This is a genomic window from Bradyrhizobium sp. 199, from assembly GCF_023073355.1.
GTDB lineage: Bacteria > Pseudomonadota > Alphaproteobacteria > Rhizobiales > Xanthobacteraceae > Bradyrhizobium.
In genome coordinates this window covers 166287-222198 of record NZ_JADPJI010000011.1, presented here as the reverse complement: position 1 = coordinate 222198, position 55912 = coordinate 166287, and the positions used below count along the sequence as shown (strand labels likewise).

General features: G+C 64.7%; 52 protein-coding genes and 2 tRNA genes (2 of these 54 only partly in view). 22 read left to right on the top strand and 32 right to left on the bottom strand.

The window, feature by feature from the left end; genetic code table 11:
- Both IVB28_RS28640 and IVB28_RS28635 read right to left on the bottom strand, forming a co-directional pair.
- Nucleotides 1-414, bottom strand: the 5' portion of a protein-coding gene (locus tag IVB28_RS28640; protein WP_247530791.1) for a 2-dehydro-3-deoxy-6-phosphogalactonate aldolase. 219 nt of this gene lie to the left of the window's left edge; only the first 414 of its 633 coding nucleotides appear in the window; the start codon lies at nucleotides 412-414; the stop codon falls past the left edge of the window.
- 13 nt (nucleotides 415-427) lie between these two features.
- On the bottom strand, nucleotides 428-1342 hold the full coding sequence (locus tag IVB28_RS28635; RefSeq protein WP_247530789.1) for a 2-dehydro-3-deoxygalactonokinase: 915 nt from the start codon (nucleotides 1340-1342) through the stop codon (nucleotides 428-430).
- Nucleotides 1343-1560: 218 nt separating this feature from the next.
- Here IVB28_RS28635 and IVB28_RS28630 point away from each other — a divergent pair, with 218 nt between their 5' ends.
- Both IVB28_RS28630 and IVB28_RS28625 read left to right on the top strand, forming a co-directional pair.
- Nucleotides 1561-2658 carry an LLM class flavin-dependent oxidoreductase gene (locus IVB28_RS28630; RefSeq protein ID WP_247530787.1) on the top strand — a complete coding sequence of 366 codons (1098 nt, stop codon included), beginning with the start codon at nucleotides 1561-1563 and terminating at the stop codon, nucleotides 2656-2658.
- A 57-nt stretch (nucleotides 2659-2715) separates the two neighbouring features.
- Nucleotides 2716-3270, top strand: a complete 555-nt coding sequence (locus IVB28_RS28625) for a flavin reductase family protein (protein ID WP_247530785.1) — start codon at nucleotides 2716-2718, stop codon at nucleotides 3268-3270.
- 187 nt (nucleotides 3271-3457) lie between these two features.
- Here the strand turns inward: IVB28_RS28625 and IVB28_RS28620 are convergent, their stop codons facing one another.
- The 4 genes from IVB28_RS28620 to IVB28_RS28605 form a co-directional block, all read right to left on the bottom strand.
- Nucleotides 3458-5314, bottom strand: coding sequence for a sigma-54-dependent Fis family transcriptional regulator (locus IVB28_RS28620; protein WP_247530783.1), 1857 nt, complete (start codon nucleotides 5312-5314; stop codon nucleotides 3458-3460).
- A 221-nt stretch (nucleotides 5315-5535) separates the two neighbouring features.
- Complete coding sequence (locus IVB28_RS28615) at nucleotides 5536-8841, bottom strand: carboxyl transferase domain-containing protein (RefSeq protein WP_247530781.1); 3306 nt, start codon at nucleotides 8839-8841, stop codon at nucleotides 5536-5538.
- A gap of 12 nt (nucleotides 8842-8853) precedes the next feature.
- Entirely contained in the window at nucleotides 8854-10575 is a 1722-nt protein-coding gene (locus IVB28_RS28610) for an AMP-binding protein (protein ID WP_247530779.1), read from the bottom strand.
- A gap of 162 nt (nucleotides 10576-10737) precedes the next feature.
- On the bottom strand, nucleotides 10738-12420 hold the full coding sequence (locus IVB28_RS28605) for a cache domain-containing protein (RefSeq protein WP_247530777.1): 1683 nt from the start codon (nucleotides 12418-12420) through the stop codon (nucleotides 10738-10740).
- Nucleotides 12421-12703: 283 nt separating this feature from the next.
- On the opposite strand from IVB28_RS28605, the gene IVB28_RS28600 reads away from it, so the two are divergent.
- On the top strand, nucleotides 12704-13204 hold the full coding sequence (locus tag IVB28_RS28600; RefSeq protein WP_247530775.1) for a hypothetical protein: 501 nt from the start codon (nucleotides 12704-12706) through the stop codon (nucleotides 13202-13204).
- A gap of 11 nt (nucleotides 13205-13215) precedes the next feature.
- On the top strand, nucleotides 13216-13680 hold the full coding sequence (locus IVB28_RS28595; RefSeq protein ID WP_247530773.1) for a hypothetical protein: 465 nt from the start codon (nucleotides 13216-13218) through the stop codon (nucleotides 13678-13680).
- A gap of 3 nt (nucleotides 13681-13683) precedes the next feature.
- On the opposite strand, the gene IVB28_RS28590 is transcribed toward IVB28_RS28595, so the two are convergent.
- A complete protein-coding gene (locus IVB28_RS28590; RefSeq protein ID WP_247530771.1) occupies nucleotides 13684-14283 on the bottom strand; it encodes a TetR/AcrR family transcriptional regulator in 600 nt (199 codons plus the stop codon).
- Nucleotides 14284-14433: 150 nt separating this feature from the next.
- Here IVB28_RS28590 and IVB28_RS28585 point away from each other — a divergent pair, with 150 nt between their 5' ends.
- A complete protein-coding gene (locus IVB28_RS28585; RefSeq protein WP_247530769.1) occupies nucleotides 14434-14811 on the top strand; it encodes a tautomerase family protein in 378 nt (125 codons plus the stop codon).
- 34 nt (nucleotides 14812-14845) lie between these two features.
- Here IVB28_RS28585 and IVB28_RS28580 read toward each other — a convergent pair whose 3' ends face one another.
- Together IVB28_RS28580 and IVB28_RS28575 are read right to left on the bottom strand one after the other, a co-directional pair.
- Entirely contained in the window at nucleotides 14846-15775 is a 930-nt protein-coding gene (locus tag IVB28_RS28580) for a GTP-binding protein (RefSeq protein WP_247530767.1), read from the bottom strand.
- Between the two features lie 3 nt (nucleotides 15776-15778).
- Nucleotides 15779-17308: an amidohydrolase family protein gene (locus IVB28_RS28575; RefSeq protein WP_346730777.1), complete on the bottom strand. Its 1530-nt coding sequence runs from the start codon at nucleotides 17306-17308 to the stop codon at nucleotides 15779-15781.
- A 1058-nt stretch (nucleotides 17309-18366) separates the two neighbouring features.
- Here IVB28_RS28575 and IVB28_RS28565 point away from each other — a divergent pair.
- The gene (locus tag IVB28_RS28565) at nucleotides 18367-18822 is read left to right on the top strand and encodes a hypothetical protein (protein ID WP_247530764.1); all 456 of its coding nucleotides are present in this window, start codon (nucleotides 18367-18369) and stop codon (nucleotides 18820-18822) included.
- A gap of 101 nt (nucleotides 18823-18923) precedes the next feature.
- Complete coding sequence (locus IVB28_RS28560) at nucleotides 18924-19949, top strand: alpha/beta fold hydrolase (protein WP_247530762.1); 1026 nt, start codon at nucleotides 18924-18926, stop codon at nucleotides 19947-19949.
- Nucleotides 19950-19990: 41 nt separating this feature from the next.
- Here IVB28_RS28560 and IVB28_RS28555 read toward each other — a convergent pair whose 3' ends face one another.
- The 4 genes from IVB28_RS28555 to IVB28_RS28540 all read right to left on the bottom strand — a co-directional run bounded on the left by IVB28_RS28555 (nucleotide 19991) and on the right by IVB28_RS28540 (nucleotide 21847).
- Nucleotides 19991-20536 (bottom strand): 2'-5' RNA ligase family protein, encoded by a 546-nt coding sequence (locus tag IVB28_RS28555; protein ID WP_247530759.1) that lies wholly within the window; start codon nucleotides 20534-20536, stop codon nucleotides 19991-19993.
- Nucleotides 20537-20596: 60 nt separating this feature from the next.
- Nucleotides 20597-20671: transfer RNA gene (locus tag IVB28_RS28550), tRNA-Glu, on the bottom strand.
- A gap of 145 nt (nucleotides 20672-20816) precedes the next feature.
- Nucleotides 20817-21407, bottom strand: coding sequence for a DUF2846 domain-containing protein (locus IVB28_RS28545; protein ID WP_247530757.1), 591 nt, complete (start codon nucleotides 21405-21407; stop codon nucleotides 20817-20819).
- Nucleotides 21408-21502: 95 nt separating this feature from the next.
- Entirely contained in the window at nucleotides 21503-21847 is a 345-nt protein-coding gene (locus IVB28_RS28540) for a hypothetical protein (RefSeq protein WP_247530755.1), read from the bottom strand.
- On the opposite strand from IVB28_RS28540, the gene IVB28_RS28535 reads away from it, so the two are divergent.
- Complete coding sequence (locus IVB28_RS28535) at nucleotides 21846-22853, top strand: RluA family pseudouridine synthase (RefSeq protein WP_247530753.1); 1008 nt, start codon at nucleotides 21846-21848, stop codon at nucleotides 22851-22853. The two genes, IVB28_RS28540 and IVB28_RS28535, sit on opposite strands and share 2 nt — an antisense overlap.
- 219 nt (nucleotides 22854-23072) lie before the next feature.
- Complete coding sequence (rpoH, locus tag IVB28_RS28530) at nucleotides 23073-23972, top strand: RNA polymerase sigma factor RpoH (RefSeq protein WP_018318222.1); 900 nt, start codon at nucleotides 23073-23075, stop codon at nucleotides 23970-23972.
- 281 nt (nucleotides 23973-24253) lie between these two features.
- Here the strand turns inward: rpoH and IVB28_RS28525 are convergent, their stop codons facing one another.
- From IVB28_RS28525 to IVB28_RS28510, 4 genes are all read right to left on the bottom strand, one after another.
- Nucleotides 24254-24877, bottom strand: a complete 624-nt coding sequence (locus tag IVB28_RS28525; protein WP_247530751.1) for an N-acetylmuramoyl-L-alanine amidase — start codon at nucleotides 24875-24877, stop codon at nucleotides 24254-24256.
- A 137-nt stretch (nucleotides 24878-25014) separates the two neighbouring features.
- Nucleotides 25015-26226, bottom strand: a complete 1212-nt coding sequence (locus IVB28_RS28520) for a GGDEF domain-containing protein (RefSeq protein WP_247530922.1) — start codon at nucleotides 26224-26226, stop codon at nucleotides 25015-25017.
- A 614-nt stretch (nucleotides 26227-26840) separates the two neighbouring features.
- The gene (locus IVB28_RS28515) at nucleotides 26841-27452 is read right to left on the bottom strand and encodes a LysE family translocator (RefSeq protein ID WP_247530750.1); all 612 of its coding nucleotides are present in this window, start codon (nucleotides 27450-27452) and stop codon (nucleotides 26841-26843) included.
- 57 nt (nucleotides 27453-27509) lie between these two features.
- Entirely contained in the window at nucleotides 27510-27884 is a 375-nt protein-coding gene (locus tag IVB28_RS28510; RefSeq protein ID WP_247530748.1) for a response regulator, read from the bottom strand.
- 121 nt (nucleotides 27885-28005) lie between these two features.
- Between IVB28_RS28510 and IVB28_RS28505 the strand changes: the two genes are divergently transcribed.
- Complete coding sequence (locus IVB28_RS28505; protein ID WP_247530746.1) at nucleotides 28006-28836, top strand: SDR family oxidoreductase; 831 nt, start codon at nucleotides 28006-28008, stop codon at nucleotides 28834-28836.
- A gap of 186 nt (nucleotides 28837-29022) precedes the next feature.
- Here the strand turns inward: IVB28_RS28505 and IVB28_RS28500 are convergent, their stop codons facing one another.
- The 3 genes from IVB28_RS28500 to IVB28_RS29455 all read right to left on the bottom strand — a co-directional run bounded on the left by IVB28_RS28500 (nucleotide 29023) and on the right by IVB28_RS29455 (nucleotide 31635).
- Nucleotides 29023-29829 (bottom strand): lytic murein transglycosylase, encoded by an 807-nt coding sequence (locus IVB28_RS28500; RefSeq protein WP_247530744.1) that lies wholly within the window; start codon nucleotides 29827-29829, stop codon nucleotides 29023-29025.
- A gap of 692 nt (nucleotides 29830-30521) precedes the next feature.
- Nucleotides 30522-31469 (bottom strand): DUF4231 domain-containing protein, encoded by a 948-nt coding sequence (locus tag IVB28_RS28495; RefSeq protein WP_247530742.1) that lies wholly within the window; start codon nucleotides 31467-31469, stop codon nucleotides 30522-30524.
- 40 nt (nucleotides 31470-31509) lie between these two features.
- Nucleotides 31510-31635, bottom strand: a complete 126-nt coding sequence (locus tag IVB28_RS29455) for a hypothetical protein (protein WP_256467022.1) — start codon at nucleotides 31633-31635, stop codon at nucleotides 31510-31512.
- Between the two features lie 201 nt (nucleotides 31636-31836).
- Between IVB28_RS29455 and IVB28_RS28490 the strand changes: the two genes are divergently transcribed.
- The gene (locus IVB28_RS28490; protein WP_247530740.1) at nucleotides 31837-32073 is read left to right on the top strand and encodes a hypothetical protein; all 237 of its coding nucleotides are present in this window, start codon (nucleotides 31837-31839) and stop codon (nucleotides 32071-32073) included.
- Between the two features lie 106 nt (nucleotides 32074-32179).
- On the opposite strand, the gene rpoD is transcribed toward IVB28_RS28490, so the two are convergent.
- A complete protein-coding gene (gene rpoD, locus IVB28_RS28485; protein WP_247530739.1) occupies nucleotides 32180-34336 on the bottom strand; it encodes an RNA polymerase sigma factor RpoD in 2157 nt (718 codons plus the stop codon).
- Nucleotides 34337-34711: 375 nt separating this feature from the next.
- Nucleotides 34712-36751: a DNA primase gene (gene dnaG, locus IVB28_RS28480; RefSeq protein ID WP_247530737.1), complete on the bottom strand. Its 2040-nt coding sequence runs from the start codon at nucleotides 36749-36751 to the stop codon at nucleotides 34712-34714.
- A gap of 202 nt (nucleotides 36752-36953) precedes the next feature.
- Between dnaG and IVB28_RS28475 the strand changes: the two genes are divergently transcribed.
- Entirely contained in the window at nucleotides 36954-37517 is a 564-nt protein-coding gene (locus tag IVB28_RS28475) for a chlorite dismutase family protein (RefSeq protein ID WP_247530735.1), read from the top strand.
- Here the strand turns inward: IVB28_RS28475 and IVB28_RS28470 are convergent.
- Entirely contained in the window at nucleotides 37514-37912 is a 399-nt protein-coding gene (locus tag IVB28_RS28470; RefSeq protein ID WP_247530733.1) for a gamma-glutamylcyclotransferase family protein, read from the bottom strand. The two genes, IVB28_RS28475 and IVB28_RS28470, sit on opposite strands and share 4 nt — an antisense overlap.
- A gap of 75 nt (nucleotides 37913-37987) precedes the next feature.
- Here IVB28_RS28470 and IVB28_RS28465 point away from each other — a divergent pair, with 75 nt between their 5' ends.
- Complete coding sequence (locus IVB28_RS28465) at nucleotides 37988-38794, top strand: N-formylglutamate amidohydrolase (protein WP_247530731.1); 807 nt, start codon at nucleotides 37988-37990, stop codon at nucleotides 38792-38794.
- On the opposite strand, the gene IVB28_RS28460 is transcribed toward IVB28_RS28465, so the two are convergent.
- From IVB28_RS28460 to IVB28_RS28450, 3 genes are all read right to left on the bottom strand, one after another.
- Nucleotides 38791-39762, bottom strand: coding sequence for a DUF3592 domain-containing protein (locus IVB28_RS28460; RefSeq protein ID WP_247530727.1), 972 nt, complete (start codon nucleotides 39760-39762; stop codon nucleotides 38791-38793). The genes IVB28_RS28465 and IVB28_RS28460 overlap by 4 nt on opposite strands.
- Before the next feature lie 83 nt (nucleotides 39763-39845).
- Nucleotides 39846-40463 (bottom strand): LysE family translocator, encoded by a 618-nt coding sequence (locus IVB28_RS28455; protein ID WP_247530726.1) that lies wholly within the window; start codon nucleotides 40461-40463, stop codon nucleotides 39846-39848.
- A gap of 124 nt (nucleotides 40464-40587) precedes the next feature.
- Entirely contained in the window at nucleotides 40588-42033 is a 1446-nt protein-coding gene (locus tag IVB28_RS28450; RefSeq protein WP_247530724.1) for a hypothetical protein, read from the bottom strand.
- Nucleotides 42034-42256: 223 nt separating this feature from the next.
- Between IVB28_RS28450 and IVB28_RS28445 the strand changes: the two genes are divergently transcribed.
- The 4 genes from IVB28_RS28445 to IVB28_RS28430 all read left to right on the top strand — a co-directional run bounded on the left by IVB28_RS28445 (nucleotide 42257) and on the right by IVB28_RS28430 (nucleotide 46493).
- Nucleotides 42257-42571: a metalloregulator ArsR/SmtB family transcription factor gene (locus tag IVB28_RS28445; protein ID WP_247530722.1), complete on the top strand. Its 315-nt coding sequence runs from the start codon at nucleotides 42257-42259 to the stop codon at nucleotides 42569-42571.
- Nucleotides 42564-43034, top strand: coding sequence for an SRPBCC family protein (locus IVB28_RS28440; RefSeq protein WP_247530721.1), 471 nt, complete (start codon nucleotides 42564-42566; stop codon nucleotides 43032-43034). The genes IVB28_RS28445 and IVB28_RS28440 overlap by 8 nt, the downstream gene beginning before the upstream one ends.
- Nucleotides 43031-43543 carry an SRPBCC family protein gene (locus IVB28_RS28435; RefSeq protein WP_247530719.1) on the top strand — a complete coding sequence of 171 codons (513 nt, stop codon included), beginning with the start codon at nucleotides 43031-43033 and terminating at the stop codon, nucleotides 43541-43543. The genes IVB28_RS28440 and IVB28_RS28435 overlap by 4 nt, the downstream gene beginning before the upstream one ends.
- Before the next feature lie 718 nt (nucleotides 43544-44261).
- Nucleotides 44262-46493, top strand: coding sequence for an ATP-binding protein (locus IVB28_RS28430; protein ID WP_247530718.1), 2232 nt, complete (start codon nucleotides 44262-44264; stop codon nucleotides 46491-46493).
- Nucleotides 46494-46824: 331 nt separating this feature from the next.
- On the opposite strand, the gene IVB28_RS28425 is transcribed toward IVB28_RS28430, so the two are convergent.
- From IVB28_RS28425 to IVB28_RS28410, 4 genes are all read right to left on the bottom strand, one after another.
- Complete coding sequence (locus tag IVB28_RS28425) at nucleotides 46825-48432, bottom strand: acyl-CoA synthetase (protein ID WP_247530716.1); 1608 nt, start codon at nucleotides 48430-48432, stop codon at nucleotides 46825-46827.
- Nucleotides 48433-48557: 125 nt separating this feature from the next.
- On the bottom strand, nucleotides 48558-49697 hold the full coding sequence (locus IVB28_RS28420; RefSeq protein ID WP_247530714.1) for an epoxide hydrolase family protein: 1140 nt from the start codon (nucleotides 49695-49697) through the stop codon (nucleotides 48558-48560).
- A 57-nt stretch (nucleotides 49698-49754) separates the two neighbouring features.
- On the bottom strand, nucleotides 49755-50210 hold the full coding sequence (locus tag IVB28_RS28415; RefSeq protein WP_247530712.1) for a GatB/YqeY domain-containing protein: 456 nt from the start codon (nucleotides 50208-50210) through the stop codon (nucleotides 49755-49757).
- Between the two features lie 33 nt (nucleotides 50211-50243).
- Complete coding sequence (locus IVB28_RS28410) at nucleotides 50244-50972, bottom strand: alpha/beta hydrolase (RefSeq protein WP_247530710.1); 729 nt, start codon at nucleotides 50970-50972, stop codon at nucleotides 50244-50246.
- A gap of 145 nt (nucleotides 50973-51117) precedes the next feature.
- Between IVB28_RS28410 and carA the strand changes: the two genes are divergently transcribed.
- Nucleotides 51118-52308: a glutamine-hydrolyzing carbamoyl-phosphate synthase small subunit gene (carA, locus tag IVB28_RS28405; protein WP_247530708.1), complete on the top strand. Its 1191-nt coding sequence runs from the start codon at nucleotides 51118-51120 to the stop codon at nucleotides 52306-52308.
- 309 nt (nucleotides 52309-52617) lie between these two features.
- Nucleotides 52618-53139, top strand: a complete 522-nt coding sequence (locus tag IVB28_RS28400; protein ID WP_247530706.1) for a cupin domain-containing protein — start codon at nucleotides 52618-52620, stop codon at nucleotides 53137-53139.
- 126 nt (nucleotides 53140-53265) lie between these two features.
- Here the strand turns inward: IVB28_RS28400 and IVB28_RS28395 are convergent, their stop codons facing one another.
- Nucleotides 53266-53790 (bottom strand): DNA starvation/stationary phase protection protein, encoded by a 525-nt coding sequence (locus IVB28_RS28395; RefSeq protein WP_247530705.1) that lies wholly within the window; start codon nucleotides 53788-53790, stop codon nucleotides 53266-53268.
- A 114-nt stretch (nucleotides 53791-53904) separates the two neighbouring features.
- Between IVB28_RS28395 and IVB28_RS28390 the strand changes: the two genes are divergently transcribed.
- Together IVB28_RS28390 and IVB28_RS28385 are read left to right on the top strand one after the other, a co-directional pair.
- Complete coding sequence (locus tag IVB28_RS28390) at nucleotides 53905-54606, top strand: class I SAM-dependent methyltransferase (RefSeq protein WP_247530703.1); 702 nt, start codon at nucleotides 53905-53907, stop codon at nucleotides 54604-54606.
- Nucleotides 54607-54660: 54 nt separating this feature from the next.
- Nucleotides 54661-54736 (top strand) — tRNA-OTHER (locus tag IVB28_RS28385).
- A 112-nt stretch (nucleotides 54737-54848) separates the two neighbouring features.
- Here IVB28_RS28385 and IVB28_RS28380 read toward each other — a convergent pair.
- The gene (locus IVB28_RS28380) at nucleotides 54849-55220 is read right to left on the bottom strand and encodes an ArsR family transcriptional regulator (protein ID WP_247530701.1); all 372 of its coding nucleotides are present in this window, start codon (nucleotides 55218-55220) and stop codon (nucleotides 54849-54851) included.
- A 111-nt stretch (nucleotides 55221-55331) separates the two neighbouring features.
- Here IVB28_RS28380 and IVB28_RS28375 point away from each other — a divergent pair, with 111 nt between their 5' ends.
- Nucleotides 55332-55912 carry the start of an MFS transporter gene (locus tag IVB28_RS28375; RefSeq protein WP_247530699.1) on the top strand. It continues 589 nt past the right edge of the window, so 581 of the gene's 1170 nt are visible here — the first part of the coding sequence; it begins with the start codon at nucleotides 55332-55334; the stop codon falls past the right edge of the window.

Here is a 55912-nt window from a genome sequence, read left to right as displayed (position 1 = left end):
GGCACCGAGCACGCTCGCCGGGAAGAACTTCAATCCCGATGCGCCGGAGCGCGCGGCAAGCAGCGCCTCGGTCGGCGAAAACACGCCGGGCAGCGTGACCATGGCGTACTGATGGGCACGCACCAGCACTTGCGTGTCGACATTCGGCGAGACCATCAGTCTGCCGCCGACGTCGTTGAGGCGATCGACATCCGCGGTGGTCAGCACCGTGCCGGCGCCGATCAGCACGCCTGACGGCGCCTGCTTCACGGCCGTTGCGATCGAGCGGAATGGATCGGGCGAGTTCAGGGGGATCTCGATCGCGGTGATGCCGGCTTCGATCAGCACGCCGAGGATGGTCTCAGTCTCGTCGGGCTTGACGCCGCGCAGGATCGCGACCAGCGGCCGCTTCATCGGCGGAAAGGGAACGGTCATCTCAAGAATCCTTTCACTTGGTCCAGATTGCGGCAGCCGCTATCGACAGGCCGCGGCGAACGGCTTCCTCCGCATCGTTTGGGGTCACCGCGACCGACAGCGCCTCGAACGCCAGCCGATACAGCATCGCAAGCCGCCCCGAGGCGATCAGTTCGATACCAGCCTGCGGCACGGTGCCGGAGAGCCCGGCCGCAAGCTCCACGCCGATCAACGTGCCCGACAGCGTCTCGCGCGCCGCGGCGGGCGTGCCGCCGAACAGCAACTGGCGTGACCGCGCACCGAACAACAGATTGGCGGCAAAGGCCGGCGCCGCGTAGGCGGCTTTGACCGCCGCCTTGAAGCTCGCGACATCCTCGGCCTCCTCGGCGCCCGCGACCGCGAGAGACAGGATGCTCTCGCGCGAAATGACGCTGAAGAGCTCGCCGGTCATAAAGGTGGAGAAACGTTCGACAATGCCCCCTTTGACGCGCACCCATTTCGAATGCGTGCCGGGCATGCAGACCAGCGCTTCGCCGACAGCATCGAGGCCGAGCGCGCCGAGCAGCTGGGTTTCCTCGCCCCGCATCACGTCCGGCGCTTTTGTATCGCGCTGCGCGATACCCGGCAGAATGCGAATCTCGCGCGCTTCGCCGGGCACGCGTGCGGCCTGCTTCAGGATCGACGACAATGGCGCCGGCGTGTCGACATAGCCGGCTTCGACCCAGCCGGTCTTGGCGCCGGCCATGCCGCAGACGAGAACCGGCAGATGGATCGGCGCTTCGACGGCCGCAAGATGCGCTTGCAGCACGGCGGGAAAACCCGTCTGCGCGGCGGCCAGCATGCCCTCGTCGCTGCGACGTTCGGCTAACACCTTGCCGGTGCGGTCGATCAGCCAGAGCCGGAAGCTGCTGGTGCCCCAGTCCACCGCGACATAGGCAGGTTCAGTCATCGCAATCCGTATCCTCGTCTCACCGGCAAGACACCGTCTCGCGACAATGAGACAAGCCCTCGCAAATCTGCCCCGGGATATCGGCTATCGCGGCCGCAAACCAGCCTTTTCTCGCAGGTCTGAGGTGCCGCTGGCGCTGGCACACTGCTTGCTAAAGCGTCTCCGCTCACGCCCGTGAACCGCGCAACAAGACGCGTCAACATCAGATGAGGAACTCCATGGAGATCGGCTATTTCACGATGCCTTCGCACCCGCCGGAGTGCGGCCTGAAAGAAGGGAACGATTGGGACCTGCAGGTCATGCGCTGGCTCGACGAGCTCGGCTATCAGGAAGCCTGGGTCGGCGAGCACCACACCGCGCCCTGGGAACCCAATCCCACGCCGGACCTGCTGATCGCGCAGGCGCTGATGCAGACCAAGAATATCCGCATCGGACCGGGCGGCTTCCTCTTGCCCTATCACCACCCGGCCGAGCTCGCCAACCGCGTCGCCATGCTCGACCATCTCTCCGAGGGCCGGCTCAATTTCGGCGTCGCCGCATCGGGGTTGCCGAGCGACTGGGCGATGTTCAACGTCGACGGCATGAGCGGACAGAACCGCGACATGACGCGCGAGGCGCTGGAAATCATTCTGAAAATGTGGAGCGATCCCGCGCCCTGGACCTACAAGGGCAAGTTCTGGACGGTGACCAAGCCGGACACGATGTTCGAGTTCCTCAAGCCCCACATCAAGCCGTTGCAAACGCCGCATCCGCCGATTGGCGTTGCCGGATTATCGAAGAACTCGGACACGCTGAAGCTCGCCGGCGAACGCGGCTTCATCCCGATGAGCCTCAATCTCAATCCGGCCTATGTCGGCAGTCATTGGGATTCGGTTGAGATCGGCGCCGCCAAGACCGGACGCAAGCCGAACCGCGCGGATTGGCGGCTGGTGCGCGAGGTGTTCGTGGCCGACACCGACGAGGAGGCCTGGAAGCTCTCCACCGGCGACATGATGGGCCGGATGATGAGCGAGTACTTCCTGCCGCTGCTCGGCCATTTCGGCTTCAAGGATTATCTGAAGCACGCGCCTGATGTGCCTGATAGCGACGTCACCGTCGAATATTGCGCCAAGCGGAACTGGATCGTCGGCTCGCCCGCGACCGTCGCCGAAAAGATCGAGAAGATCTACGAGGAGGTCGGCGGCTTCGGCGTGCTGCTGGTGTTCGGCTTCGACTACAAGCACAAGGCTGAAGCCTGGCACCATTCGCTGTCGCTGCTGAAGAACGAGGTGATGCCGCGCCTTGCGCATCTCGGCTCCGCAAAGAAGGCGGCTTGACCGCCGGCGGGTGCGGCGCGATCGTGCCGCACCCGCATCCATTTCGGAGATTTCCGCGTGAGCGTGGACGCAACGGATTTCAAGCAGGCGATGCGGCAGTGCGCCGGCGCCGTCGCGCTGGTGACGGTCGGCGCCGAGCACGGCAAGCGCACGGGGCTGACGGTGACCTCGGCCTGCTCACTGTCGGACTCACCGCCGTCGCTAATCGTCTGCGTCAACCGTAACGCCAGCGCACATGCACGCATCCGCGAGGAAGGCGCGTTCGCGGTCAACTTCCTGCACGAGGACCACGCACTGCTCGCGCTCACCTTCAGCGGCCAGAAGGGCGTCAACGGCGACGAGCGTTTTGCGTTCGGTCAGTGGACGCGCGGGGCGACCGGCGCGCCCGTGCTGACGGACGCGGTCGCCGCGTTCGACTGCGTGCTGGCGCAGGAATTCGAGACGACGACGCATTCGATCTTCATCGGCGAGGTACGCGGCACATCGCATTCCGACGGAGCCGCGCCGCTCGTGTATCTGCGCAGCAGTTTCCACGCACCTCGCGAAATCCGCGACACCGTCACAGTCGGCGACCGCGATTCGCGGCATCTGAGCTGGAGCGATTTTTCGTAGGAAGCGGCCGCGACTTCGCTGCCCTCTTCCCTTCTCCCCTTGTGGGAGAAGGTGGCGCGAAGCGCCGGATGAGGGGTTCTCTCCGCGAATCCAGAAGACGAGAGTCACGCGCGGAAGCAGACCCCTCACCCGTCTCGCCGCTACGCGGCGAGCCACCCTCTCTCCCACAAGGGGAGAGGGAAACACCCTACTGCGCCGTCTCGATCTTCAACTGCTTGATCTTCCGATACAGCGTGGCACGGCTGAGTTTTAGCGCGCGCGCCGCTTCAGTCACATGACCGCCATGCTTGCGTAGCGCCTCCACGATTGCAGCGCGTTCGGCCGCTGCCAGATCCGGCTCCGTTGCCCTTCCACCGAACGGCGGGAGATCGAGGTCGGCGTCGGTGATGACGCCGTCCTCCGCCGTGCAGCCGGCGAGCCGCAGCACATGCCGGAGCTGTCGCATGTTCCCGGGGAACGGATAGGCCGACAGCAGCGACCAGGCGTCCTCCGAAAGGCGGCAGTTCGGCGCTTCCTCGCGCGCGATCTGGCGGATGATATCGTCGCGGTCGGCGCGCTGGCGCAGGGCCGGCAGCCGCACGGCGAGACCGCGCAGACGGAAATAAAGATCGGCCCGGAAGGCGCCCTCCTCGGCCATGCGGCCGAGATCGCGATGGGTGGCGCTGATCAGGCGAATGTCGACCGGCACGGGTTTCAGCGCGCCGAGCGGCCAGACCTCGCGGTTCTCCAGCACGCGCAACAGCCGCGTCTGCAGCGCGATCGGCATGTCGCCGATTTCGTCGAGGAACAGCGTCCCGCCATCGGCCTGCACGATCAGGCCCTTCGAGCCGTCGCGGCGCGCGCCGGTGAAGGCGCCGGCCTCGTAGCCGAACAGTTCGGCGTCGATCAGGCTCTCGGGCATCGCCGCGCAATTCAGCGCGACATAATTGTTGCGCGCCCGGTTGCTCGCCGCGTGAATGGCGCGCGCGAACACGTCCTTACCGACGCCCGTCTCGCCCTGCAGCAGCACCGGCAGATTGTGATCGCCGACGCCCATCAGCCGTTTCACGCTTCCGATCAGGCCGGGGTCGCCGCCGGCGAGCCGATGCAGCGCATCGAAGCGATCGACGGGCGGATCGCGGCGGTTGGTGAGCGGCCGCGCGCGCTGCGGTGGCGCGATCTGACCCTGCCCCAACGGACTGCCATCGGCGCGGCGCAGCTGGACGATATCGCCCTCGTGCCGCGCCGCGTGATGGTCGAACTTGATGTAGCGCGACAGGTCGATTCCGGAAGCAATCAAGCCGTCGGTGAGGCCCAGCAGTGCGCGCGCGGACCGGCATGCGCCCACGACGCGGCGATCGTCGTCATAGGCGAGCAGGCCGCTGCCGCCTTCACCCGGGACGGTGGCGATCCAGGCGCCACGGAAATGGTCGCGAAAGATCGCGCCCTCGATGCGGCGCGTTGCCTGCATCGTGATCGCGAGCGCGAGCTGGTGCGCGGCGCGGCTGAGGTCATCACGGCATGAGGTGATGTTGACGGCGGCGACGATGCGGCCGGTCTGGTCGAACAGCGGCGTCACCGCGCAGGAGAAGATGCCCCACTGCTCGCGAAAATGCTCGTCGCGATGAACCAGGATCGGTTTTTGTTCCGCAAGACAGGTGCCGAGCCCGTTGGTGCCTTCATGGGCCTCCGAAAAATTCGAGCCGGTATAGACCTTCCAGCGCAGGAATATCTCGGTGTCGGCCTCGCCCGGCAGGCGGCTGAACAGCATGGTCGCGTTGGCATCAGCGAGATTGACGCAATAGCCGGCATCCCGCAGCACACGGGCGAGATCCTCGAGCTCGGACGTGGCGAGCCGTATCGTCTCCTCCATGGGCTGGGCGACATGCCGGACCTCGGCTTCGGTCAGCGTCTGTGGCGGACCCAGCCGGGCGGGATCGAGCTTGTGGTTGATCAGGGACCGCCGCCAGGAATTGGCAATGCGCGAAGAGGCATCGACGTCGGCCACATGATTGGCGACGGACAAGACCCGGGCGACATGGTTCGAGGCCGACAGGCTGGCCATCGCGGACGTCTCCACCCTGTATTTTTGCGCAAAGTCTGGCACCACAGGCGGGGAAGTCAATCCGGAACCGGGAACGGGGAAGGCGCACCTCTCTCGATCGTCTTCCCGGGGCGGCTCGAAGAGCCGAACCTGGGATCTCGAGATTCTCAGGTGCGCAACTGCGCACCGTAGTTCGCTGGGCGCGCCCCGGAATGACGGCTTCATCTATTGCTGCACCGCCCTCACCACGTATCGATACACGGCCGCTTCTTTCCCGTCCTGGCAGGCGGCTTCGGCACGGACCGCAGGCCCGCCATGATCCAGCGCCGCGTTTCGGCGGGGTCGATGACGTTGTCGATCTCGAACACCGAGGCGATCGAGACCGCCTTGCCGTTGGCATAGAGCTCGGCGACCTTGTTGCGGTAGTAGGTCTCGCGCTCTTCGGGATCGGCGATCGCCTCCATCTCCTTGCGGAAGCCGAGGCGGACATAGCCCTCCAGGCCCATGCCGCCAAACTCGCCGGTCGGCCAGGCCGCGGTGAAGAAAGAGGCGTGGAAGCCGCCGCCGATCATCGACTGCGCGCCGAGCCCATAGCCCTTGCGCAGCACGATGCCAAACAGCGGCACGGTGAGGCTGGCACCGGTCACGAACATGCGCGAGACGTGGCGCACGATCGCGGTCTTTTCGGCTTCGGGGCCGACCATGAAGCCGGGCGTGTCGCAGAGCGAGACGATGGGAAGGTCGTAGGCATCGCAGAGCTGGAGGAAGCGCGCGGCCTTGTCGCCGGCATCGGCATCGATGGCGCCGCCGAGATGGCGCGGGTTGTTGGCGATCAGGCCGAACGGCTTGCCCTCGATGCGGATCAACGCCGTGATCATGCCGAGGCCGTAGTCGCGGCGCAGCTCCAGCACGCTATCCGTGTCGGCGACGAGATCGATCACGCTGCGGATGTCGTAGACGCGCAGCCGGTTCTCGGGGATGGCGCGGCGGAGCAGGCGCTGGTCGGCGGCCTGCCACTCCGTCACCGCACCCTGGAAATAGGACAGGTACTTCTGCGCGACGCGCGTTGCCTCCTCCTCGTCTTCGACGAGGATGTCGATGACGCCGTTCGGCGACTGAAACGTAACAGGCCCAACCTCGGCCGGATGATAGACGCCGAGGCCCCCGCCCTCGATCATGGCGGGGCCGCCCATGCCGATCGAGGCGTTCTTGGTCGCAATGATGACGTCGCAGCAGCCGAGCATCGCGGCGTTGCCGGCGAAGCAATAGCCGGAAACCACGCCCACGACCGGGACGAGGCCGGAGAGCCTTGCGAATTGCACGAAGGACGGGCCGTCGAGCCCGGTCATGCCGAGCCGGTCGGTGTCGCCGGGCCGGCCGCCGCCGCCTTCGGCATAGAACACCAGCGGCACACGCCAGTCTTCCGCAAGCGTCAGCATGCGGTCGATCTTCTTGTGGTTCATGTGGCCCTGCGTGCCCGCGAGCACGGTGTAGTCGTAGGCCACGACGATGCAGCGCGCCCCTTCGGGTCCGAACTCCCCCGCATTCACGGTGGCAACGCCCATCACCAAGCCGTCGGCTGGCGTGTTCTTGATGAGATCGTCGAGCTTGCGGCGACGCCGCTGCGCCGCAATCGCAAGGCTGCCGTACTCCATGAACGAGCCTTCGTCGACGAGCTGGGCGACGTTCTCGCGGGCGGTGCGCTGGTTGGTGTTGCGGCGGCGCTCGACCGAGGACGGCCTGTTCGCATCCAGCGTGTTGGCCTGACGCGCGATCAGCTCGGCGAGATCGGGACGGATGTGATCGAGATCGATATCGGCTTCCGCGGCCGTGCTGTCGGCGGCAACGTCGAGCGGCTCGAGATACATGATGGCTTCGCCATGCATCAGCGTGGCGCCGTCACCGGCGGCGAGCTTCATGACCCGGCCGCCCTGCTCGGCCATCACGAGGTGCTCCATCTTCATGGATTCGATCACGGCAAGCTGCTGCCCGGGACGCACGATCTCGCCTTCCTTTACCTGGATGGTGACGATGGTTCCCTGCAAGGGCGCTGCGACCCTCACCGCGCCTTCCGGCACGATTTGCGCAATTTGGGCCTCCGCGCCGTGGCCACCGCTTCGCTCGGTTGCGGCGAAGTAGAGCGGCTTGGCCGGGCCGTCGGCCGCGTCCACGAGCTTTGCAATATTGCGATCGATGAAGTCGGTCGCGATGCGGTTGGTCCTGAAATCGGGATGCGCGAGCACCGCCTGGAGGAAGGCGATGTTGGTGACGACGCCGTCGATCCGGAACTCACGCAAGGCGCGCGAGGCCTTGGCGACGACGTCATGCCAGGCTTCGCCCGGCGTATGCACGATGACTTTTGCCAGCAGAGAATCAAAGGCCGCGCTGGTCTTGTAGCCCGCGTAACCAAAACTATCGACGCGCACGCCAGGCCCCGATGGCGGTTCGAACAATGCGAGCACGCCGCCAGTCGGATGCGTCGCGCCCGTCTCGTCCAGCGTCTCCATGTTGACGCGCAGTTGCATGGCATGGCCGCGCGGCTTCGGGATGGAGCCTTGCGCCAAGCCGAGCGAGGCCAGCGTTACGCCCGCAGCAACGGCGAGCTGGGCGCGGACGAGGTCGAGCCCGAGCACCTCTTCGGTGACGGTGTGCTCGACCTGAAGCCGCGGATTGGCCTCGATGAAGGCAAAGCTATCCTGGGCGGTGCCGTCGACGAGGAACTCGAAGGTGCCGAGATTGTCATAGGACGCTGCAGTGGCGAGCTGCTTTGCCGCATCGATGATGCGGCCCCGCAAGGCATCGCTCAGCGAGGGACTCGGCGCCACCTCGATCAGTTTCTGGTGCCGGCGCTGGATTGTGCATTCGCGCTCCCAGAGATGGGAGATCGCACCGTGATGGTCGCCGATGATCTGCACCTCGATATGGCGCGCCTGCCGGATCAGCCGCTCGGCATAGACGCCGTCGAAGCCGAACGCGGCCTTGGCCTCGGACTGGCAGCGCGCATAGGCTTCTGCAAGATCGGACGCCCTCTGCACCACGCGCATGCCGCGGCCGCCGCCGCCAGCCATCGCCTTGATCATGATCGCCGCATTGCCATCGAGCGAGCTGAAGAACGCCGAAATTTCCTCCAGCGTGGACGGCCCGCTGGTTCCGGCGATGATGGGGACGCCGCAGCGCTTTGCCAATTGCCGTGCCGCAACCTTGTCGCCGAACAGGTCCAGCGCCGCAGGCTTCGGCCCGACGAAAACGATGCCTGCGTCCGCACACGCCTTGGCGAACGCCGCGTTCTCGCTGAGGAAGCCGTAACCGGGATGCACGGCATCGCAGCCGACGCGCTTCGCCGCCTTCACGACCGCATCGATATCGAGATAGGCCCGGGCGCCGCGGCCGGGGATTTCGACGGCGTCATCGGCAACACGCACGTGCAGCGACAGCGCATCGTCGGCAGGATGAACCGCAACGGTCGCGATGCCGGCATCGGCCGCCGCGCGCGCGATGCGGATGGCGATCTCGCCGCGATTGGCAATCAGGAGCTTCTTGAAGGCCATCAGATCTCTCACTCAGACAGCAGCAGGCAAGTTCGGATCGAGGTCCTGCTTCTTCACTTTGCCCGTGGCCGTCAGAGGCAGGGCTTCAATGATGCGTATCTCCGGGACCTTGTAGACGGCCATGCGCTCGGCACACCAGGCGCGCAGGTCTTCCGCAGAGATGGTGCCGACCGCCTCCGGCTTGAGCTGGATATAGGCGACCGGCACCTGGCCCTTGTCAGGGTCGTCGCGCCCGACCACGCCCGAGCCCAGCACCTTCGGATGCTGTCCCAGCAACGCCTCGATCTCGGGCGGAAACACGCTCATGCCCTTGACCTTCAGCATCTCCTTGCGGCGGCCGAGGAAGTGCAGGAAGCCGTCCTTGTCGATGTTCCCGATGTCACCGGTGCGCAGCCAGCCGTCGACGAGCGACTCGGCGGTCGCCTCCGGCTTATTCCAATAGCTCTTGAGCAGCGACGGCGTGCGCACGCGGATCTCGCCTTCCGCACCGAGCGGCAACAGCGCGCCGGTGTCGAAATCGGTGATCTTGAATTCGGCGCCGGGCACCGGCAGGCCGACGAAGATTGGCTGATTGTTGAGGTCGAAATCGTCGTCCTGGAATCCTGATGTGAAGGTGTTGGAGGTGTGGGTCTCCGTCATGCCCCAGGCGGCCTCCATCAAGATCGTGCCGGTGAGATCCTTCCAGCGCTTGCGGTATTCGGCGTTGAGCTTCTTGACGAAGGAAACGACGCGCACCTGCTTCAAGGACGACAGGTCGAACTCGCTCCAGCGCGGATGGTCCATCATCTCGACGGCGCTGTCGACCGGCATCGCGGTGATCGTGACCTTGTATTTGTCGATCGCCGCCATCGCGCCGACAGCGTCCCAGCGCGCGAGCAGGACCAGCGTGCCGCCGGAGAACAGCGGGAAGATCAGGCCGAAATTCTCGCCCGCGATCCAGAACTCGGGAAAGAACGACAGGAACACGCTGCTCTCGTCCGACGCGACCGAGATGCCGTAGTTGGCGGCAGCCGTGTAGACCATATCGCGATGGGAGTGGACGCAACCCTTGGGCATGCCGGTGGTGCCGCCGGTGTAATTGAGAGCTGCAACGTCATCGAGTCCGGGCGGCGGCAGGGGCGATGATGCGGGCGTTGCGGCAAGTGCGGGCAACAGATCGGTCGCTCCCGGGACTGCGACGCGCGGCGTGCGGATCGAGTCCGGCGCGGGGAACGCGGGCGTTGCCGGCACGACGTCGGCGAAGCTGGTGACGATGATTTCCCGCAGCCGCACCTCACCCTTCACTTGCTCGACGATGGGGACGAGTTGATCGAGAGCCACGATCACCTCGGCCTGGGTGTCGTTGAGCTCGTAAGCCAGCTCGAACGCGCGGGACAGCGGGCTAACGGGAACGTGGATCGCGCCGAGCTTCAAAATGCCGAAGAACACGATGTGGAATTGCGGGCAGTTCGGGAGGAACACGGCGACGCGGTCGCCCTTGCCGACGCCCCTGGCCTGCAACAGCGCCGCAAGACGGTCGCTCTGATGGTCGAGTTCTGCGTAGGTGATGACGTGACCGTAGAAGATCACCGCGGGCCGCTCCGGACTGTGCTTCGCCCAGGCCCGCAGATATTCCGTCAAGGGAACTTCGCCGTGCAGATAGTTCGGCGAGCGCGGCATGCCCTTTGGCCAGGCCTTGTCCCACAGGCGCCGCAAGGTGGCGAGATAGTCCTGTTCGTTGAGACCTGCGCTCATGACGTCTCCCCGCGCTGCTTTTCTTTTCGCGTGGGCACGAACGTGCCGTCACGCGACGTCGTTACACGTCGAGCACAGCAGAGGTCATGTCAAGAGAAACAGCGTCGACGTCGCGGCCGATGCCGCGACGCGGAAATACCAGCCGTCTTGCAGCGCTTTTCGTTACGCCGCCCGCACGCCCGCGACGAAGGTGCTGACCTCGTTTTCGAGGGATTGCAGCTTCTGGGTCAGCCGGCCGCTCGATTGCAGCACGACGCCGGCGGCCTTTCCGGTCTCCGCGGTCGCGTCGGTCACGCCGGAGATATTTTGCGAGACCTGGTCGGTGCCGGAAGCCGCCTCCTGCACGCTGTGGGCGATCGCCTGCGTGGCCGCGCCCTGCTCCTCGACGGCGGCGGCGATCGAGGAGGAGATCTCGTTGACCTCCATGATGGTAGCGCGGATGCTCTCGATGTTGCCGACGACCTGTTTGGTCTCGGCCTGGATCGCGGTGATCTGCGCGCCGATCTCGTCGGTCGCCTTTGCGGTCTGGCTCGCCAGCGACTTCACTTCGCTCGCGACCACCGCAAAGCCCTTGCCAGCTTCGCCGGCGCGCGCCGCCTCGATGGTGGCGTTGAGCGCGAGCAGATTGGTCTGCGAGGCGATCTGGTTGATGAGGTCGATGACCTCGCCGATCTTGTGCGCGGCCGCAGCCAGCCCCTGTACGGTGTCGTTGGTGCGCTGTCCGTCGGCGGCGGCCTTGTCGGCCACGGTCGCGGCCTGCGCGACGCGCTGGCTGATCTCCGATATCGAGGACGACAATTCGCCGGCGGCGGAGGCCACCGTCTGCACGTTGCTCGAGGCCTGCTGGCAGGCGGATGCGACGAAGCTCGCGCGGTCGCTCGCCCTGTTCGCGGTCTCCGACATGCCCTGCGCGGCCTGCTGCATCGCGCGAGCCTCGTTGAAGACGTCGCGGACGACGGCTTGGACGCTCGCCTCGAACTTGCCGGCGAGATCGGCCATGGCCTTTCGCTTCTCCTCGTCGGCGCGCAGCTTCAGCTCCTGCTGCTCGGCATGCATCCGGCCGACCGCCGATGCGTTGTCCTTGAACACGGCCAGCGCCTTGGCAAGCCCGCCGACCTCGTTGTTGCGGTCGGTATAGGGCACCTCGAAGGCGCTGTCGCCGGCGGCAAGGCGCTCGGTTAGCGCGGTGATTTTTGCCAGTGGCCGGGTGACGCTGCGACCGACCACGAAGGACGCGCCGAGGACCAGGAGCAGCACGGCCAGACAGACATAGCCGAACGTCGTCGCGGCCTGGCGGAAGACGGCGTCGACGTCGTCGAGATAGATGCCCGTGCCGATGATCCAGCCCCAGGGCGCAAAGCCCTTCACATAGGAGATCTTCCCGACCGGCTGATCGAAGCCAGGCTTCGGCCAGAGATAGCTGTAGAAGCCCGCGCCCTGCTTTTTCACGACGTCAACGAAGCCGACGAACAGCGCGTTACCGGACGGATCCTTCATCCCGGAGAGATCCTTGCCGTCGAGCTCCGGCTTGATCGGGTGCATGACCATCTTGGGGGTCATGTCGTTGATCCAGAAATACTCGACCTTGTCGTAACGCAGGCTCTTGATTTCAGCCATGGCGGCAGCCTGGGCCTGCTCGCGCGGGAGTTTTCCCTCGCCCTCGAGCTTCTGATAGTGGGCAAGGATGCCGTAGCCGACGTCCACCATGTGCTGCGTCTTGGCCTGACGATCGGCGACCATCTGCGAGCGCAGGGTCGACAGCGCGATCGGCACCAGCGCGATCATGCCGAGGAGGCTGATGCCGACAATCAGAACCAGCTTGAAACTGATGCGGGAGAAAATCATCGGGACTCGCAAAATTGGCGATAGAGATAGGCCAATTTAACCCGTTCCCCTTAGCAAAGCCTTAAGCATTCGGGTTCCCCCAAGCGGCCGCCGAAGGCCCGCGGCCGCGCCCCATTTCCGTGTTCATACGACACAGCTGCGCATCGGAATGTAAACCTCTTCAAATCTAGAACACCTCGATATCGCCCTTCCACGCGTTGACTTGGAGAGGGCTGTGGCAGAACGATCGATGCAGACATCAGCGCCAGCTGTGGCGTGAGCGCAGCCAAGTGCCAGAGGCTTCATGCATTCATCGACATCGCCAGGATCTCTCGAACTCCCCGCACTCGGCGCGGCGGAACGGCTCTTCATCTGGGGCTTCAGGGCCAAGGCGCGCAGCGGCGGCGCCGTTCCCACCGCCGCCGACATCCAGCAGGTGTACGACCATTTTCACGTCGGCGATGCCGTGCTCTCGCTGGAATCCATCATCGAGGTTTTTGCCTGCACGGCCCATACGGCCATCGAGGTGCACTGCCCGACTTGTCCGCGCATCTCGGACAGCGAGCAAGGAATTCTGCACGCCATTGCCGCAGCACAACAGGATCGCATCGACATCGCGCGTGAACGGTTCGAGAGCTGGCTGCCGCCGGTCGGCGCCGATTGGGTGCTCGCGCCCGTGCGGGGCCTCGCGACGATTTTCCGGATGGCAGGTCTCGTCCTGCCCGACCGGCATGTGCGCTCCTTCGACCATGACCGGACCATGGCGACGAAGAGCTGGCTGGTCGGAAGCCCGACGCTGCATTGACGAGATCGTTCATGATCCCAGATCCTGCGGCTATCCCCGACGCCGGCCAAATGCGGCTCTGTCGGCTCCAGGCCGCGCTTGCGGTCCGTCCCTGCGTCGACAGCTATGATGATTTCTGCCGCGTCGCGCTGTCGCTGTTCCGATTCATCGGGGCGGCTTATACGACCGGCGCATCCGACTGCTGGGAAGCCGCTTATCGTTTTGCCGACGAGGCCCCGGGCATTTCCGACAGTCCGCTGCTGGTGGCACGGGCCGCCGCGCTCATCAGGATTATGCGCAGCGGGCGGCCATGCGAGCTGTGCTTCATGCCGCCGTCCTGCCGCCGCCTGTCGAACGACGAGGCGGAATTGATGCGATTGCTGGCAGTCGCGCGCCGCAAGCAGCCGCACGAACTCGAGTCCATCGTCTGCCAGTTCGTCGGCGCCGGCAATGAAGATGCGGCAACGCGGGCCTTCAATGCGCTGGCCTCGTGCTGACATCTAGCCGCCTGTCCTGCCGAGCAGGAGATCGATCGTGTGCGCAGCAATCTTGCGCAGCTGCGGCTCGTCGCCGAAGGCACGTTCGAGCACGGCAAGGCCGCGCGTCACCGTGATGATGTGCAGCGCCGCGGCCGCAGGATTGCCGTTGAACTCGCCCCGCTCCGCGCCTGCGGACAACGTGTCCTGAACCAGTGCGGTAATGCGCGAGATGAGGCCCGCAAACGCCTGGCGCGCGTCTTCATCAAGCCCCTCGCCTTCGGCGGCGCCCAGCTCCATCAAGCCGCGCGTGGTCGGACAGCCGCGCGGCGGCGTGCCCGATCGGAAATTGGTGACGGTCAAATCGAAGAACGCCGTAAGCCGCTTGCGCAAGGAGCCAGCTCCGAGCGCCTTTTGGAGCGCGGCGAGATAATCCCCCGCGTAGCGTTCATAGGCCTGCAGGAACAGCGCCTCCTTGCTGCCGAAGGCGTTGTAGAGGCTGCCGCGCTGGACGCCGGTATCGCGCGCGATGTCCGACATCGAGGCCCCGCGCACGCCGTTGCGCCAGAACTGGTCGAACGCAATGCGCAGGACATCATCATGGTCGAATTCGCGCGGCCTCAAGCTTTGCTCCTCTGGTAGATATTTGACATGCTGTCAAAAACATGCTTTCTGGACATCGTGTCAAAAACCGACCGGAATTGATAGCCGCATTTTACACCGGGCCGAGCAGCGGCGACGCATCGGCCGGACCCGCATGCAAAGGGACGCGCGATGCCTCTCCTCCACATCTCGATGCGGGCCGGTAAGCCCGAAGCCTACCGGCAGGCAATTCTCGACGGCGTCTATCGCGCCATGCGCGAGGCACTGAACGTCCCCGAGGATGACGCGTTCATGGCCATCACCGAGCATGCCGCCGCAAACTTCCGCTGCGGCAATGCCTACGGCGTCACGCGTAGCGAGGACGCCGTGCTGATCCAGATCACCGTGTTCGCCTCGCGCACACCAGAGCAGAAGAAGGCCCTCTACTGGCGAATCGCGGACCTGCTCGGCGAGAACCCGGGCATCCGCCCCGAGGACGTGTTCATCAACGTTCTCGATGCGCCCGCGGAGAATTGGTCCGTCGGCCACGGGCTGACGCAATTCGCCTGAAGCGATGGGCGCAAGACGATCACGATGGCCCACTTCAGTCGCCCTCAACGCACGTCTCCATGATCCCATCGAGCTCCGCCTTCGAGAGCACGCCGAGCTCGACGATGAAGACGATCCGCGCGCGCGGCACGCCGGGCGTCGGCGCATCCCCCGGGGCCAGCGTGGCGCGGCCGGCGGCGAATTGAAACACCATCTGGCGGCCGGGCTGCTCGACCGTCTCGAACAGGCCCTTTGCGCGCGCAAGTTTTGGCGCAAGCCGGCCGATGGCCTGCTGCAGCCGCGCCAGCGAGAGCGGCCGGTCCGAGGTCCAACTCAGCGTCTCGAAGCGTTGCTCCGCCGGGCGCTTCGGCCCCGGCTCGCGCGGCGCGGGCGCGCGATCGAGATCCGCGGGAAACAGCAGCGCGGACGGAATCTCGCCGTGTGGCGCGTCGACCACCACGGCTGGAACGCGTTGTGCGCGAATGGCGGCATGCATCCGCGCACCTGCGCCCTCGTCCGCTAGATCCAGCTTGGTCAGCGCCACGATATCGGCGGCGCGCAACTGCGAACGCTGGAGCGCGTCATCCAGCGCGGAAGGCGGTGCCGCCGCGTCCATTACGCAGAGCACCGTCTCCAGCGGTGCCTCGCGCAGGATCACGGGATCCATCAGATTGCGGACGATGTCGGCGGGGTTGGCGATCCCGCTGGTCTCGATGACGATGTATTCGGGCTTCGGATCGCGCCGCAGCAGGCTCGAGAGCGTGCGCAACAGATCGCCTTCGAGCGAGCAGCAGATGCAGCCATTGGCGAGGCTGACCACGCCGTCGCTGGCGCCCGCGATCAGCTCCGCATCGATGTTGATGGCGCCGAAATCGTTGACGACGGCAGCAATGCGCCGTCCCTCCGCGTGCGCCAGCAGATGGTTCACGACCGTGGTCTTGCCCGCTCCCAGAAAGCCCGTCACCAGGAGAATGGGGACCGGCATCGGTCAGCGCTCGACGACGGGACGGCGCACGGGTTTTCCGGGCCGCGCTGCGACATCGAGAATTCCGTCGGAAATCAGCACCTGGCCGCTGACCACGAGGTGCCGCACGCCTTCGGACGGACGGTTCATCGCGGTGAAGGTGGCGCGGTCCGAGAGCTTCTCATAGTCGAACACGACGATGTCGGCATCGGCGTCTTTGGCGAGCCTGCCCTTGGCGCGCATCGCGGGCGTGCTTTGCGAGAGTATTTCCGCCGGGATCAGCGCGCATTTGCGCACGCCTTCCAGCAGCGACACTGTCTTGCGCTCGCGCACCCATTCGCGGATGAATTTCGCAAAGCAGCCGGCCGAGCGCGGATGTGAGGTGGCATCGTCAGGCAGCGGCCAGGCATCGCCGGTGTATGTCTTGCCGTCCGACGTCGTCCATGGCATCGCGTCGGAGGCGATGGCGCCGCCGGGATAGAGCACCGAGATGTCGAGCAGGTCGCGGTGATGCGCGTTGTTCTCGGTGTCGAGGATGTGCCACAGCACCAGCGAGGACGGCTCTTCGGCCTGCGCCTTCAACAGCTCCTCGCGGTCGTGGAAGCGATATCCGTCGGTGACGCGCTGCACGGAATCGTAAGCAGTGCCGTTGCGCTCGACGAATTCCGGATCGCTGAAGAAGGCGGCGGCGAGCACGGTGGAGCCGGTGCCGTAGGGGTAGGCTTCGAGGGTGATCGGCAGGCCCTGCGCCTGCGCCTTCGCGATCAGCACGCGGCAACGCTCGACGTCGGTCTTGCTCGAGGAGTTGAAATGGCAGATGTGCATGTGCGCGCCGGTGGCGCCGGCATAGCCGATCAGGCGGATATAGGCTTCCACCGCGCTTTCAGGGTCGATGCGCGACATGAAGGCGACATGGGTGAAGGTCGGCACGTCCTTCGCTGCCGCCAGCTGGCAGACCGCAGTCAGCTCCTGCACGCCCGCGCCCGGCGCGTAGGCGTTCAAGATGCCGATGCCGATGCCGCCTTCGTCGAGGCCGCGCGAAAGGCGCTCGAGAATGCCGGCGACTTCCGCATCGCTCGCGACGTTGTCTATCCAGCGGCGATCGCGCATCGCGTTGCCGAACGCCTCCAGCGAGCTCTCCGCATTCGAGCCCGTCATCGCGCCGATGCGCGCGAACGCCCAGTTGGTGGCGGCGCCGTAGTTCAGCACGCGTCCCTTCCTGGCCTGGCGTTCATACCAGGAGGCAACCGGCAGCACGCCGGCCTCGAGATCGAGCGTCGTCGTCACGCCGTCGAAGGCCTGCATGCGGTCGGCCGGAAGCGACTGGCCGTGTGCGTGCAGATCGATGAAGCCGGGCGCGACCACCAGGCCAGTTGCGTCGATCACCCGCTCGGCGCCGCCGAGCGAGGCGCCGACCGCGGCGATCCTGCCATCCACCACCGCCACGTCGCCGATAGCGTCCATTCCGCTCGCGGGATCCACCACCCGGCCGCCAGAGATCACCAAGCCGCTCATACGAAAATTCCTCCGCGCTGAATTCGTATTGAGGCAGATTCCGGGAGCAACGACCACCTCCACCGATGCCGACGCATCATGCTCGCAAGGGAGGTCAATTCGCAGGCGAAATCGCGAACACACGCCCGCATTCTCGCGGCATGATTTGCCCGAGTTTTGCTTTTCTCCTCACCCTCTCGGAAAGAAAGGGCGCAGGGAAGGCCGGGCGCCGGCTGCCACCCGCATTGACCCCCGTGCTGAACAGATGCACACGCAATGCACAGGGGAGACACAGGGCAGCCGAAACCAGGCCTTCCCTGCGCGATGGTTTTACGGCCTATGCCGTGCTCTCCCGGGAGCCGAACTTTCCTCTGGCCTCCCTCGCCCCGCGAATTGGATGATGCAGGCTGCCCGGTTGGGCTCGCTCGCATCTCCGCGAAAGGCTTGACCGTAGCAACGACGGCCAGGACCACACGGCTTCGCCGTACGCAGCAGCGCCGTTCGTCTTTGCGGGTCACGCATGCTCACGAGGTGATCTCGCCCTGCACGCGCAAGCTCCGCCTTTAACGCCGCCCGCGTCCACCCCAACTCCCAACCCGCGCTCGAAACGACGTACGACCGCCCCTTGGTGGGCAGGGATGAGCGACACATACGACAAATCCGAATTTCGGTAAACTGGAATATTTTTGATATGTGGGATTGACACGGGGGTTTTGCCCGGCGGGCGGGAGATCGTAGATTGACACAGGGGCCAGCCAGTCGCGGAACAACCAATAGAGCGTCGCAGATGACACGGAAACTTCCGCCGATTCATGCCGACGAAATCCTCCGCGAGAAATTCCCGTTCCGCTCAAGCTGACGCCCGGGGCGTGCGCGGCTGCTCTGAACCTGCCGCGCACGCCGATCGAGCGCATTGCGCGCGAAGAAAACCCGACACGGCCGACACTGCGCTGCGGCCGGGAAAATTCTTCACGACAGGCGCGGCGTTCTGGATGAATATTCAAAGCCGTTTCGACCTCGAAACGGCGGAATACGTGCTCGCACCCACAGATCGAGAAGATCGCGTCTTACGAGGCGGCTTGAGCGTGCTACAGTAGCGATGATATGGCGCGACCCCGATGCCCGTGCAGTTTCAAGACATCAGCACAGCGTTCGAGTTCGCCAATACGAATGGCGACGTGGGGGAGTTTCGCGCCTTCGTCTGCAAACAGACCGGAAAGATTTACTATCAGACCGATTTTATAGACGCGGAAGAGCTCAACGACGAACTGCCCGAGGACATCGACGACGAGGAGAGATATATCCCGCTTCCGGACAAGCGCAAACTCGACCTCGGCAAGCCTCTGGTGCTCGCTTTTGCCCGCGAGTTCCTGCCAGACGATTTCGACGACGTCCGCTATTTCTTCGGCAAGCGCGGCGCGTACCAGAAATTCAAGTCCCTGCTCGCCCGACGAGGCGCGATCGATCGCTGGCATGCCTACGAAAATGAGGGCGACGAAGCGGGCCTTGCGCGAGTGGTGCGCGCTCCATTCGATCGAAATCACCGACTGATCAGGCGTGTTCGTGCGCAATGACTTGAACCAACGACGACACGGCTCCGCCGTCTTCTCGCCCCCATTGTCATTCAGGGACTAGGCGGGGCGGCGTTAGGGTGGCAAGTTCCCGAGGGTTCCGAGTGATCGTCCGACGTCCTCTGCAACGCGACTCCCGTCATTCTGTTTCGCGCCGTGCTTTCCTCGGCGGACTTGCGTCGGCAGGCAGCGCTCTCGCGCTCGGCGGATGCGCCGGCCTCGGTGCGACCGGCGCGCGCTTTGACGCGTCGTCGCTCTCCGTTGATCCGACATTGCTCGTCGTCACCACGCGCAAGCCGGTGAACGGCGCCCGCGCCAAGCCCTGGTTCGGGCCGGAGCGCGCGACCAGCATGACCTTCGCGCGGGCGAAGCTGGTGGCGCCGGACGAGAGCCGTCTGTCTCTCGCCTCGGTTGGACTGGGCGATTGGCGCCTCGATCGGGTCGAGCCGATGTCGGCCGACGCCGGCGATCTCGTTGCCCAGGACGGCGGAGGAGACGTGCTGATCTATGTGCACGGCTTCAAACAGACATTCGAGACGGCGGTCCTGGATGCCGCCCACCTCTCCGAGGGGATCAAGTTCCGCGGCCGGACCATGGCGTTCTCCTGGCCCTCCAAGGCCGGACTGTTCGACTATGCCTATGACCGCGACAGCGCGATGTGGTCGCGCGACGATTTCGAGCGCGTGCTCTCTACGCTGGTGTCGGCGCCAAGCGGCGGCCGCGTGCACATCGTTGCCCACAGCATGGGAACCATGCTGACGCTAGAGAGCCTGCGTCAGCTCTATGCGCGCTACGGCGACACGGTGACGGGCAAGATCGGCAGCGTCGTGTTTGCCGCGCCCGACATCGACATGGACGTGTTTACGTCCGCGATCCACCGCATCGGTCCGCTGGCCGGCAAGATTACCGTGATCGCCTCGACCAACGATCGCGCCCTCGCGCTGTCCGGACAAATCGCAGGTGGAATGACCAGGGTCGGCGCCGCCGAGAAGGCCGTCATCGCGCGGCTCGGCGTGCGCGTGGTCGATGCGTCAGCGGAAGGCTGGGGCATCATCAACCACGATCTGTTTCTGTCGAATGCGGAAGTGCAGCGGGTGATCCGCCGCTCAATCGACGGCACCACCGCGTGAGAGAGCGGCTGTGCGGCATGAGTTTGGTGTATTGCAATCAATCAGGCCGAAGCGACGACCGGTAATTTGCGCTCGGCGATGATTCGCACAGGCGGAAAGACGACGCAGTCCGCGACGTCGAACAGCACTTCAACGCTGCGATCAAATGCTCGTGCAAAGGCAATCGCATCGTCGCGCCGTTCATCGGCAACTTCGGTGCCGAGCGTGCAATGGGGCGTCCAAGCGCCGGGCCGATAATGAGGACGACAATGCGCTGGATCGATTGCCGCGCTGATGGCGCCGTGAATGCGAGCAAGGGTTTGGTCCACCTCCGGCTCCGCCCAGAGAACGAGCCGAGAGCCCTCGAACCAGCGAATTCGTTTGAACGCGATCCGCAGTTGCGTCTCGCGGGCAATAGCGCCCAGCATGACGTCCCATGCGGTCTTCTCGTCGATCTCGGGTCCGTCGTAGATTGCAAATGTAAAATGCGGTCCGTAGCCGAGGGCACGCATCGAGGGCTCGACCTCGAACCCGGCAACCTGATCCCACAGCCGCTCGATCTCGCCTGCTGAATTGTTGTCGGCCCGGATATTGATCGCCAGTGCCACAGGCTCACCCAAGGGGTGGAACAATCAATGGAGATCAGGGGAAAGGCTGGCTCAAGACAATGGCGCTCCCTAGGGGAATCGAACCCCTGTTTCAGCCTTGAGAGGGCCGCGTCCTAACCGCTAGACGAAGGGAGCGTGAGGGACAGGACATAGCCGCGAATTTTGTCGGCGGCAAGCCTCGATCAGGTGCGAAATCGGCCGATATGCCCCGCGCGTGCGGCTCAGGCTTAACGGCGCGACGGCCTTGCAGGCGCTCGCGCCCCGCAAACGCCGGGAACACTCACGGCGTCTTCAGCTTCTCGATCGCGGCGGCGCCAGCGGCGGGCTCAAACCGGAACAGGCCCGCGCCGGCGAAAGAGGCCTTAAAGGGCGATGACGAGCGGATCTGCTCGCCGCTGCTGCCCGAGACGGCCTGGTTGAGCAGATCCTGCACGGGGGCGCCGCCGCGCCGGGTGCCGACGCCGAAGTAATAGGTCTTGCCGGCCTCGATCGGGACTTCGATCTCGTAATCCGTCATCGCCAGCTTCATGCGGGTGGCGATCTTGGCGGGGCCAGGCGGCCGGTCGACGACGAAGAACGTCCCCATGTCGACCTTTCCGGCGGACTTGCCGTCGATCAGGATCTCAGTGGAGGCGGCGAGCCCGCCCATCGCGCCCAAAATGCCCTTCTCGCGCAGGAAATAGAGCCGCGCGTGGCGCGAGCCCGTCGGCTTGGCTTGTGCGGCGGCTTGCCTGGCCGGTGCCGCGGGTCCAGCCTGTTTGGCGGGGGCTGCCGGCTGCTTGGCCGGCTCTGCAAGCGCCGCATATCCAACGCAGCCGAGCGATCCGACGACGAGTGTCATCGCAATGACGGGTGACTTGATACGTCCCATTCCCAGTCCCGGCCCGACTTCCCCTGCAAAAGCTAAATCAGAAGTTGCGTGGCAAGACAATGCGAACCGGGCACGGTCCCCAGATCGCGCCGCCCCTACGGCTCGTTGGCGAATTTCAGCCTTCCGGCCGGCTTCAGGGTATGGACGTCAAAGGTGCGGATCTCGATGACCCCGCCGAGATCCAGCGTGACCGCGAGGCGGTCGCCGGCGAGACCGGTCGAGACGATTTTGGCGTCCTTCGGCAGCATGGCGGTGACGTCGCTGGCCGCTTCGACCGCCCTTCCCTCCGACTTGAAAAGGCGGTAGCCCACCGCGATCAGCACGGCGCAGATCGCCAGCGCCGTGGTCAACCCCGCGATCAGCATCATCCGCCGCACCCGCGCAAACAGCGCGGCCTGCTCGGGGCTCGGTTCGGGAACAGCGGTATCAGACGTCGTCATGGAAAACTCAGGCTCTGCGCAAAGGTTGGAGGTTGTCGTTGCCGGCGACGAAGGCTCGGCCCGGCTCGACCGCGTGCTGGCGGCGCGCCTGCCGGAGCTGTCGCGGTCGAGGCTGAAAGCCCTGATCCTGGCGGGCGCAGTACACCTGAAGGCCTCCGCGGTCCGCGACCCCGCTTATCACGTCGCATCCGGCGATACGATCATAATCGACGTGCCGGAGGCGGCTGCGCCGGAGCCGAAGGGGGAAGATATCGCCCTCGACATCGCGTTCGAGGACGACGACATCGTCGTTCTCAACAAGCCGAAGGGGCTGGTGGTGCATCCCGCCGCCGGCCACGAGACCGGCACGCTGGTGAATGCGCTGATTGCCCATTGCGGCACATCGCTCTCGGGCATCGGCGGGGTGCGCCGGCCCGGCATCGTGCACCGGCTCGACAAGGACACGACGGGGCTGATGGTGGTCGCCAAGAACGACCTCGCCCACGCCTCGCTGACCGCGCAATTCGCCGACCACGGCCGCACCGGCGAGATGCGCCGCGGCTACATGGCCTTCGCCTGGGGCGTGCCCGGCCGGCATCGCGGCACCGTCGATGCGCCGATCGACCGCCATCCGCACGCGCGCGAGAAGATGGCGGTGCGCCAGGGCGGCCGCGAGGCGGTAACGCATTGGGACGCCGTGGAGAGCTTTGCCGGGCGCGACGGCAAGCCGATTGCGACCCTGCTCGCCTGCGAGCTCGAGACCGGGCGCACCCACCAGATCCGGGTCCACCTCGCCCATATCGGCCATCCCCTGATGGGCGATGCGGTCTATGGCCCGCATTTCAAGACCAAGGCGAACCAGCTTGGGCCGGAATCACAAGCAGCTCTGGCCGCGCTGGGGCGGCAGGCCTTGCATGCGTATTTGCTGGTATTGCAGCACCCACGGACCGGAGAATTACTGCACTGGGAGACGCCTTTGCCGGAGGATTTGCTTCTCCTCCGAGGAGCCCTGAAAGCGGCGCAATGACGCAGGAGCTTTAAGAAAAGCGTTACATTACAAAACATTATAGCTGCCACACGGGGACGTGACGTCAGCAATCCTTCCCTTTTTGACCCCCCATGGGGTATATTGCGCCTGCGTTGGAAATGACCAACGCGGAACATCGCAGCTACGACCGGCTTTAACACAGCGGTCGTCTGCCTGGCCCGCCGCTATCGGGGGCCTGAACCTTTGGAGGGCTTCAGTATGGCCCGTACCGCTGCTTTGCCGGTCCTCAATGGAGAATCCGGCCTTTCCCGTTACCTCGCCGAGATCCGCAAGTTCCCGATGCTGGAACCCCAGCAGGAATACATGCTCGCCAAGCGTTGGCGCGAGCACGACGATCGCGACGCGGCGCACCAACTTGTCACCAGCCATCTCCGGCTCGTGGCCAAAATCGCCATGGGCTATCGCGGCTACGGCCTGCCGATCTCCGAGGTCGTCTCGGAAGGCAATGTCGGCCTGATGCAGGCGGTGAAGCGTTTCGAACCCGAGAAGGGCTTTCGTCTCGCCACCTACGCGATGTGGTGGATCAAGGCGTCGATTCAAGAGTACATTCTGCGTTCCTGGTCGCTCGTGAAGATGGGCACCACCGCGAACCAGAAGAAGCTGTTCTTCAACCTTCGCAAGGCGAAGAGCAAGATCAACGCGCTGGACGAAGGCGATCTGCGCCCCGACCAGGTGAAGATCATTGCCAAGCGCCTCGGCGTCACCGATCAGGACGTGATCGACATGAACCGCCGCCTCGGCGGCGATGCCTCGCTCAACGCGCCGATCCGCGACGACGGCGAAGCCGGCGAATGGCAGGACTGGCTGGTCGACAATACGCCCAACCAGGAAGCCATGCTGGCCGAGCACGAGGAATATGACGAACGCCGTGACGCGCTGAACGGCGCCATGGGCGTGCTCAACCCGCGCGAACGCCGCATCTTCGAGGCCCGCCGCCTCGCGGATGAGCCGATGACGCTGGAAGACCTCGCCGCCGAGTTCGGTGTGTCGCGCGAGCGCGTCCGCCAGATCGAGGTCCGCGCCTTCGAGAAGGTGCAGTCCGCGGTCAAGGGCACGATCGCAAGGGCCGAACAGGCCGCGCTGGAAGCCGCGCATTAAGGGCAGCGTTTCCGCGGCAAGAGATTGGCGGATCGAAAGAGACGAAAGAGCCGGCGGCAACGCCGGCTTTTTTTTGCGTCTGATGCTCTGTTCGAATGAGGCACAGCGCAGCCCGCTCTCAGTGTCATGCCCAGGCTTGGGCGGGGCCTCCAGTACGCCGCAGCGGTTGTCGTAGCGGCGAGATCTTCAACGCACGGCCCTGGAATACTGGATCGCCCGCTTGAACCGGGCGATGACAGCGGTGGCTGTGGCGCAGTCGGCACCGCGGAATGACAGGCAACTCATTCCCCCCACACCCGCGCCAGGGTCGCGAGCCAGCAGCCTTCGCAATAGCGCGCGTCCTTGTAGTCGATCCAGTTGTGGGCATAGACGCGGTCAGGCGGAATGCCGTAGCGCGCGCGCAGCACCTTGACGAGGATCTTCCACGCCGCGACCTGCGCCTCCGTGGGGCCGGTCGTCACGTCGGGATAATTGCCGGCGAATTCGATGCCGATCGAGTTGTCGCGCACGACCTGGCGGTAGGTCGATCTGTTGTCGATGTACTTGTTGTCGTTGCGGTTGGCACCGTCGCCATGGGTCGGCACCAGGTTTTCCGCGACCGCCCAATAGACCGTGCCGTCGGTCTCGACCCACACCGTGACGCCGCGCCGCCTCGGGGCCTTCGCTTGCGCCTGCGCGCCGCCGCGTGCCGAGCCCGACGGCCCTTCGGTCTGGTGCACGATGATGTTGCGCCAGGCTTTTGCGTCGCGGACCTCGCCCCATGGCGCCAACCAGACGATCTTCAGACCGGGAATGTCGGGCGTCCCGGAGGCGCGCGCGAGTTTTCTCAGCTCGGCGTCCCCAGCGACGGCGGGGGCGATCAAACAGAGAGCAGCGAGAACGGCTGCGAGCTGGCGAGACATCATGCGGATCCAATCACGGACCCTGATCTAGCACGGCTCCAAAGCGCGATGCGATTGGGAATGAATCGCCATCGCTCTTTAGGTTGTTATTCAAGCACGATCTTTTCGGAAAACCGCTGCGCACTTTTCCGGACCATGCTCTAGGCGAATTTGTGCTCCGCCTGGCCCCGGCCGATCGGCTCGGGCAACAGCGGCGGCGCCGGATCGTAGACGGCAAAATCGTTCTTGCCGTTCTTCTTGGCGGCATAGAGCGCGTGGTCGGCGTTGGCCATCAGGCGGTCCGGATATGCGCCGATGCCGCGATCCCACTGCGCGACGCCGATCGAGATCGCGATCGGAATCTCGTCGCCGGTGCACGCCTCGGCATCCTGACGGCAGACCTCGAGCACGCGGCGGGCGATGGCAGCGGCCTCGCGCAAGGACGAGGACGGCAGCACGACGCAGAACTCGTCGCCTCCGGTGCGGGCAAGCATGTCGCCGGGCCGAAGGCGCGTCTGCGCCATCAGGGTGAAGTGCTTCAGGCAGGCATCGCCGGCGGCATGGCCGTGGGTGTCGTTGATGGTCTTGAAGCCGTCGAGGTCGATCACCAGCAGCGAGAACGGCGCACCGCTGCGCTCGGAGCGGGCGCATTGCTCGGTCAGGCGCTGCAGCAGATGCCGCCGGTTGGCGACGCCGGTGAGATCGTCGAGCAGCGCGAGGTCGGCAACCTCACCGCGCAGGCGGTCCATGGCCATCAGCAGAAAGCCGAAATTGAGCGTCATCGACAGAAACAGCAAGCCCAGCACCATGACGGCATGCGCCTGGCCGCCGGCCCGCGCCGAGAGATCGTGACCGAGCAGATTGCCCATCGTGCGGGCAACGAGGATCGCGATGATGGTGAGGATGACGATGCCGGACAGTCGGGCGCCCGGGCTGACGCGGCCCTCGGGCGGCGACAGCAGCAGACGCAGCGCCAGCACCAGCGGCAGGGCCTGACCGAGCGTGTAGCTGAGCATGCGCAGCTGCATGTGATCGAAGCCGACCATGAAGACCACCACGCCGGCAAGGCTCAAGCCTCCGGTCGCTGTCATCAAGCGCCATGAAACCGGCCGGTCATAGAAACGCTGAATGCCCATGGCGGCGAGGCAGCTCGCCGCGATCACACCGGCTGCGCCGAGCAGAAGCGGCAGGGGAGATGCAACGAACAGGCGGACCAGCGCCGTCATCGCCCCGATCGCGCCGACGAAGGCCGACGCCATCCAGAACCGCGCGGCGGCGAATTTCGGATAGGACCGCGTCACGTAGGCCCAGATCACGCCGAGCGCCAGGAAGTTGACGACGAAGACGGTCCACAATGTCGGGACGTTCAGCATGACGCGTGCGGCACGCGCAGCCTCGCGCTCCCCGTCCCTGGCAGCCGTCCGTCCATGACCCATCCCCGTTTCTTGCCGCGAACAATGCAGCCGCCGCGCTTAACGGAATCTCACTGTGGTCCGCGAAAGCGTGCCTTTGGTTTTGGATTCATGAACAGGCCTGCGCCGTTGTCGGATCGTTAGGCATGCCGACGATGCGAGTGCGCGGATAGAAATCGCCCAAAATTGCATCTGAGCTGTGGATAACGCGATGACACAGGTGTGACAGCGCGGGGCAGGAGCGCGCGAATCTGTTGAGCTTGTCATCGAGGATGTTGCGAGGCTGGCCCTCCGCCGAGCATCCCTCGTGTCGCGTTTCACCATTAACCCTTAAGAGGATCCTATGGCTAAGAAAGCGAAGAAGGCGAAGAAGGCGACGAAGAAGAAGGCCAAGAAGGCAGCGAAGAAGAAGTAACGAGACTTCTTTTTCTTTGCCCGGGTGGAGCCTTGCTCCGCCCGGGCGTCGGGAAGAATCAACGAGTTTGAAGTGGCGGGCGCAAGGCCCGCTTTTTTATTGGCTGGCGATGCTGCTGCTTTTCCCTCTCCCGCTCTTAGGGGGAGACGTGAAGAAGATGCTACCGCTCCGCGAAGGCCAGCTTGGCGCCGAGCGCGGCAAAGCCCGCCGCAAAACCGCGGCGCAGCCAGGCCATGACGCCGGGACGGGAGATGACGCGCTCGCGTACGGAGGCGGCGCAGAGGCCGTAGACGATGAACACGGCAAAGGTCATCGCCATGAAGGCCCCGCTCAATTCCAGCATGCGCGCCAGCACATGGGCTTCGTCCGCGGCGATGAACTGCGGCAGGAAGGCGAGGAAGAAGATCGACAGCTTTGGATTGAGGATGTTGATCAGGAAGCCGGTGACGATGACGCGACCGCTCGAACGCTCGCGGATCTCGCCGTCAACCGCCAGCGTCCCAGTCTCGCGCAGCGCCTGCCAGGACATATAGAGCAGATAGCCGACGCCGCACCATTTCAAGGCGGCGAAGGCGAGTGCGCTGGTGTGGAGCACCGCGGCAAGGCCGAGCATCGCAGCACACATGTGCGGCACGATCCCGAGCGTGCAGCCGAAGGCCGCGGCGACGCTGGCGCGTGAGCCGCGGGTGAGCGCCGCGGCGAGCGTATAGAGCACGCCGGTGCCGGGCGAGGCGACGACGATCAGCGAGGTGAGCAGGAAGGACCAGGACATGGGCGGAGCTTATCAGCCCGCCTCGCGGCATGAAAGCCGGCCGTCCGGGCGTCACCTTCAAGACAGCTGCGCGATCTCGGCCTCGCGCAGAACGTCGAGTGGTGCCCACGGCTTGGCCCAGAACTTGGCGCCCGTGGGCAAGGGCTGCATCAGGGGGCGGCCGGAGGTGACGACCACGTCGAGCCTGGGATTGCGGTCCTTGGCCACGTGCGCGAGCTCGACCCCGTTCATGCGGCCGGCAAGCTGGACGTCGGTCATCATCAGACAGAGCGCGCCGGCGCTCTTGTCGAGCACGCGCTCGGCGGCCTCGGCGCTCTCGCACTGGATGACCTGATAGCCGCTCTCTTCCAGCAGCAGAGTCAGCATCTCCCGCTGCATGACGTCATCCTCGACGATCAGCGCTGTCGCACGAAATGGTTGTGCTTGTCCCATCAGCATCTCCCAATGCTTGCTTGCGTAACGTATGTTAAGGAGCCAACTCGCCTGCGGTTCGGTTCCATTCTGAAAAAATGTAAATCATAGTTCCACGACCGACGGCTTGACGGGGGACATCATGACTGCGATTCGCGGCGCCGCCGCCATCACGGGAGCCGCCAGCGGCATCGGCCGCGCGCTGGCCGTCGAGCTTGCGCAGCGTGGCTGCGATCTCGCGCTGGCCGATCGCGACGAGGCCGGGCTAAAGAGCCTCGCTGCGGAGATCGGGGCAACGCGCAAGATCAGCCTGCACCGCGTCGACGTTGGCGAGGCGGGCGACATCATGAAGTTCGCAGCCGAGGCGATAGCAGCGCATCCCGCGCTCGGCCTCGTCGTCAACAATGCCGGCGTGGCGCTGATGGGCTCGTTCGAGGAGATCGACCAGGCGCAGATGGACTGGCTGTTCGACATCAATTTCTGGGGCGTGGTGCACGGCACGCGCGCCTTCCTGCCGCATCTGAAGACGAGACCGGAGGCGCACATCGTCAACCTCTCCTCGATCTTCGGCATCATCGCCCCGCCGGGCCAGTCGGCCTATGCTGCGGCGAAATTCGCGGTGCGCGGCTTTTCCGAGAGCGTGCGGCATGAGCTCGTCTTGGCGGGCAGCCCCGTCAAGCTGTCGGTCGTGCATCCCGGCGGCGTCGCCACTGCGATCGCGCGCAACTCCCGCACCGGCGTCGCCATCACCGACAATGCCCGCCGCGCGCAGTCGATCGAGCGGTTCGAGAACGCGGCCAAGACCACTCCGAAAGATGCCGCGCTGCGCATCATCAAGGGCATCGAAAAGAACGAGCCCCGCATCCTGATCGGCAACGACGCCCGCTTCATGGACCTGTTGCAGCGCTTCCGCCCGGGAAGTTACTGGGCGCCGCTGCAGCGCAAGCTGGAGAGGATGGCGAAGGGGACCTAGCCGCGCGGTACGACAGCGCCCCCTCACTCTCAACGTCGTCCCGGCGAAGGCCGGGGGCGATCGCGCGCCACTCTCACCTCGTCATTGCGAGGAGCTCTTGCGACGAAGCAATCCAGACCGTTTCCGCGGAGAGATTCTGGATTGCTTCGCTGCGCTCGCAATGACGATCGGGGCTACCAGCCGCCCTCACTGCCCCGCCAGCCGGTCGGCGAAATAGCCGATCGTCTTGCGGTAGATCACCGCCCTATTCCACTCGCGCATCGCCTCGAAATTCGGCGTGCCTTCGCCGTAGGGCTGGCCCATCTTGAAGCCGCTGGTATGCAGCAGGTTCGCGGTCGAGGCGAGCACGTCGGGGACGCTGTGGCGGAGATCGACATGGCCGTCGCCGTCGAAATCGACGCCGTATTTGATGTAGGACGACGGCAGGAACTGGGTCTGACCGATCTCGCCGGCGAAGGCGCCGATGAGGTCGCGCAGCGGCAGGTCGCCGCGCTGGACGATCTTGAGGGCGGCGAGCAGCTCGCCCTGGAACAGCTCAGTGCGGCGGCAATCATGCGCGAGGGTTGCCAGCGTGCGGACCACCGGCATCTTGCCGATGTCGCCCTTGCCGAAATCGCTCTCCAGGCCCCAGATCGCGACCAGGATATAGCGCGGCACGCCGAACTGCTGCTCGATGCGCGAAAGCAGCGCGGCGTGGCGCTGCAAGAGCGCGCGGCCGCCATTGATGCGGCCCGGGCCGACGCGGGTCGAGACATACTGCTCAAAACTCTTATTGAACGTGTGGCGCTGGCGCCGGTCGAAGGCGAGCACCGCGCCGTCGGGAGCGACGCCGGAGAGCGCCGCGTTGGTCACGCTCGCCGAGACGCCGGCCGCTTGCGCTTCCTGGGCCATGGTGGCGACGAAGCTGTTGAAATCGCCGCCGCAGCGCGCGGCCTGCGCCGATCCGCCGGTCAGACCAATGACGAAGGCGGCGGCGAGAAGCAGTCTCAGCATGTGGAGCAATCCCCCAAAAAACTTGCGCGAAGCAGTGCGCGGATCATGCCCGGGAACGAAGCAAGCGTCAAAGCGGCAGCTTGATCCGCATCAAACGGTCTCACGCAACGATCGGAGCTAAGTGGGGATTGAGCACTCGCGCGGCGCCCTCCTCTATTGCCCTCATCTTTGTTGCTCGCCTCCTGCTCATCTTTCGGCTCGGCCGCGATGGGCAGCGCGATCGCGGCGCAGGGACGCAAGGAGGACAGCGGCAAAGGCGGCGGACACGGATCGCGGATCGCCGTGCAGGCGGCGGCGCGGCGCACGCGTTGAGATACGCGCGGCGACGGAACCCGCTTGCCGCACATCGGATCACATTATCCGCATGCAGCCGGGAAGACGTGCAGACTCGCGCAGCTATGACACAGCGCGCACAGCACGCGCTGCATCGCAGATGAACAAGTTGGTTTACAATCCGAACAATTGCTTCGATGTGGTTCCACGTCGCACATCTCGACCGGCGCATATCAGAAGCGCCCGCTGCGACATCAACGCCGCCCCGATTTGCCTTGCCATCACGGCGCGCCTTCTGTAGCCTTCTATTCTAGGTTGTCGCCCCGCCAGCCCCGGGCGATGCTGAAGACCAAAAATAGACGGCGGGCTTCGGCCCGCCGTCTATTGAGGCCCGCGCGAGTTGCAGCGCGACATCGAACTCACTTGGTCTGTTTCGCGATCCAGGATGCGTTCTCCGCGGCCAAAATGTTCTCGCAGTCGTTGACGAAGTCCGACAGCGGCTCTTTCGCGCCGTCCACGCGTCGCTGCACCTGCAACGCAGTTGCCCGATACGTCACCACGAGAAAGCTATAACGCTCCGCCTCGATATGGGCGATGACGGCGCCGCCGAGCGTCGTGAGCACGGCCGTCAGCGCGGCGAGATCGAAAGGGATGCCCAGAATAATGGGCTTGGCCACCACGCTGGCAACGGCCGTGAGCAGCGTCGCCGCTGCCGCGAAAGCCAGCTCCAGGGACCTGAGCCGCCACGCCCTCGTCTGGTACTCCTTGGCCCGGTCCTCATAGTATGCGATCTGTTTGTTGGCCCGCCTCGCCAGATATTCATCGATCCCAAGAAAAACGCGCGGCGACGATCCCTGGTCCTTGGCCGGGATTTGCTGCTCGAGCAATTCCTTGGCGTCTTCATCGATCTTCTGAAGCTCGGCACCGAGAACGACATCCGCTTTGACCGGGTCGTCGTAGGGCGCAGCCTTCGTCGCGTATCGGTACGCCTCGCGTTTCAGGCGTTCCGAGATTGCGCGGGCGCGAACCCAGGCGGCGATACGATCGGGACCGAGCAAGCGGTGCGTGAAGAAGGTTGCGAATGCGAGGCATAACGCCGCCGTGATCGCGACAAAGGTGCGGAGATTGGCATTTCCGTCCTGCAGCTGGCTCGCCACTGCCGCCAATACTGCGCCGAGCGAAGACAATGCGAAGACGCACCAGCGCGCGCGGTCGATTGTCGATCTCATCCCATTCGCGGTGGCCGACCATTTGGCCTGACTATCCGCAACGGATTCCAAGATGGTCATCGTCATCTCCCCAAAGATGCTTGCATCAAACACGCGGGCAATTGGCGCGGTCGGCGTCGCGGAGGCGAGCTCGGTCACTCCGGCGCCAACTTCTTCTCCAGCCCTTCGAAGCCCGCCTTCAATCCTGAAGCTCGCGCTCTGCCGATAGCAGCCCGTGCAAAGCGCCGAGGACGGTCTCGCGCTGCCGATTGACCGTGCCGGGATCGCGCGCGCCCGCATGCAGCGCCGCAATTGAAGGCTTCATGCTCCTCCAGGATCAACCTCAGGTCAAGCGCGTCGCGCGAGCTTCAATCCGCCGACGGCAAGCGCCCTGGCGCCCCATCCCGCCGGCCGGATCATCCCGCACGAAGAATAGCGGCCAGGCCTATCTGCCCCTCAGGGGGAGGCGCCAAGACGGGCCTCCAAGTCATTTGACTAAGGCGTGCTTATCGACGAAAAGCCCGCCATGGCCAAGAAACCCGGAACCAATCCCAAAGGCGAATTCGCCTTTTTCAACGTCGTCTATGAAGACGATTCGCAGCGCTCCAACCGCCGCGTGCCCGCCGAGCTCCTCGGCGGCCTCGACGGCGACGAACCCGCCCGCGCCTTCATCATGGAGCAGGACCGCGAGATCGCGGAAAAGTCGGGCAAGCCCGCGCTGGAGATCAAGCGGCTCGAGCGGGTCGGGGTGAAGAAGAAGTAGGCTTTGCGGGCGGCACGCGAAGCGTCGGCACAAACAAAAACGGCGGGCCTCGGGCCCGCCGTTTTCGTTTGGATGGATGCCTGGATCTGGTCCGGGCACGCCTGAATCAATTATCCAGGAAGCTCCGCAGCTTCCGCGACCGCGACGGATGCTTCAGCTTGCGCAGCGCCTTGGCCTCGATCTGACGAATACGCTCGCGCGTCACGCTGAACTGCTGTCCCACTTCTTCCAGCGTGTGGTCGGTGTTCATGCCGATGCCGAAGCGCATGCGCAGCACGCGTTCTTCGCGCGGGGTGAGCGAGGCCAGCACGCGAGTCGTGGTCTCGCGTAGGTTGGACTGGATCGCGGCGTCGATGGGCAGGATCGCGTTCTTGTCCTCGATGAAATCGCCGAGGTGTGAATCCTCTTCGTCACCGACCGGCGTCTCCAGCGACAGCGGCTCCTTGGCGATCTTGAGGACCTTGCGGACCTTCTCCAGGGGCATGCCGAGCTTCTCGGCGAGCTCCTCCGGGGTCGGTTCGCGGCCGATCTCGTTGAGCATCTGGCGGCTCGTGCGCACGATCTTGTTGATCGTCTCGATCATGTGCACGGGGATGCGGATGGTGCGGGCCTGGTCCGCAATCGAACGGGTGATCGCCTGCCGGATCCACCACGTGGCGTAGGTCGAGAACTTGTAGCCGCGGCGATACTCGAACTTGTCGACCGCCTTCATCAGGCCGATGTTGCCTTCCTGGATCAGGTCGAGGAACTGCAGGCCGCGGTTGGTGTACTTCTTGGCGATCGAGATCACGAGACGGAGGTTGGCTTCCACCATCTCCTTCTTGGCCTGGCGTGCCTCGCGCTCGCCCTTCTGCACAGAGTGCACGATCTTGCGGAACTCGATGATCTCAAGACCGGTCAGCGCCGCGAGCTGATGCACCTCGTGACGGAGGTCCTTGATGCGGTCCTTCTCGTGGTGGACGAAGTTCTTCCAGCCCTTGGCCGAAAGCTTGGAGACACGGTTGAGCCAGCGCGGATCAAGCTCCGAGCCGGTGTAGTTGCGTAAGAAGTCCTCGCGCGCGACGCCATGGCTGTCGGCAAGGCGCATCAGGCGGCCCTCGTGCGAGACGAGGCGCTTGTTGATGTCGTAGAGCTGCTCGACCAGTGAGTCGATACGCGCCTGGTTGAGGCGCAGCGACTTCACCTCGACGATGATCTCGTCCTTGAGCTTGCGATATTTGCGCTCCTGCGGCGGCGAGAGCGAAGGCCCATGCGTGCTGCTATCGAGCTGGTTCTGGATGTCCTGCTCCTGAAGCTTGCGCAGCTTCTTGTAGCTGTCGGCGATCTTGTCGAAGATCTCGACCACCTTCGGCTTGAGCTCGGCCTCGATCGCCGCAAGCGACATCTGGTTCTCGAACTCGTCGTCCTCGTCCATGTCGGCTTCGGCGGCGGACTCGCCCGGATCCTTCGCGGCTTCGCCGGCGTTGCCGGGCGCAGGCGCGGCGCGGAACGGAGTGGGCGCGGGCGGTGCAGCCGGAGGCGCGACATGCGCGGGGGCGCCGCCTGCCGCGGCGGCCTGGCCGCCCTCAGCGGCCGCCTCGCCGTTCTCGCCGGTGGGACCGGCGATCATGGCATTGTTCATGCCGGCCTTGGCATCAGGGCCGGCATAGGTGGCTTCGAGATCGATGATGTCGCGGAGGAAGATCTTGCCTTCGTTGAGCTCGTCGCGCCAGATGATGATGGCCTGAAAAGTCAGCGGGCTTTCGCACAGCCCTGCGATCATCGCCTCGCGGCCGGCCTCGATGCGCTTGGCGATGGCAATTTCGCCTTCGCGGGAGAGCAGCTCGACCGTGCCCATTTCGCGCAGATACATGCGCACGGGATCGTCGGTGCGCTCGCCCGGCTCGCTCTTCTTGACCTCGGTGACGGCCTTCTGGGTGACTTCGACGAGCTCGTTGTCGGTCTCGTCCTCGCCGCCCTCGTCCTTCTCCTCCTCGCCATCGCTATCGTCGGCTTCGGTGACGTTGATGCCCATGTCCGAGAGCATCGACATGATGTCCTCGATCTGTTCGGGCGAGGTCTGGTCGGACGGCAGGACTTCGTTGAGCTGATCGAAGGTCACGAAGCCGCGCTTCTTGGCCTGCTTGATCATCTTCTTCACGGCCGCGTCGGACAGATCGAGCAACGGCGAGGGCGCGTCCTGGGAGTCCTTCTCCGGCGCATCCGCTGCCTTGTCGTCCTTTTCCTTGTCCTTCGCCTGCAGCGTCTTTGCCTTGGTGGCCATCCATTGCTCCTAAACGCGCTTCATGCAGACGGCTCGCCGCGTCCGCGTGAATTCACATGAACCTGTTGCCCGACGCTCTCGCTTCGGCATCTCTCGACACGGAAAGGGCGGCGCGCATGTCTCTCGCCACCCCCAACTCTCTCTCGCCGGAATTGCCTAACGCTTCGTCAGCTTCTTTGTCGCAGCGGATGCAGGTGTAGTGCCAACAGCGATTGCGCGGATTCATTCCTGACGCGTCTGTTCTGCCTGCGGCCGCCTCGGGGCCAAAGTGCTACAAGACCGTTAAGCCTCGATTAACCCTGTTTTTGTCGCCAAACCTCGGATTTGGCGAGTCTTTTAGCGGTTCCGGTCCCGGCCGTCCGCATGATTCTTTCATCACACGCTCTTCTGGAACCGGCCCGACAGCTCGCCAAACCCCTCGATCAGGGCTTCGGTGCCGTCGACTTCGCCTATCCGAGCCTTGACGTCACGCAGCCACGCCAAATTGGCCTCGCTGGGATCCTCTCCCAAGGCCAGCTCGGCGTCCTTCAGCTCTCTAAGTAGTGAATGCCATTGCCGATGCAAGGCAACCAGCTGATGCCAGGTGGAGAGAACGTCGTCCCTTGCCGCGCCTTCGCGGGCGCCCCACACCGCCGCGGTCGTGATACCGCTCTCAACCCTTTGAAGAACCTGTGAAAATCCACCCTTATCGAGATCGCTGCGCATCTTCTCGGCGAGCTCGCCGGGGTCCGGAGAGTGGTGATGGTCGTTGGCGAAGGCGGCGATGATGCCGGCCCTGAGCTTGTGGGCCTCGGGGTGGGCCAGCTCCAGCGCCGCGACCTCTTCGAGATGATCGTGCAGCAGCCAGGGGTGGTTGATCAGGCTTTGAAGGATCAGGGCCTCCCGGCGGGAGATGGCGCTGCGCTGGCCCTTCATGATCGGGCTTGCTGCCAGCTGGGGGCTCGCCGCCTGGTAGGGGCCCGAAGGTAGCGGGGCGGGGCCGGGCGGACCGCGCCGCCCGCCGAATGCTTGGCCTCCGAATCCTTGGCCACCGAATCCCTGGCCGCCGAACCGATTCGCGCCTGCTCCGCCCCTGGGCTGGAATTGGCGGCCGCCGCCACCCTGGCGGAAATTGCCCCGGCCGCCGAAGCCGCCGCGCCCGCCTTCCGGGGCAAAGGCGCGCTGCAGCCGCTCGACGAATTCGTCGCGGTAATAGCGCCGCACCACCTCGTCGCGGATGCCGTTGGTGAGCTCCTTGATGCGCGCTTCCAGCGCGGCGCGGCGCTCGGGAGTGGCGAAATTGCCGCCTTCGAGCTCGCGCGACCAGATCATGTCGGCGAGCGGACGGGCAGCTCCGATCACCTCCTCGATCGCGCCGCGGCCACCGGAGCGTGCGAGATCGTCGGGGTCCTGCCCCTCGGGCAGCAGCGCGAAACGAAGACTCTTTCCGGGTGCGAGGAAGGGCAGTGCGAGATCGGCGGCGCGATAGGCTGCCTTCTGCCCGGCGCGGTCGCCGTCGAAGCAGAGGATCGGCTCGTCCGCCATCTTCCAGAGCAGCGCCAGCTGGCTTTCGGTGAGCGCGGTGCCGAGCGGCGCGACGCTGCCTGCAAAGCCCGCGGTCACCATCGCGATGACGTCGACATAGCCCTCGACCACGACCAGCACGCTGCCGTCATGGGTGGCTTTGCGCGCGGTCTGGTGGTTGTAGAGATTATCGCCCTTGTGGAAGAGCGGGGTCTCCGGCGAGTTCAGATATTTGGCCGGAACGTCCTTCTCCAGCGCGCGCCCGCCGAAGGCGATGACGCGGCCGCGCAGATCCGTGATCGGAAACATCACGCGGTCGCGGAAGCGGTCGTAGGGAACGGGAATGTCGTCGCCGGCCACCAGCAATCCGGTCTCGACCATGTCTTCGACGGAGATGCCCAGCTTGCCGAGATGCTCCTTCAGCGCGAAGCGATCGGGCGAGGCATAGCCGAGGCGGAACTGCAATTGCGTCGCCGGCGAGATGGCGCGGTCGGCGAGGTAGCCGCGCGCTTTCGCGCCGACGCGCGAGGCCAGCGTTTCCGCGAAATAGGTCGCGGCGAGATCCATGACGTCATGCAGCGTGCGGCGCCGCTGCTCCTGGCGCGCCGCATCGGGCGTCACCGCCGGCAGCGCCAAGCCGGCCATGCTGGCGAGCCGCTCGACGGCCTCGGCGAACGGCAAGCCGTCGGTCTCCATCATGAAGCTGATGATGTCGCCGTGCTTACCGGAGGAGAAGTCGTGGTAAAAACCCTTCTGGTCGTTGACGTAGAAGGACGGCGTCTTCTCCTGCTGGAACGGCGACAGCCCCTTCCACTCCCGCCCCGCCTTCTTCAACTTCACGCGCTTGCCCACGACTTCGGAAACCGAAAGCCGGGCACGAAGCTCGTCGAGGAATTGGGGTGTGAAGCGCATGAGGCCTGTCTAGCGCGAACTGTGTGAGTCGGGCTGGGGATCACGGATATAGGGACGACGAGCCTAAAAGTCAGGTTTGTCAGGATTATACGCGCTGTTCACAGGCCTCTCCGTCATTCCGGGGCGCGCAGCGCGAGCCCGGGGCGCCCCGGAATGACGGGAAAAGCTTGAACGGCGCCCGGTTCCACGCTTCCATGGGGCCATGTTCAGGACCTTTCGAGGCGGCCAGAGCGGGGGCTGGCGGGTGACCTCGGTGTCAGCAGTGACGGGCGAGCCCCTGCCCTTCGTGCCGGCGCTGTCGGTGACCGACAGCGAGGCCGTCTCGTTGCCGCTGGTGCCTTCGCGCAATGCGTGGCGGCTGGTCGGCGTCGCCAGCAGCTTGCGCTACACCGAGCGGGCCGAGAAGCAGCAGCTCGTGGCCGTGCAGGCCGGGCTCGGCCGGATCGAGGCAACCAGCGCGGCGCTGATCCCGATCCGCAAGTCGCAGGCCTGGTGGGAGCTGACACAGGAAGAGCGGCGCAAGATCTTCGAGGACAGATCGCATCACATCGCGAGCAGCATGCGCTACCTGCCCGCCATCGCGCGCCAGCTCTATCATTGCCGCGACCTCGGCGGCCCCTTCGACTTCCTGACCTGGTTCGAATTCGCCCCCGCGCACGCCTCGCTGTTCGAGGAGCTGGTAGCGATGCTCAGGCAGACCGAGGAGTGGAGTTATGTCGAGCACGAAGTCGACGTGCGCGTGGTGAAGGAAGTGCTATCGGCTTAGTGCTCGAGAAAGCGCCCGGACTCGATGAGCGGCAGATCGGTGACCGGCCAGTTGTAGACATAGGTCCAGGCCTTCTCGACGGCACCGTCCGCGCGCGTCACATCGATCAGCCGGCGCAGATATTCGGTCGGCTCGGGAAAGCCTTCGCCGCACGCCTCGTACATGTCGAGCTCGCCCAGGAGCTCGTCGGGCGCGCGCAGCTGAAACAGTTCGCCATGGACGATGTCGGAGGCCGCCTCCGACAGCAGCAATCCCGGATAATGCGTCACCAGCACGAGCTGGCCGCGGCAGGTCGCTTCGCCCAGAAAATCGGCATGCCCCGCCAGCAGCCGCGCCATCGGATGGTCGAAGCCGCGCATCAGGGTGCCGTAAACGAAGAGGCGATCGGAGATCATGCTGTTCTAATGTTGCGACATCGGTGCAATATCGTTACTCCGTTTACACAAATTATCGTTTCATAGGCAATCAGGATGGACCAGCACACCGCCGATGCGGCCGATCAACTGCTCGGTGAGGGCGACATTCCGCCGGTGCATGAGGCGAATGCGGAAGGACAATCGCGCTTCCTGCTTACCTCGGATCACTACGGGCGGGTGCTGCCGCGCGCGCTCGGCGATCTCGGCGTCGCGGCGAGCGAGATGACGCGGCACATCGCCTGGGACATCGGCATCGCCGGCGTCGCCGAGCGGCTCGCCAAGCTGCTGGATGCGCATCTGATCGCGCAGCGCTATTCGCGGCTCGTGATCGACTGCAACCGCCCGCCCAAAGCGATAAGCTCGATCCCGGTCATCTCCGAGGCCACCGCGATCCCGGGCAACGAAGGCATTTCGGAATGGCAGCGCGAGGCGCGGCGGCGCGAGATCTTCGAGCCCTATCATAATCGCATCGATGCCGCGATCAGCAGCCGCCTGCACGCCGGGCGGCCGACGGTGCTGGTGTCGCTGCACAGCTTCACCCCGGTTTATGCCGGCGTCGCGCGGCCCTGGCACGTCGGTACGCTGTACAACCGCGACACCGTGCTGCCGCGGCTACTGCTGAGACATCTTCGCATCGACAGCGATCTCGTCGTCGGCGACAACGAGCCCTATGCAGTGAACGATCTCACCGACTACACCATTCCCGTGCACGGCGAGGGACGCGGCCTCGTCAACACCGGCATCGAGATCCGGCAGGATCTCATCGCCGACCAGTCCGGCCAACAGCGATGGGCCGAACGGCTGGCCAGGATTCTTGCGGAGATCGAGACGGAGCTGAGGGCCGAGTTGTTGGTCGATTAGCCCCGCGTCGCGACGAACAGCGCGAGCGCGGCGAAGATGCCGCCGATGCCCCACAGCAGCCAGGCGATGCGGCCGGCGCCGTTTGCGTCGAGCGTTGCCTCGGCCGGATTGTCGGGATTGACGCGAACCTCGACGGTCGCGCCGTCCCGGTAGCGCGACACGAGCTTCTTCAGCATCGCAGCGGACGTCCCGGCCGCAACGCGCGCGCATTCATTGGTGTAGCTGACGTTCTGATAGCGATAGGTATACGTCACGCGCTTGCCGAACATTTCGGTGCCGCGGCGCTCGCCCGGCTCGCTGGCCTCGTAATATTGCTCGAGTGGCGACAGCTTGAGCGTGCCCCGCACCACCGGCCAGCGCGCCGCCATCGACGCCTGCCGTCGCACTCCATAGCCCATCAGCGCGATAACGAGGCCGAACGCGCCGAGGCCGACGGCGAGGCCCGCGAGATCGGGCCGGGCGATGTGGTGCGCGAGGTACGCATAAGTCTGGTTGAGCCCGAACGCCGAGCCGAACACGATGCCAAGCACGATGGCCGTGCCGATGCCGAGGCAGCCCCACAGACCCTTGGGCAGGTCGCGCTCGAGCACAGCCTGATCGGGATGGCGTGGATTGTAGTAGACGGTGACGATGCTGCCGGCGGGATACTTTGCGAGCTTCTCGGCGACCTCGAAATTGCCGAGATCCTCGCCGATCGAGATGCGGTTATAGCGCAGCTTGCGGCTGCCGACCGCATATTCGTAAGTCACGTTCGCAAAATTGCGTTTCTCGAGGCGATAGCCGTCCTCGCGGTCGCTGTCGGAGACCCTGATCTCGCGCAGCTCTGCAACCGAGGTGACGACTTTGCCTGGCGCTTGCGGCCAGTTGCGCGCCTCGCGCACCTGCCAGGTCTTCACAACGGCCGCGATCAATAGCAGCCCGAGCGGCGCCAGCAGCATCGCATAGACGAACCAGGGCAGATCAGGCACGGCCGAATTCCTTCGTCAGCGGCAATGCCCGATTGGACGCATCGCCGCCGCAAAGGGTTCAAGGCCAACCAGCCCAATGGCGGTTATTTCGCCCGGGTCAGCGCCAGCCAGATGCCGCCGCCGATCATGAAGCCGCCGGAGATGCGCGACATCAGGCGCGTGCGGCGCGCCGAGAAGAATTTTCGCGCGCGCCCGGCGGCGATGGCGTAGAGCGCATCAGTCAGGACAGCGGTGACCATGAAGGTCGCGCCCAGCAGCGCGACCTGCGGGAAATGCGGCTGGTTCATGTCCATGAACTGCGGGATGAAGGCGCCGAAGAACACCAGCACCTTCGGGTTCGACAGCAGCACCAGGAATCCTTGCAGGAAGAACCCGCCGCGCGGCGGCGGAGGCGGTGCGTCGACATCGACGCCCTCGACCGGCGCCCAGATCAGCTTGATGCCGAGCCAGACCAGATAAGCGGCGCCGGCAAAGCGCACCCAGTCGAACCAGTAGCCCATGGTCGACATCAGCGAGGTCAGGCCGATCGCGACGATGCCGATGACGATGGCAAGCCCGGCTTGCGCACCGGCAACGTTGGTCAGCGCGGCACGCGTGCCGTGGCGCAGGCCGTTGGCGATGACGAGGGTGACGATCGGCCCCGGCAGCAGCGCCAGCGCGATGCAGGCGGCGACGAAGGCGAGATAGGCTTGCATGGACATGATGGAGGGACTCGCTGCGGTTTGGAGGTATTAATGCATGACACTCACCGTCCGTCCAGCGCGGCGCCCACCTATCCCTTCATCTCCTACGTCTGCAGCAACGCCAGTACCGCGTGCCTCATCGTCAGTTCTTCGGCAGGCCGGCGGCCGCGCGCGCCGCCCCGGTCAACTCGAGGACGTGCAGTCCGGTATTGGCGCGGTCGACGATGTAGATGTAGCCGCGATCGTCGGTCTCGACATTGTTGGTCTGGATTGCGACCTTGCAGCGCTCGCCGCCCTCGATCGGGACGCAGCGCTTGTCGGTGGCCGCAGTGATCGACGGAATGAAGTAGCCGACCTCCTTCGGGTGATACGGATCGCGGATGTCGAGCGCGCGAACGCCGGCATTGAAGAAGGCGATGAAGGCCATCTTCTTGTAATAGACCGGCGCCATGCTCTCGTTCGAGGAATGCGAGCCGAAGCGGCCGCCGCGCTGGCAGAACTGCCCGCTCGCCTCCGGCACGGTGTAGCTGGCGATCATCATCGGCCGCCTCTCGGTGGTGACGTCGGCGAACCACACCATCTGCCGCGCCTCGCCGCATTCGTTGAGGATCGCTTCATCCACGATCATGACGATGTCGCGGGTCTTGCCGTCCTTGTCTTCGGCGAACTCGGCGATCGGCATGTCGAGCATCGGGAACGTGGTGTGAGCGCCGTTGAAGGCGGACATCGGCATGCGCGCAATCTCGGGATAGCGCAGATTGTCCGGCGTCGGTTCCTTTGCCCCGTTCAAGAGCTTGTCGCGGTCGACGATCTGCAGGATGCCGCCCTTGTTGGTGCCGTAGCCGAAATAAACGCGATTGCCGTCGGGCCCGGTCGAGATCGGCCCATGCAACTCGGTCGGCACCGCGCCGGTCGAGCCGGGCTCCTGACCCGGCAAGCCGAAGTCGCGGATCTTCTGCGGACGCGCGGGATCGGAGAGATCATAGACCTGCGTCATACGCCGGGTGCGCCAATCCGGCGCGCCCGAGACGAGATAGGCAATGCCGGTGTCGCATTCCCACCAGCTTTTGTGCGTGTCCTTCAAGCCGCCGATGCGCGTGATGAGTACCGGACTGGCGGGATCAGTGACGTTCCAGATCTCATGCGCCTCGCTGCCGAAGGTCCTGAGCATGTAGACCGCGTTGGGATCGCCCTTCGGCAACGCCTTGCCCTCGCAAATCCGCACCATCTGCGCCCCGCCGGATTCGTACTTGCCCTCCTGCCCCGGCAGGTGCCGCAGATATCTCGGGCGCGCGGGATCTGTGACGTCGACGATCGACGTTCCGTTCGGCTCGGCCTTGCCCGTGATCGGGTTGACGGGCGCGGGCACGTCATCGGTGCCACCGTGATGGCCGATATAGGCGATCCAGCGATCGCCCTGATGATGGATGGTCGGCTGATAGGCGCTGCGGGCCTGGAGGTCGCTCATGCCGACGAGCTTCATGTTGGACGCTTCAGGCGGCGCGCCGATGGTTTGCTTCTGGGCCTGGGCCGCGGTGCTGCAAACGAAAACGACGAGCGCGGCAGCAAGTGAAACGCGACGGAACATGAAAGTCCTCCCGGAGCCAATCTGTGTTGGCTGAGATGAAAAAGCTAGCACGGCCGATTGCGCGCGCCAAAGACACGATTCTCAAGTTGTCATTTCGGAACCCGCGCAGCGGCTATCCGGAATATCGAGATCCTCAGGTGCGCATTGCGCACCGTAGTTCGCGCTCCGCGCCCGGAATGACGGTGCGCTTGACATGCAACCATTTGGTTGCCTATTATCTGCCATGGATGAGGTCTTCAAAGCGCTCGCCGATGCCTCGCGACGCTCGCTCTTGGACCGGCTTCACGCCAGGAATGGCCAGACGCTGAACGAACTCTGCGAGGGCCTCGCGATGACGCGGCAGGCCGTGACCAAGCACCTTGCGATTCTGGAGGAGGCCAATCTGGTCACCGCCGTCAGGCATGGCCGCGAGAAGCTGCACTACCTCAATCCGGTGCCGATCCACCAGATCGGTGAACGCTGGATCAAGAAATTTGAGCGCGGCAAGCTCGCCGCGCTCGGCGAGTTGAAACGCCGGTTGGAGAAGCGCGATGAGTAAGCCGCAATTCGTCTATGTGAGCTATATCGAGACCACGCCTGAAAAATTGTGGGAGGCGCTGACGTCGAGCGAGTTCACCAGGCAATACTGGTTCGGCGCCGAGGTCAGGTCGGACTGGAAGATCGGCTCGCCCTTCGCGCTCCTGCTGGACGGCGAAGTCACGGATGCCGGCGAGATCCTGGAAGCCGATCCGCCGCGGCGCCTGTCCTACAGCTTCAAGCACCACAAGTTCGAAGAACTCCGGGGCGAGCCGATCTCGCGCGTCGTCTTCACCATCGAACCGTTCGGCTCGCTCGTGCGTTTGACCGTGCTGCATGACGGCTTCATCGAGGGCGGCCAATATCTCGGCGCCATCTCCAGCGGCTGGCCGGCGATCCTGTCCCAGCTCAAGAGCCTGCTCGAGACCGGCAAGCTGCTTGGCATTCCACGCGCAGCCTTGAACAAAGGATTCGATGCAAAATGAACCTCAATCAATTCAAGCCGCTCACGGTCTACACCATCTACATCGCCTCCACGCCGGAGAAGGTGTGGGAAGCGCTGACCTCGGCGGAGTTCAGCCGAGAGTACTTCTCCGGCTTTGCGGTTGAGATGGAGTCGAAACTCGGCGGCAAGCTCATCGTGCGCGCACCTGATGGGTCCGAGCACATTTCGGGAGAAGTGTTCGAATACGATCCGCCAAAGAAATTGACGGTGACGTGGAACGTCAACTGGCCCGATCTCGTCGAGAAGCTCGGCACCACGCTCGTCACTTACGAGATCGAGCCCGCCGGCGAAGCCGTCCGCCTCACCATGAGCCAACGGCACGACCGCGAGCTCAACGACGATATCCTCTCCGGCGGCCGCACCGGCTGGCCGGCGATCCTCTCCGGATTGAAGAGCCTGCTCGAGATGGGCAAGGCGCCGCAGATCAAGATGGAACCGCCAGTGAAGATGCTGGAAGCGCTGAAGGCAATGGGGATCAAGACGCCGTAGTGGCCGGAATCTGCGCTGTTATCGCTTTTTCACCAGCGGCGGCTGAATCTCGTCGATCTTTCGACGGCAATCCGATTCCGACTCGTGCGGGCCCGAGACAAAGGTCCCGCTGACCTTAATCGCGTACCAGCCCGACTCCACGCCGAGCCGGAGTGCTTCGTCTGTCTTGACGTGCCGTGGGGAGAGAATTTGCATGAGGTGCTTTCGGTTGGCGTTCGATCTCATATCGAACTGTGGTGGAACTATCAGGCATCCGCAGGCATGCGCCTGGCGCGTCCGGCTCGCCTGCGCGAACCGGCAATAAGCGCAACAAGCGCCGCTACGATGGCGTGATGAGCAGGCTCCGCAGGTGTGAGGAATGAGCCGTTTCACGTCCCGCGCGCTTGGTCATGGCGCCGCGTGTACGCAGGGACGACCGGACTTTCCAACATTGGCGCACCGTGCGCGCAATCACTGCAATTAGCTATCGTTTTCTCGCCCGCGCCGCGCCTTTGAAGCGGCTTTATCGCGATACTAGCGCCGCCGCGCTCCGGCGCAACTTGATGCCGGATAACGGAACGGGGCGACGACGCCCGCCCTTGAGAGGTCGCGGGGCGGCTCGAATTCTTTAATCTTCTGCGCGATTTTCGAGCGAATTCCTATGGACTGAGCAGACGATAATCCGCAAGTTTTGCCATTCGAAGCAGCACGCGCGTTGACCAGAGCGGACCGCCCACCGATGAGCCTGCGTACCCGACTACTGATCCTCGTCATCGCGGCCATGCTGGTGCCGGCGATCCTGGTCGGGCTGCGCTTCGTGCAGAACAGGTCCAGCGAGATCGACGCGGCGCTGGCCAATCTGGCCGCATCTGCCGACGATATCGCGAGCGATCTGGGCGAGAAGATCCAAGGCACCGCCCAGCTTCACTATGGTCTCGCCCGTGCCCGCGACCTCGACACGCGCGACAAGGTGGCGTGCTCGGCGTTTCTGTGGGAAGTGCGCGAAGAATACCCGCAGTACACGGGCATATTGACCATTGATCCGAACGGCAGCCTGTTTTGCGACTCGCTGCGGACCAACCGCACGCTCGACCTGAACGACCGCGCCTATTTCAAAGAGGTCAAGGGTCTTCACGGCGTCGTCGCGGTGGAACCGGTGTTCGGCCGCCTCACCGGACTGGCCGTGCTCCAGATCGCCTACCCGGTGCGTTCAGAGGCGGGCGCGCTGAAGTTTGTGCTGCTCGCGTCCTTCAACCTGAACAAATTCGCGGAATTTCACGACAAGCGGCTGCTTGCCGAGAAGGACATCCTGCTCGTCGACGCCAAGGGTACGGTCCTGGCCGCCCCCAAGGGCGGCGGCTGGAGCGAGCCCGTCGGCGGGTCCATTGCGGGCTCCGATCTGTTCCGCTTTGCGGCAGCGCCCGATGGCCAGCCATTTCGGGAGATCGCCGACCGCGCGGGCCGCACGCAGATCTGGGGCGTCGCCCGCGCGCCCTCGATCCGCAAGGCCGGCCTCTACATCCTCGTCGGACGGTCCAAGGACGGGCTGGTCGCGGCGGCAAACCGCCGGCTCTATGAAGACATGGCGATTCTCGCGGTAGCCTTGCTGCTGCTCCTGGCCGGCCTGTGGATCCTCACGACGGTGAGCATCGGACGACAGGTCAGGCGGCTCGCCGTTATGGCGAAGAGACTCGGGCGCGGCGATCTCAGCGCGCGCATTCCAGAGCCCCATCCGGGCGGCGAACTCGGCGGATTGATGACGCTGCTCAACAGCACGGCAGAGTCGCTCGAGCAGCAGCGCACCGCGATCGCAGACCTCAGCCACAAGCTCAGCCAATCCCAGAAGATGGAGGCCATGGGCCAGCTCACCGGCGGCGTGGCGCACGATTTCAACAATCTGTTGACCGTCATTCTCGGCAACTCGGAGCATCTTGCCGACAGGCTGGCGGGAAACAAGGAATTGCACCGGATCGCCGGCGACATCGCGAGCGCCGCCGAGCGCGGCTCCGACCTGACCAAGAGCCTGCTCGCCTTCGCCCGCAAACAGCCGCTCCGGCCGCGAGAGATCGACATCGCCGAGAAGGTTCTCGGCATGGAGCAGCTCTTGCGTCGGACCCTGGGCGAGCACATCGAGTGCCGCTTCGCGTTCGAGCCGGATCTGTGGCAGGCCAGCGTCGATCCCGGCCAGTTGACGACGGCCGTACTCAACCTCGTGCTCAACGCGCGCGACGCGATGCCGGAAGGCGGCAAGTTGACTGTCGAAGTCCGTAACAGCTCGCTCGGTGAATCCGATCTCGACGTCAATGGCGAGCCGCGGCCCGGCGACTACGTCATGGTGGCCGTGACGGATACCGGCAGCGGCATGAGCTCCGAGGTGGCGAGCCGCGCCTTCGAGCCGTTCTTCACGACCAAGGAGGTCGGCAAGGGGACCGGCCTTGGCCTGAGTATGGTCTACGGATTTGCACAACAGTCCGGCGGACTTGTGCAGATGCAGTCCGAACCGGGACACGGCAGTGTCGTGAGGCTGTTCTTTCCCCGTCTGGCAACACCGCCGAGCGAGGCTCAGCCCCCGGCGGAGCAGGCCGTCGCCCAAGCCGGACACGAGACCATTCTTCTCGTCGAAGACGACGACATGGTTCGAGCCTACGTCGAGAGCGAGCTCAGGACGCTGGGCTACCGGGTCATCGCGACGTCGAATGGACCCGCAGCGCTGAACGTGCTGCGTCAGCCCGGGGACATCCAGTTGCTGTTCACAGACGTCGTGATGCCCGGCGGCATGTTCGGGCCGGAGCTTGCGAGGCAGGCAACCGAGCTCCGGCCCGCACTCAAGGTGCTCTTCACGTCCGGCTATAGCCAAAACCCAGTCAAGACACCCGACGGGATCGGCGAGGCCCGCATTCTGACCAAGCCATTCCGGCGAAACGATCTTGCGGCGATGCTGCGCTCTGCCCTCTCGGAGTCATCGCGCTAGATCGCGAGCTGGAGCGCCATGGCGAAATTGGCCGCGAACAGACCTGCGTCGATGACGAAGATCCGGAGCATCGGACCTTTCAGCACCGGCCAGTAAGCCACCCCCGACTCGGCCTCCGCGCATCAGTACCGGCAGATTGTAGGCGAACTGGCTGAAGGCGCTGCTCGGGCGAGCGCTTCCACGTCAGCAGCTTGCGCTCCAGCAGCAGACCGAGCGGCCGGCTGAGGGCTTGCTTGCAAATGCCGAGAACCTCGAGCAGCGAGCCGATCGCGATATCGGGCCGGCGCGGTGAAGTCCCGCGGCTCGAGATGTCTTTGCCACCGCTGAGATCTCAGCCCTTCGCCCGCAGTTCGCGCCGGAGCACCTTGCCCGTCGCCGTCATCGGCAGCGTCTCGGCGAATTCGACGAAGCGCGGATATTCGTGCGCGGCGAGCTGCACCTTGACGAACTCCTGGATCTCGCGTGCGAGTGCGGTGCCGGTAAAGCCGGGGCGCAGCACGATCCAGGCCTTGATCGATTCGGTGCGGATCGGATCGGGAATGCCGACCACCGCCGCCATGGCCACCGAGGGATGCTTCATCAGCGTGTGCTCGATCTCGGACGGGCCGACGCGATAGCCGGCGGTGGTGATGACATCGTCCTCGCGGCTGACATACCAGAAATACCCGTCCTCGTCCTGCACGCCGAGATCGCCGGTGAGCAGGAATTCGCCGGCATATTTCTTCGCCGTCGCGTCCGGATTGCGCCAGTACTCGATCATCGTGCAAGGGCAAGGCTGGCGCACGCCGATGATGCCGAGGTGTCCGCGCTTCTGCTCTTCACCCTTGTCGTTGACGATGCGGACGTCGAAGCCCGGCGTCGCCTTGCCCATCGAACCCGGGCGGATCGGAAACAGATTGGAGTTGCTGCCGATCACGAGATTGCACTCGGTCTGACCGAACACCTCGTGCGCGTCGATGCCGAAGATCTCGCGCACCCAGCCCAGCAATTCGCCGCCGAGAGATTCACCACCGGTGAAGATGCTGCGCAGCTTGACGCCGGGATGCTTCACGCCGGCCTGCCGCATCAGCTTCAGTGCCGTCGGCGGCAGGAAGACGTTGCGGACGTCGAGATCGGCCATCATCTGCATCGCCGCCTGGGGCTCGAATTTTCGCGCGCGGTGACCGACCAGCGGGATGCCGTGATACCAGAACGCGAACAGGCCGTTGACGAGGCCGCCGATCCAGGCCCAATCCGCCGGCGTCCACATGAGATCGCCCGGGCGCGGCAGGAAGTTGTGACACATCTCCACATTCGGCAGATGGCCGAGCACCACGCGGTGCGCGTGCAGCGCGCCCTTCGGGTTGCCCGTGGTGCCCGAGGTATAGATGATCAGCGCGGGATCGTTCGCGGAGGTGTCGACCCGCGCGAAATCGGGCGACGCCATCTTCACCGCATCCCAAAACGATGTCGTGCCTGCCGGCGTGCGCTCGCCAACCACATAGACGTTCTTCAGCTCCGGCAAGCGATCGCAGATCTTCGCAAGCTTCTCCCAGCCGCCCTCGTCGGTGATGATGGCCTTGGCCTCGGAGTTCGACAGGCGGAATTCCAGCGCGTCCTCGCCGAACAGCGCGAACAGCGGGATCGAGATCATCCCGGAGCGGAACGCTGCCATATGCGCGATCGGCAGCTCCAACGATTGCGACAGAAACACCGCGACGCGGTCGCCGCCGGAAAGCCCATCCGCCCTCAGCACATTGGCGAAGCGGCGCGACATCTCCGCAACCTCGTCGAAGGATGTGCGAGTGATGGCGCCGTTCTCGTCGACATAGACCAGCGCGAGCCGGCCGGTGCCGTCGGCATGCCGATCGCAGCACGCGTCAGCCATGTTGAAGCGCGCCGGGATGTCCCAGCGGAAATTGCGGTAGAGTTCGTCGTAGGTCTTGGCTTCGGTAAGCATGGTCGTTTCCCGGCAGCGTCGTCATGGCGGGGCTTGTCCCGGCCATCCACGTTCTTGTTGCCTGGCGGTCACTTTAAGGACGTGGGTGCCCGGGACAAGCCCGGGCATGACGGCCGACTGCGTAGCTACCGCACCGTCCGGAAGAACTTCCTGACCTCACCGACATACAGCTCCGGCTGCTCGAATGCGGCGAAATGACCGCCCTTCTCCATCTCGCTCCAATGCGTGATGTTGTGGAAGTTCGGCTCCATCCAGCGTCGCACCGGCGTGATGATCTCCTTGGGGAAGGCGGCCACGCCCGTCGGCACCTTGACGACCGGCGTTGTGCGGCGCTTGCCAAAACTTTCCCAGTATAGCCGCGCCGAAGAGGTCGCTGTCTCCGTCACCCAGTAGAGCATGACGTTGTCGAGCAGTTCGTCCCTGCTGAAGATGTTCTCGGGATGACCGCCGCAATCCGTCCAGGCCCAGAATTTTTCCAACATCCAGGCCGCCTGGCCGCTCGGTGAATCGGTCAGACCGTAGCCGAGTGTCTGCGGCCGCGTCGATTGCTGCTTCGAATAGCCGGAGTCGAGGTCGACATAATGCTTGAGGCCGGCGAGCGCCCGCTTCTCCTCCGCCGTCGGCTCGCCCTCGACTTTCGGCGCTGCGTTGAAGGCAAGCGTGATGTGGATGCCGGCGCAATGCTCGTCGTCCTGCATGCCGAGCGAAGTCGTTACCGCCGAGCCCCAGTCGCCGCCCTGCGCGCCATAACGAGCGTAACCGAGCCGGTCCATCAGCTTGGCCCAGGTCGCGGCAATGCGATCGACGCCCCAGCCGGTCACCTTGGGCTTGGCAGAGAAGCCGAAGCCCGGCAGCGAGGGACAAACCACATGAAATGCATCGGCTGGATTGCCGCCATGCGCGGCTGGATCGACCAGCGGCGCGATCACCTTCTGGAATTCCACGATCGAGCCCGGCCAGCCATGGGTGATGATCAGCGGCAGCGCGGACGGCTCCTTCGAGCGCGCGTGGATGAAGTGGATGTCGAGCCCGTCGATCTCGGTGGTGAACTGCTCGAAGCGATTGAGTTTTGCTTCGCGCGCACGCCAGTCGTAGCCATCAGCCCAGTAGGTGCAGATCTCCCGGATCCATTGCAGCGGCGCGCCCTGGCTCCAGTCGTCGACGAGCTCCGCCTCAGGCCAGCGCGTGCGCGCGAGGCGCGATTTGAGGTCAGTGAGGATGTCGTCGCTGATGGCGATGCGGAACGGTTTGATGGCGCCGGTCATCGTGCCTCCCCTTCTTATCGTTCCGGGGCGCGCGAAGCGTCGCCCCGGAATGACGGCCTAGCCCGACAGCGCGGCCTTCACCAAGCCGCTCGCCTTGCCGAAGTCCATCTGGCCCGCGTACTTCGTCTTCAGCACCGCGATCACCTTGCCCATGTCCTTCATGCCGCTCGCGCCCGCCTCGCCGATCGCATCCGCGATAGCGTTCTTGACCTCGTCGTCGGCCATCTGCTTCGGCAGATAAGCCGAGATCACCGCGATCTCCTCGCGCTCCTGGGCTGCGAGCTCGGCGCGTCCGCCTTTTTCATAGAGTTCGACCGACTCCTGGCGCTGCTTGATCATCTTTTGAAAGACGCCGAGCAGCTCGGCGTCCGACAGCGGCGGCTTGCCGTTGCCGCGGGCCTCGATGTCGGCGTTCTTGATGGTCGAGTTGACCATGCGCAGCGTGGACAGCTTGCGCTCGTTCTTGGCCTTCATGGCCTCCTTGACCGCATTGTTGATGTCGTCGCGCAGCATGATCGTGCTCCCCTAGAATATCCGACGCCTGATCTAGGCCGTTCGCGCCCCTGAGACAACCTCGGTTCCGAGCCATTCGGTCAGCGCCCGTGCCGTCGCCTCCGGCTGCTCGGCTTGCGGCAGATGTCCGCAGCGCGCGATGACTATGAGCCTTGCGCCGGCGATGGCCTCGGCCATCTCCGTCGAGAACGCATTCGGAATGGTGTTGTCGGCATCGCCCGTCAGCACCAATGTCGGGCAGGTGATGGCCGACAGTGTCGGGCGCGAATCCACCCGTGCGATGATCGCGGTCTGCTGCCGCAGATAGCCTTCGACGCCGACATCCTCATCCTGCGCATGCACGAGCTTGAGAATGTCGGCATCACCGCGCCGCGACGGATGCACGAGCTCCGGAAAACTCTCCTCGCGGACCGCGCGGAGCTCGCCGCGCCTGGCGCGCTCCATCAGGGCACGGCGGCGCGCGGTCGCCTCCAGCGTATCGGGCCGCGCCTGGGTATTGATCAGCGCGAGCTTCAAAACCCGCTCGGGTGCCTGACGCATGATCTCGAGCGCGATGTAGCCGCCCATGGAATGGCCGGCGAGCGCGAAACGCGGCGGCGCCTCGCGCAGCACCCGGGCGGCGATCGCCGCCATGCTGTCGTCGCGGATATGGTTGGCAATCATCACCGGGCCGAACCGCCATAGCGCCGGGATCACCGGGGCGTAGATCCGGGCCGAGGACGCCAGCCCCGGAACCAGCAGAATCGGGGTGGTCTGGTCCATTATTGCCTCGCAAGCGGCTTAATTGCCGGAAATTGTGCGGCCGAGCTTAAGTGCCGGAGACGGCCTGTCAAATATGCAAAAACGCATGTGAATCGTGCCTCTCCCGCTTTGACGGCGGCGCTCGCGGGGACTATGAAACGCGCTCATGACACAACATGACAACGATCCCGCCTGGCCGGACCACAAACCGACCGCGCTCCTCGTGCTTGCCGACGGCACGGTGCTCGAAGGCTTCGGTCTCGGCGCCGAAGGCCACGCCGTCGGTGAAGTCTGCTTCAACACCGCGATGACCGGCTATGAGGAGATCCTCACCGATCCCTCCTATGCCGGCCAGCTCATCACCTTCACCTTTCCGCATATTGGCAACGTCGGCACCAACGACGACGACATCGAGACGGTGAACATGGCGGCGACGCCGGGCGCGCGCGGCGTGATCCTGCGCACCGCGATCACCGATCCCTCGAACTACCGGGCCACCAAGCATCTCGACCAGTGGCTGAAGGCGCGCGGCATTATCGGCCTCTCTGGCATCGACACCCGCGCGCTGACCGCGCTCATCCGCAGCAAGGGCATGCCCAATGCCGTGATCGCGCACGCCAAGAACGGCGAGTTCGACCTGCACGGCCTGAAGGAAGAAGCACGCGAATGGCCGGGCCTCGAGGGCATGGACCTCGTGCCGATGGTCACCTCGGGCCAGCGCTTCACCTGGGACGAGACGCCCTGGATCTGGGACAAGGGCTTTGGCCGCCAGGACAAGCCCGAGTTCAACGTCGTCGCCATCGATTACGGCATCAAGCGCAACATTTTGCGCCTGCTCGCCGGCGTCGGCTGCAAGGTGACCGTCGTGCCGGCAACGACGTCATCCGAGGACATCCTGGCGATGAAGCCGGACGGCGTGTTCCTGTCAAATGGTCCGGGCGATCCGGCTGCGACCGGCAAATATGCCGTGCCTGTCATCAAGGACGTGATCAGGTCGGGCACGCCGACCTTCGGCATCTGTCTCGGCCACCAGATGCTGGGCCTTGCCGTCGGCGCCAAGACCAAGAAGATGCATCAGGGCCATCATGGCGCCAATCATCCCGTCAAGGACGAGACCACCGGCAAGGTCGAGATCACCTCGATGAACCACGGCTTTGCCGTCGACGAGACGACGCTGCCCAAGGGCGCGACGCAGACCCACATCTCACTGTTCGACGGCTCCAATTGCGGCATCCAGCTCGAGGGCAGGCCGGTGTTCTCGGTGCAGTACCATCCCGAGGCCTCACCGGGCCCGCGCGACTCGCACTATCTGTTCCAGCGCTTCGCCGACCTGATGCGGCAGAAGAAGAGCGCGTAAGACGCGCTCTCGTGCCCCGCGCAGTGCAGCGCGCCGCTCTTCGCGGCGTGATGCGCTGCTGAACCGAGCCCATGCTTGCGGCTCTCTAAAGCGCGTTGCGATTAGGATCAATCGCCATTTCGCTTTAGGTTGTTGTTTAAGCATGATCTTTTCGGAAAACCGCGGCGCACTTTTCCGGATCATGCTTTAGGTCCCGGCTCTGCGCGGCAGCATTGCACGCTGCAGCGCGTCCGGGACACCAGTCCCGCTGAGGAACACCGTGACAAGACAGAATGTTGTCCCGCTGTCGTTTTGCAGCCGGAGCCCATCATGTCCGTCGTCCGCGACAATGCCGAGCCGCTCGCGATCGTGTTCGAGGATGACGGGCTCGTGCCTAACAACATCCGTCCGTTCCTAGTTTACCAAGGCGCGGTGAAGCTCGATCTGGAGCAGCCGGAAGCGACCGTCGAGAATCTGTTCGAAGCGAACGGCTGGGGCCGGACGTGGCGCAATGGCGTCTTCGACTATCTGCACTATCACGCGACGGTGCATGAGGTGCTCGGCGTTGCGCGCGGCAGTGCGCAGGTCCGCTTCGGCGGCAACCACGGCCAGGAGCTCCAGATCAAGGCCGGAGACGTCGCGATCCTGCCTGCCGGCACAGGGCATCAATGCATCAAGGCGAGCGACGATTTCTGCGTGATCGGCGCCTATCCGCCGGGCGCGAAGATGGAGATCACCAGGGCGACGCCGGAGAACCACGCGAAAGCACTACAGACCATTCCAAACGTCGCGCTGCCACCGGCCGATCCTGTGACGGGCAAGGATGGGGCGTTGATGCGATTGTGGCGGTAGTCGCAACGACGTGCCATAGGATGGGCAAAGCGAAGCGTGCCCACCAATGATCCGCTGACGACAGGCAAATGGTGGGCACGACGCGCGAAGAGCGCGCCTTTGCCCACCCTGCGCAGCGGGCCTTGCTTACGCCTCGTTGCCGCCTTCCTGTCTTGTGGCTTCGAACAGGAACCAGGTGCGGCGCTCGGTCTCGTCGATGAAGTTCTCGAGGATGCTGGCACTGGCGATGTCGTTGGCGTCGTCACAGACCTCGTGCGCCTTGCGCATGGCCGCGGCGACATGCTTGTTGTCCTGCATCAGTTCGCGCAGCATCTCGCGCGGCGGAACGTAGTCCTCGTTGTTGTCCTTGATAGTCTGGAGCTTTGCGACCTGGCCGATCGATTTCAGCGTAGTGCCGCCGATCTTGCGGACGCGTTCGGCGAGCTGGTCCGTGGTGGCGAAGATCTGGTCCGACTGCTCGTCGAGCAGCAGATGGTAATCGCGAAAGTGCCGCCCGCTGATGTGCCAGTGGAAATTCTTGGTCTTCAGATAGAGCGCGAAGGCATCGGCCAGAAGCACGTTGAGCGCCTCCGAGACTTTCTTGACGCCCTCGGGCGACAGATCGGTGGGGGTATCGAGATCCGGGGAGACCTTGTTGTTGGTTTTGCTCACGGGAGACCTTCCTGTTAGGACGCGGACATTGACGGCGCGCCGTCGCACCCCTAACGCAAGGCGGACAGCGTCGGTTCCTCTAACGGAACCGTTTGGCCGGGATCCTCGAATATCATGGACGATTGGATCGATTATTACGACTCCACGCATACGATCTACGTCAGCAAGCTGCATCGCGACTTGCACTTCCAGATCATCGCGCGGGACATTATCGGCTACATCTCCTCACCGGATGCGACCGTGCTGGACTATGCCTGCGGCGAGGCGCTGTCGGCGAGCCAGGTGGCCGCTCGCTGCGGCAAGCTGATCCTCGCCGAGCCTGCGCCCGGGGTGCGCGGCCGGCTGATCGCGCGGTTTGCTCCGAACACCAAGATCCGCGTCCGCTCGCTCGACGACGTCCGCAACATGCAGGACCAGTCGATCGACCTCGTGGTGATGAACTCGGTCGCGCAATACATGGCGCCGGACGAGCTCGATACCGCGCTCCTCAACATCCACCGCATCCTGAAGCCCTCCGGCAAGCTGGTGCTGGGGGACATCCTCCAGCCCAACGTCGGCATGTTCAGGGACGTGATGGCGCTGCTCGGGTTCGGCCTGCGCCACGGCTTCCTGAAGGACGCGTTGATCGGACTGATCAGCACCGCGCTGTCGGATTACCGTCACCTGCGCACACGTATCGGGCTGCAGCGCTACAGCGAGGAGGAGATCACCGCCAAGCTGAGGGCGGCCGGATTCGCGGTCCAGCGCGCGCACGCCAATATCGGCCACAATCGCTGGCGCATGACCTTCATCGCGCGGCCGCCGCTGGTTCGTTAAGCATAACAATTAGCCGTTGTAGCTTGTCGCACTGCAATCGGCGATGATCATTTCGGCCCGGTGGCGGAAGCGTCTACGCGAGGGCGGTGCAACGCTCTACATCCTGGTTCAAATCCAGGCCGGGTCTCCACGCTTTGCCCCTGCGGGGCTACGCGTTGCGCAGCCGCGCAAGACCCAGAGGGGCGAAGCGTGTCCGGCGTAGCTGGAGCGCAGCGAAAGCGAAGACGGACTTTCTCCGCGGCTCAATCTGCTTCGACCACATCGCAAGTGTCGATCAACTCCAGCCGCTCCGCATCTCTGGCCGCGGATTTGAGCACGGCATCGAGCAGGCCCGGAAATCGCGCATCCAAATCCTCGCGCCGCAGCCGCATGAAGCGGTTGGTGCCCGCCACACGCGTCTGCATCAGGCCGCATTCGCGCAGCTTGGCGAAATGATAAGCGAGGTTGGACTTGCCGCTGAGCGCGTAAAAGTCGCTGCAGCACAGTTCGCTGCTGACACGTTCCTGCCGGGCAAGCTGGTAGACGATCGCCAATCGGATCGGATCGCTCAGACAATCCAGGACCGTCGGCAGCTCGATCTGCTCGCGGGTGGGATGGAGAGGTGTGCGGCTCATGAGGAGGAATCATAGCGAACTGGCCCTAATGTTCAATAGTTCTTGAACCAATTGACAGCGAAACCGCCACGCTCGATAGTTCAATAAACGTTGAACATAAGGATTTCTCCCATGAGCGTGTTCTGGCTAGCCTTGGCGGCCTTTGCGATCGGCACGGAAGGCTTTGTGATTGCAGGACTTTTGCCGTCGATCGCCTCCGACCTCACGATATCGGTCCCGGCCGCCGGCCAATTGGTTACAGCCTACGCTCTCACCTACGCCGTGGGCTCACCGATCCTGGCGGTGACGCTGAACAACGTCGACCGGCGCACTGTGCTGGCCCTGGCGTTGACGACCTTCATCGCCGGAAACCTCGCGGCCATGGTGGCCTCCAACTACGGGCTGCTGCTGGCCTCGCGGATGCTGATGGCGCTGGGTTCCGGACTGTGCATGCCGACGGCGCTCGCGGTATCGGTCGCCGTCGCCTCCCCTGAAAGACGCGGCCGCGCGGTGGCGCTGGTCACGTCGGGGCTTACGATCGCGACCGTCATCGGCGTTCCCCTCGGCAATCTGGTCGGCAGCCTGCTCGGCTGGCGCGCAACCTTTGCCATGGTGGCCCTGATCGGCGCCGTTGCGCTCGCGGGCCTCCTGCTCGGCCTGCCCCGCGGACTGCCGCGAAACACGGCCTCGCTGGGCGAACGGCTGGCGGTGGC

What these genes read in the sequence shown, in the direction of transcription:
- IVB28_RS28545 (WP_247530757.1), bottom strand. Translation starts at nt 21,407, where the DNA reads ATGGGACGTATCAAGTCACCCGTCATTGCGATGACACTCGTCGTCGGA.
- carA (WP_247530708.1), top strand. Translation starts at nt 51,118, where the DNA reads ATGACACAACATGACAACGATCCCGCCTGGCCGGACCACAAACCGACC.
- IVB28_RS28445 (WP_247530722.1), top strand. Translation starts at nt 42,257, where the DNA reads ATGGATGAGGTCTTCAAAGCGCTCGCCGATGCCTCGCGACGCTCGCTC.
- IVB28_RS28520 (WP_247530922.1), bottom strand. Translation starts at nt 26,226, where the DNA reads ATGCTGAACGTCCCGACATTGTGGACCGTCTTCGTCGTCAACTTCCTG.
- IVB28_RS28635 (WP_247530789.1), bottom strand. Translation starts at nt 1,342, where the DNA reads ATGACTGAACCTGCCTATGTCGCGGTGGACTGGGGCACCAGCAGCTTC.
- IVB28_RS28390 (WP_247530703.1), top strand. Translation starts at nt 53,905, where the DNA reads ATGGACGATTGGATCGATTATTACGACTCCACGCATACGATCTACGTC.
- IVB28_RS28610 (WP_247530779.1), bottom strand. Translation starts at nt 10,575, where the DNA reads ATGAGCGCAGGTCTCAACGAACAGGACTATCTCGCCACCTTGCGGCGC.
- IVB28_RS28580 (WP_247530767.1), bottom strand. Translation starts at nt 15,775, where the DNA reads ATGCCGGTCCCCATTCTCCTGGTGACGGGCTTTCTGGGAGCGGGCAAG.
- IVB28_RS28515 (WP_247530750.1), bottom strand. Translation starts at nt 27,452, where the DNA reads ATGTCCTGGTCCTTCCTGCTCACCTCGCTGATCGTCGTCGCCTCGCCC.
- IVB28_RS28425 (WP_247530716.1), bottom strand. Translation starts at nt 48,432, where the DNA reads ATGCTTACCGAAGCCAAGACCTACGACGAACTCTACCGCAATTTCCGC.
- IVB28_RS28450 (WP_247530724.1), bottom strand. Translation starts at nt 42,033, where the DNA reads ATGTTCCGTCGCGTTTCACTTGCTGCCGCGCTCGTCGTTTTCGTTTGC.
- IVB28_RS28415 (WP_247530712.1), bottom strand. Translation starts at nt 50,210, where the DNA reads ATGCTGCGCGACGACATCAACAATGCGGTCAAGGAGGCCATGAAGGCC.
- dnaG (WP_247530737.1), bottom strand. Translation starts at nt 36,751, where the DNA reads ATGCGCTTCACACCCCAATTCCTCGACGAGCTTCGTGCCCGGCTTTCG.
- rpoD (WP_247530739.1), bottom strand. Translation starts at nt 34,336, where the DNA reads ATGGCCACCAAGGCAAAGACGCTGCAGGCGAAGGACAAGGAAAAGGAC.
- IVB28_RS28470 (WP_247530733.1), bottom strand. Translation starts at nt 37,912, where the DNA reads ATGATCTCCGATCGCCTCTTCGTTTACGGCACCCTGATGCGCGGCTTC.
- IVB28_RS28615 (WP_247530781.1), bottom strand. Translation starts at nt 8,841, where the DNA reads ATGGCCTTCAAGAAGCTCCTGATTGCCAATCGCGGCGAGATCGCCATC.
- IVB28_RS28400 (WP_247530706.1), top strand. Translation starts at nt 52,618, where the DNA reads ATGTCCGTCGTCCGCGACAATGCCGAGCCGCTCGCGATCGTGTTCGAG.
- IVB28_RS28525 (WP_247530751.1), bottom strand. Translation starts at nt 24,877, where the DNA reads ATGATGTCTCGCCAGCTCGCAGCCGTTCTCGCTGCTCTCTGTTTGATC.
- IVB28_RS28585 (WP_247530769.1), top strand. Translation starts at nt 14,434, where the DNA reads ATGCCTCTCCTCCACATCTCGATGCGGGCCGGTAAGCCCGAAGCCTAC.
- IVB28_RS28600 (WP_247530775.1), top strand. Translation starts at nt 12,704, where the DNA reads ATGCATTCATCGACATCGCCAGGATCTCTCGAACTCCCCGCACTCGGC.
- IVB28_RS28490 (WP_247530740.1), top strand. Translation starts at nt 31,837, where the DNA reads ATGGCCAAGAAACCCGGAACCAATCCCAAAGGCGAATTCGCCTTTTTC.
- IVB28_RS28630 (WP_247530787.1), top strand. Translation starts at nt 1,561, where the DNA reads ATGGAGATCGGCTATTTCACGATGCCTTCGCACCCGCCGGAGTGCGGC.
- IVB28_RS29455 (WP_256467022.1), bottom strand. Translation starts at nt 31,635, where the DNA reads ATGAAGCCTTCAATTGCGGCGCTGCATGCGGGCGCGCGCGATCCCGGC.
- IVB28_RS28605 (WP_247530777.1), bottom strand. Translation starts at nt 12,420, where the DNA reads ATGATTTTCTCCCGCATCAGTTTCAAGCTGGTTCTGATTGTCGGCATC.
- IVB28_RS28440 (WP_247530721.1), top strand. Translation starts at nt 42,564, where the DNA reads ATGAGTAAGCCGCAATTCGTCTATGTGAGCTATATCGAGACCACGCCT.
- IVB28_RS28380 (WP_247530701.1), bottom strand. Translation starts at nt 55,220, where the DNA reads ATGAGCCGCACACCTCTCCATCCCACCCGCGAGCAGATCGAGCTGCCG.
- IVB28_RS28540 (WP_247530755.1), bottom strand. Translation starts at nt 21,847, where the DNA reads ATGACGACGTCTGATACCGCTGTTCCCGAACCGAGCCCCGAGCAGGCC.
- IVB28_RS28410 (WP_247530710.1), bottom strand. Translation starts at nt 50,972, where the DNA reads ATGGACCAGACCACCCCGATTCTGCTGGTTCCGGGGCTGGCGTCCTCG.
- IVB28_RS28595 (WP_247530773.1), top strand. Translation starts at nt 13,216, where the DNA reads ATGATCCCAGATCCTGCGGCTATCCCCGACGCCGGCCAAATGCGGCTC.
- IVB28_RS28435 (WP_247530719.1), top strand. Translation starts at nt 43,031, where the DNA reads ATGAACCTCAATCAATTCAAGCCGCTCACGGTCTACACCATCTACATC.
- IVB28_RS28620 (WP_247530783.1), bottom strand. Translation starts at nt 5,314, where the DNA reads ATGGCCAGCCTGTCGGCCTCGAACCATGTCGCCCGGGTCTTGTCCGTC.
- IVB28_RS28430 (WP_247530718.1), top strand. Translation starts at nt 44,262, where the DNA reads ATGAGCCTGCGTACCCGACTACTGATCCTCGTCATCGCGGCCATGCTG.
- IVB28_RS28500 (WP_247530744.1), bottom strand. Translation starts at nt 29,829, where the DNA reads ATGCTGAGACTGCTTCTCGCCGCCGCCTTCGTCATTGGTCTGACCGGC.
- IVB28_RS28420 (WP_247530714.1), bottom strand. Translation starts at nt 49,697, where the DNA reads ATGACCGGCGCCATCAAACCGTTCCGCATCGCCATCAGCGACGACATC.
- IVB28_RS28535 (WP_247530753.1), top strand. Translation starts at nt 21,846, where the DNA reads ATGGAAAACTCAGGCTCTGCGCAAAGGTTGGAGGTTGTCGTTGCCGGC.
- IVB28_RS28465 (WP_247530731.1), top strand. Translation starts at nt 37,988, where the DNA reads ATGGACCAGCACACCGCCGATGCGGCCGATCAACTGCTCGGTGAGGGC.
- rpoH (WP_018318222.1), top strand. Translation starts at nt 23,073, where the DNA reads ATGGCCCGTACCGCTGCTTTGCCGGTCCTCAATGGAGAATCCGGCCTT.
- IVB28_RS28475 (WP_247530735.1), top strand. Translation starts at nt 36,954, where the DNA reads ATGTTCAGGACCTTTCGAGGCGGCCAGAGCGGGGGCTGGCGGGTGACC.
- IVB28_RS28510 (WP_247530748.1), bottom strand. Translation starts at nt 27,884, where the DNA reads ATGGGACAAGCACAACCATTTCGTGCGACAGCGCTGATCGTCGAGGAT.
- IVB28_RS28505 (WP_247530746.1), top strand. Translation starts at nt 28,006, where the DNA reads ATGACTGCGATTCGCGGCGCCGCCGCCATCACGGGAGCCGCCAGCGGC.
- IVB28_RS28455 (WP_247530726.1), bottom strand. Translation starts at nt 40,463, where the DNA reads ATGTCCATGCAAGCCTATCTCGCCTTCGTCGCCGCCTGCATCGCGCTG.
- IVB28_RS28565 (WP_247530764.1), top strand. Translation starts at nt 18,367, where the DNA reads ATGCCCGTGCAGTTTCAAGACATCAGCACAGCGTTCGAGTTCGCCAAT.